Genomic DNA, 51,283 nt, shown 5'->3' on the forward strand with positions numbered 1-51,283 from the left:
CTCTGAAGTTTCTGCTTTTTTGGCGATGAATGCATCGTCCATTTTCAATTCCGGAAGTCTTTCCGGCAATGCCAGAATTCCTCTTGCTTTTCTTCTTTCTTTTTCTGCTACAACTTCTTTCTCAGCGTGAGGCTTGTAGAGATCTACAAGTTCTTTGTCTAATTTGTAACCTGCCGCATTTAATCCTTCTAATAATGAAACCGTGTGTTTGTTGTTCACACTTCCGCTTCCTGTTCCGCCAGTAATCCAGGCGTAAGATGTCACTCCGAATAATGAAACTTCTTTCTGCTTATCTGCAAAAGGTAAAGCGTTTTTATCATTTTTAAGCAAAACCATTCCTTCTGTTGCAGCGTTTCTCGTTACTTCTGCATTTTGAGTCAGGTTCGGTTTATTACTGTATTTATATTGCGCAAAAGTTGGTGTTTTGAAAACATATTCCAAAATTCTTTTCACATTAAGATTCGCCACTTCCTGAGATAATTTCCCTGAATCCAAAGCAGCCAGCAATACTTTTTTCTGAGCAGGAATTCCGGGCATCAAAAGGTCGTTTCCGGCATTCATTTGTTTTACGACATCAGAAATTCCGCCATCTCTAATGGATTCAAATCCAGGAAAACCTCCGAACCAGTCGGTCATCACGATTCCTTTGAAACCCCATTCGTTTCTCAAAACCTGAGTCAGCAAATCTTCAGAATCTGAAGTATAAACACCGTTTAGCTTATTGTAAGAGGACATTACCGTCCAGGGCTGAGATTCTTTAACCGCTATTTCAAAATTTCTCAAATACAATTCTCTCATTGCCCGTTCGGAAACGTGTGCATTGATGGTCAAACGGTTGCTTTCTTCATTATTTGCAGCGAAATGTTTGATTGAAGTTCCAACACCTTGAGACTGAATTCCGTTCACGATGGCAGCGGCAGTTTTTCCTGAAATTAAAGGATCTTCAGAATAATATTCGAAATTTCTTCCGTTCAATGGGTTTCGGTGAATATTCAAAGCCGGAGCTAATAAAACGTCAACGCCATATTCTTTTACTTCATTTCCCATTGCTTTTCCCACCTGCTCCAATAACGTCTTGTTCCAGGTTGAAGCTAAAGCGGTTCCCACCGGAAATGCCGTTGCATAATACGTTTTTGAATCATTTTCTCTGGTTGGTGCAATTCTCAACCCTGCAGGTCCGTCCGCAACAATCGTAGCAGGAATTCCGAATCTTTCAAAAGAATCGGTTCCGCCGGCAGCTCCGGGAACCAAACCTTGTTTTGAATCTCCGATAGGTCCTGTCAGAACTTCTATTCCGGGCATTCCGGTTCCAATCAGAAGATTTACTTTTTCTGCATTGGTCATTTGTTTGATGATGGCATCAATTCTTTTATCAACTGAAAGTCTGGTATCTTCCCAAATGTCTAATTTCCCGTTTTTGTTTAAATCTTTAAACGTTTTTCCGTCAACCGTAACATTTTGATCTTTAGTTTGAGCATTCGCAAAAGGCGATGCTGCCAGTAATGCCAGAAATAATCCTGAATATTTTGCTTTCTGAGAAAGTCTGATCAATGTAGATACATTCTTCTTCATATGTAATATTTTATTATTTAATTTGAATGAATTTTTAAAACCACAAAAGGCACAAATGCTTTTAACATTAATTTTAAGCATTGTTATCTGATAAAAACTAAAATATAATTAACAGGTCGCTCCTCTGGAGCTTTAATTACAAAAAACAATTACTTCCTATTATCAGTTAGCTCCTAATGGAGCTGTATTTAGTCCAATCGGGACTTACTGTTAATAGAAAAAATGTAGTGCCAAAACAAAGCTCCATCGGAGCGGCCTGTTGATTTATCCTATAAACATTGAGTTCGTCAATTTTTTACAATTTTTATCGCTCAACAATTAATTTTAAGCTTAAAAACTTTGAAAATAAAAGAACACAACAGTTTAAAATCCAAGATTTTCGTTTTGTGAGCTTTAGTGACTTTTGTGGTGAAAATTTGTAGTTTGTATTAAGGTTTATAAGAACTTATGAAACTTCAGCCAGTCAAGATAAACATCTGACCATTTGTCAACGGGTAAATTCTGAACGCCCATTCCAAAACCGTGACCGCCTTTTTCATAGATATGAAGTTCTGCAGGTTGTCCCGCTCCTAACCATTTGCTGTAAAGCAGCACAGATTTAGGAGCCAGCTTTAACTGGTCGTCACTCGCTGCGCAAATGAATAATGGTAATGGTGTTGAAGGAATCTGAGTGTCTAAAATCTCCTGACTTGGTCCGCCATAGATTGAGGCTGCAAAATTTGGTATTGTGGAAGCATCTTTGCTGTGAAGAACGCTTTCCAGAATCACACTTGCACCAGCTGAAAATCCTATTACACCCAACTTTTCAGGATTGATATTCATTTCTTTTGCGTGGGTTCTGATGTATGAAATTGATGTCTTGATGTCTTCTCCTGCCATTACTTTGATAGGCGCTGTTCTCTCATCAAACGATTTTCTGTCTTTGATGCTTTCCATCATTTCTTTCGCAGGGTCATTGGATTTTGTTTCCAGTAATCTGTATTTTAAAACAACTGCTGTAATTCCGTTTGCAGCTAATTTTTTAGCGACATCAACTCCTTCTCTATTGATTGATAAACTCTGGAAACCACCACCCGGAGCAACAATAACAACAGTTCCATTGGCTTTTGCTTTATCGGCTTCAAAGACTAAAATGGAAGGTTGCGTTACATTGAAAACAACTTCTGTTTTGAACAGTTCATTGAATTGATGCGCTTCTTTCTGCGTCCAGTTTTCTGTTCCCGGCGCTTTTCCTTTGTATAACGGAACTGATTTTTGAGCGTTGATCGTGCTTAATCCTAAAAGGAATGCACTTGCTATGATTAATTTTTTCATTTTGATATTGTTTTGATTTTGATATTATTTTAATTTTTTAACGCAAAGAACGCAAGGTTTTTTTATGCAATTCGACGTTTTTAAGTTCGCAAAGGCGTTTCACTCAGCTAAGAAATACTATTTTTAAGCCCACTTTTAAAACAGAGAATTTCACGCAGCCCGACTTGAGTGGAGCTCTTTTTGTGATTGCGATTGCTGAAAAGTTCAACTTATGGAGTAACTTCTTCGCAATGACAAAAAAGCGGGAACGGAAGGCGGATAAAGCTGCCCTAATAATTAATATTTTACTTGAATAACTGTGGTACAAATTCATTTAGATACGTTCTCCAGTTGCTCCAGGTGTGGCCGCCTTCAGATTCTACATATTGATATTTGAAGTTCATTTTATTGAGTTTCTGACGGTATTCTTCAACATTTTTGTACAGGAAATCCGTTTTTCCTATTCCTATCCAATAAAGTTTGTAGGAATTGGTCTGCTGTGTTTTCAGTTTTGAATCAAGATTTTGATAAACCGCACTTTTCTTTTCGTCTGGCGGAAGAATGGCAGGAGAAAATAATCCAACATAATCAAAGGTTTTCGGCTGATTGGCAGAAATATACAGCGAATGAAAACCTCCCATCGAAAGTCCGGCAACTGCTCTGTTTTTCGCATCGTTTTTTGTACGGTAATTCGATTCTGTGAAGTCCATAATTTCCTTGAAATAACTTTCCATATCTCCGGAGAAAATATCGGGCGTTCTCATATCGATTTTATAAAGACCTTTCGAAGATTCGCCCGGTGCAGCGGAATTGCTGGTGTGACCGTTTGGCATTACAACAATCATTGGTTTTGCTTTTCCCTGAGCAATCAAATTGTCCAAAATCTGCGATGCGCGTCCCAAAGTCATCCACGCATCTTCGTCCCCACCCATTCCGTGTAAAAGGTATAAAACCGGGAATTTTTCTTTTGAATTTTCGTAACCTGGCGGTGTGTAAACAGTTAATCTACGGTCTTCTTTCAACCCTTTGGAAGCGTACCATCTTTTGGAAACTGTTCCGTGAGGCACATTCTGAACTTTATAATTTTCAGATTGTTTTCCATCGACCAAAAGCATACTCATCACCGACGAAACATCGCGAACCTGATAAGCATTGTTCGGGTCGTTGGCTTTCACACCATCAACAACGAATGAATATGTGTAAAGGTCAGGCGTGAAATCTGTTTGTGTAAAACTCCAGACGCCGTTTGCATCTTTCTGTAAGTCAACAGAACCCGGCTCCATTCCTTTTGACGGAAACCAGTTTCCCTGAAGCTTTACGGTTTTTGCATCGGGTGCTAAAAGTTGGAATTTCACATTCTTACCATTGACTTCTGGAGAAACCAAATTTTTCTTTCCGCTGAAATCAAGGCTTTCCTGGCCAAACATCAATGAACCAAGCATTAATGAGTAAAAAGTGTATCTGATTTTCATAAATATAATGTTTTTATTAATGATTTAAAAAGAAATGAGACCGAACAAGATGCCCAGTCTCAAGACATCAATTAATCAATTTTATGATGAACTATTACTTATGATATTTTTGAGTTCTGGCATCTTTTATCACTCCGGACCAGTTCATTCCGTATCCGAAATCATAAGAATGACCTTCTGAATCCTTGTGCGGAACCATATCATACGGAACATCTTCTTTCTGGGTTTCCACCGTTTTCATATCTGCCGGCATCTGAAGCGGAAGCAATCCTGAAGGTTCATATTTCCCTGCAATAATATCTACAACTGCCTGATTTGATACATTGAAATTCATTAAGATTGCATCTGCGTGATTTTCAAATTCGTTAAAAACCATCGGCTTGGAAGTCGTTACAGAAACGATAACAGGTTTTCCGTTCATTACCCTGTATGTATTCTGAATCGTTAAAAGATCTGTAGAATTGGTAACGGTTGTTGTTTTGTTTTTAAATGTTCTGTCGTGAACAGTTGGCGCAACAACAGGATCTCCCGCTGCGATGCTTTTTTCTCTCGCTTCGGTTGCTGTGTACGTTTTGTACTGTAAAGAAATCGGAACATAACCGTTTCCACCTTCTTTGGCGTCGATGTCGCTGTAACCACCTTCTTCACTGTGCGGACTTTGTACGAAAACAATTGCAAAATCAGCCTTCGTTGGGTCTTCGGTAATGTTGTAATGTTTTTTTACTATTTCCAAATCTACCGGAGATTTCAAAGAGGGTTCGGTGTAAATTCCCCACCAGTTGAACGTCGCCGGAGAATATCTCTTCGGAATGTAAACCGTTTTTCTTTCTTTAATGGGAAGAATATTGGCCTTGTTTTTCAATAGTACTATAGACTTAACCTGAGCATCGTAACCTGCTTTCATAAATTCAGGGTTACCAACGATTTTCTTGGTTTCATCTGTATTGACGTAAGGATTTTCAAACAATCCTGTTCTGAAGAAATTTCTCAACAGACGAACGGCTGACTGTTCAAATTTTGCACGATACGCTTTTTCCCCGTGTTCTTTTACACCCATTTGATAAGCTTCCAGAACAGGGCCTTTGTCATTATTTCCTCCAAATTGGTCAACGCCTGCTTCCAAAACTTTATAATGACGCTCTGCAATGGACATTTTTTCTACGCCCCAGGGTTTTCCCGCAAATCCTCCCGGAGTTTTCGGTTCATCGGATGTAATCAGCCAATCGGTGCAAACAACGCCGTCATAACCGTATTTTCCACGCAGTAAATCTGTAATTAAGTATTTACTGAAACCGTTTCCTACATTTTCTCCATTTTTGGTATCCTGATTGAAACTAATGGTATAATAAGGCATTACGGCTGCGGCTTCTTTAGTTCCTCCATTTAATTTGAAAGCGCCTTCAGTAAAAGGTTTTACGTGATTCTGGAAATTATTTCCCGGATACACTGCGTATTTTCCCATCGCCCAGTGACCATCACGTCCACCCTCTTCCGGTCCGCCTCCCGGCCAGTGTTTTACCATTGCATTTACGCTTTTGGTTCCCCATCCGTTTTTATTTCCGATGGTTGTCTGGAAACCGTCAATGTAACCTCTCGCCATATCTGCCGTCAATTCCGGGCTTTCACTGAAAACGTAAGCAATTCTGTACCAACGAGGCTCTGTTCCTAAGTCAATTTGCGGAGATAAAGCCGTTGAAATTCCTAATGCTCTGTATTCTTGAGCGGCGATGTTTCCGAATTTTTTAACCAATTCAGGATCGAAAGTTGCGCCCATTGCCAAACCGTCCGGCCAAAGAGAAATCTGTCCACCTGCTCCTTCATTAAATTCTGCTGTTACGGTTGCAGAATGTCTCGGATCTGTACTGTTGTTGGCAGGAATTCCTAATCCCAAACCTTCAATGTAAGCCTGGATGTTGTTGCTCCATTTTGCGGCAATTTCCGGAGATTTTACCGTTGTTACCAAAACGTGGCGAAGATTATCTTCTTTAAGGAATTTTTTCTGCTGGTCTGTTAAATCAAAAGCTTTTGCACCGCTTTCTTTGTAGAACATTCCGTTGTATTTTCCTGCTCTGAAACCGTCTGCCGGAGCAGGAACCGATTGATGTCCGCTGTACAACATCAGTCCTGCAATCTGCTCTACCGACATTTTTGAAGCTAAATCTTTTGCTCTTTCCTCAACAGAAAGTCTCCAATCTTCATATTTATCGAGCTTTCCGTTTTTATTTAAATCTTTAAATTTATTTCCGCCAACGGTCAGGATTTTCACGCCGGAATCTGCAGAATACCCCAAAACCGGACCTTTGGAATTGGTCACGGTCTGGATATTTTGTGAAAATACAGTTACCCCAAGAAATAAAGCGGCGATATTGAATACTGATTTTTTCATTTTTAAATTTTAGAAATTAAAGCTTACGGATAGTTGTCCTGTCAATGGCATAATGTAAGTTCCTGTCAACAGTTTTCCGTAGTACGGACTTGCATCGGTAATCAATTCGGCACCGTTGATGGTTCCGCTTGCTCCTCTTTGGTTCAGGAAGTTGATAACTGTTGCACCAAGGTTGATGTTTTTGTTCACAGTATAACTTACACCACCGAAAGTTTCCCATCTTGGTGCGAAGTACAGAGCATTGGTAAGATTCGCATATTGTTTTGAGAAATATCTGAAACTTGCCCAGAATCTCCATTTATCAACAGAATAACTTGGGTCAATTTCCATTAAAACTTTAGCAACACCCAATACATTATTATCACTATAGTTGTAGTCTTTTCCGAAAGCACTGAAATTAAATTTCTTGTAAACCGGATTCTGGAAAGTCACCAAATAATGAAGATTAAAGCCTTTAAATGGTTTTAAGACAAAATCTGTTGTCCATCCCAAAGTCTGAATATCATAATAAACAGTGGTATTCTGTGCCTGTGAAGTGTTCAAAGGATTTACCAGGTTGTATCTGTTCAGGTTGTTGTTCTTTTTAAGATATGTTGCCTGAGAGATCAACTGGATATAATCTGTATTCCAGAATATTCCCAATGCGCCCAACGGGCTTTTGATCTTGTTGGTATTGGGTTCGAATGCCTGAGAATAACTTTCCAGTCTTCTGTTTTCCTCCGTATATAAGAAGTTAGCAATTACTCCAAAGTTTTTGCTGATATTATAAGTAGCGTTCAAACTTCCTGCGACTTGGAAAAAGCTTTTATTGATCTGAGTAAACTGGTTTGGATCTGTAAAATTAAATCCAACTGTTCTGGGTGTTAAAGAAAATTCGCCATCAATGCTGTGATTTCTTAAATGCAAACCATAGCTCAGATTAAAGTTATCTGTTACTTTCCATTCGTCTGTTCCGTACACTGAAACTTTATTCTCTGTTCCGCTGTGGAATTCTCCGCCTGCATTATAGTTGTAGAATCCGTCAGAATCTGTATTTGGACCAATCAATCTCTGAGGTTGCGCACCCACAGTCTGGAAGAAGAAAGAACGGTTTGAAGTGAATTTATCGACATTATAATATTGCTCCAAAACACCAAAAGTAACGTTGTGATTACCCAGTTGTTTGTTTAGTGTAAAACGTCCTGCAATACTGGTAATCGGTGTTTCCGGAGTATGCATTGCCAACTGTGTTCCCACTGCTCCTGAATAAGCCTGACCGTTTGAAGCCAAAGTATACCCTGCAGATGAATCAGCATTGAAGATACTCAAAGGAATAATTGTCGACATTTTTACTTTGGAGAAATGCGCTCTTGTTGAGAATTTGAAATTCCAGCCGTTATTCAGAAGATAATTCCCGAAAATATCGATATTATGCGCACTGGATCTGTTATCATTTCCTGCCATAGAAGCCCAATAGCTCTGTCCTGTCAGAATATCTTTCATTTTAATCTGTCCGTCATTCACGACATAAGAATCTCTACCGATCTTGAAGTTATCAAGTTCCGTCACTTTTCCGTTTTCGCCATACTGGAAAACAGCGTAGTTTCCTACGTTATAAGAATCTGAATATTTATATAAAATGGAGATCTTACCTTTGTTATCATCAAAATATTTGGTAACTCCAGCTCGGAAAATCTTGGTCTCATCTACATTTCTGGCAAAACCAAGCTTAAAAGTACTTGGATCATAGTTTGCAAAAGCACCAAGCGTGTAAGTCCAGCCATTTTTTGAAATTGGTCCGGAAACATTAACATCGCCTTGCAGCCATCCAAAAGTACTGGTTGTGAATTTTCCTTTTAATTTCAGATCTTTGGTTCCCGTTTGAGAATAAGAATTAACCGCAAAACCAAGGTCTCCCATTGTATTTGCAAGCTGGTCCATTTTTAAAAGTCCTGTTTTTTCCAGACCTACACTTTGTCGCCAGGTTTTATTAGGAAGTTCCGGCCAGAAGAAATAAACTGCGGGTAAGTCGTTTTCCAGAATGGTAATTCCGCCGACTGTTGATGGCAAGCCGATATTCACGTCTCTTGGGCTTGTGTTATTAGCTGCGTTCAACATTACGTTTCTGTTGTTGTCTTCTTTGGAAGAAGTGGTCACGGTTTTTACGCCTTCTTCTGTTTTTGTAGCTGCATTCACAGCATTCTTTACTGCAAGCGTGTCTGTTTTTTCCTGCCCGTAAACCAATGCAAAGGAAAGCATCAATCCTAAAGCTGAAATTTTAAGTGTGGATTTTCTCATTTCAAGTTATATATTTTTAATTTTTCTTTAAAGGTTTCAGAAATTTTGACACAAGTTGATACCTCCCTCTAAAAAATCAGACGGCAAAAACAGATGAAAAAACGTGTTAAATTTTGCTTACAGAAACTGAAGATTAATAATTTATCCCTACGCTAATTAAAGCTCCAGTCTATTGCTTCAATACGAAGCATTACAATAGTACATTCTTTATTTTAATTGAACAAATAAATATTAACAAAATTTAATAATCTATACAAATACTTGAATATCAATAAAATAATTTCAACAATAAACAAACAATATCATTGATTCCATAAGAAACAATGAAAAATAAACTGTTAAATGTTCTCCAAAAAGCCACCCGATTTCTTAAAATTTGCTTTTCGTCATTTTTTTTATTAATATTTTTGTAACATTGATCCCCAGAAATTGAATAATGGACTCTAAAGAATTAATTTTACAAAGATCGAATGAAGCAAAAGAGATCTACATACCCCATCTATCCGCAGATCCTGTGATTTTTGGTTTTGACCAGAATGAGTTGAAAGTTCTTCTGCTACGGATGAATTACAGACACCAATGGTTTTTGCCGGGAGGTTATGTAAGAAAGGATGAAGATCTGGATGATGCTGTTGTGAGAATTTTGAAAGAAAGAGCCGGAGTCAATGCTGTTTATCTGGAGGAATTTGGTGTGTTTGGCAAAAAAAACAGAAGTGAAGCTTATTTTGAAGACTTTGACGAGACATTATTCCATAAGCAGAGATTTGTTACAGTTGGTTATTATGCTTTATACAATCCTTCGAAGATTAATCTAACTGTAGATGAGTATAGTGATAGCTGTGAATGGATCAATGTGAGCCAGCTTTCAGAAATAGAAATGGCAATGGATCACAAGGAAATTGCAGAAAAGGCATTACAGACTTTAAGAGAAAAAATCTCCATCAAGCCAATTGGTTTCAATCTTTTACCCGAAAAATTCACGCTTCCGGAACTTCAGAAATTATACGAAGCAATCCTGGGAAAAGAGCTTAACAGAGGCAATTTTTATCGAAAAATAAAGAATCTGGGAATCCTGAAAAAACTTGATGAACAAAGAAAAGGCGGCGCTCACAAAGCACCGGATCTTTATTCTTTTGATGAAGAAATTTATAACCAAGCACTGGAAAACGGTCTGATAAGCTGGTAATATTTCTTGATTTTCAGATCTGATTAAAAAGCCAATAGTTTTAAAAATTAAAGAAATTTAGGAAACTCTTTGATCGAAAAATTATTATTCAACTTTTAATAATAGTAAAAACTGAAGCGCGTGACCTCAGCTTCTGTGATAAAAATCTGCTCATATTTTTCTGTAACCACATTGCGTGTACAGCTCCGATCTGAGTCAGTAAACCAAGCAAATCAGGTTGTTCTACTTCTTCTATCCCATTTTTGCTTTGTAGAACTTTCCTTGGGAATGCCGTCTACTATTACCAACCATGCAAATTCTTCGATTAGGAATCTCCGGTTAACTACAATAAATTAAGTATATTTGGATCGTATTTTTAATTTTTGCCTTAGATGACAAACCAGGAAAAAATAGCTTCTTATGTAGAGAAATTTGTTCGTTTGACCGATAATGAAAAAATTGAATTTACAGGCAGATTCAAAGAAATCAGAATAAAAAAAAGACAGTTTATTGTTCAGCCTGGCTTTGTCCCAAAGTGCAGATATTTCGTAATTAAAGGTGCTCTGAGAGCTTATGTTATCGGTGACGAAGGCAAAGACCACACGATTCAGTTTGCTGTAGAAGATTGGTGGATTTCGGATTACGACAGCTACATACATCAACAACCTGCAAGTATGTTTGTTGTTGCCCTGGAGGATTGCATTCTTATGCAAATCAGTTTTGAGGATGAACAAACATTAAAGGCACTCAATCATAAATTCGAAACATTCTTTAGATATAAGGCCGAACTTGCAACAGCGTTTACGCAGAGAAGACTCATTACCAATCTCACCAAGTCAGCAAAAGAGCGCTATGATATTTTTATTGAAAGCTTTCCGGAATTGATACAACGTGTTCCACAGTACGCTTTAGCTTCCTATTTGGGCATTACGACCCAGTTCCTGTCAAAAATACGGAATCAAAAAACGCAAAAGTTAATCTAGTTTCACTTCTTTTCTTCTTCTAGTTGATTTTTAAATTCCAGGAATCAACCCACTTTTGTATTGTCAATTCTGACAAATAACAATTGATCTAAAAATTAGAATGGAAAGATTAAAAAACAAAGTAGCTGTTATTACGGGTGGTAATAGCGGTATGGGTTTAGCCACTGCAAAATTATTTACTGCGGAAGGTGCCAAAGTGGCAATAACCGGCCGCAATGAAGTAACCTTAGAAGAAGCCGTTTCAGAAATAGGACATCATGCAATGGGCGTTAAAGCAAATGTATTAAACTTAAAAAGTATTGATGATGCTTATGCTGAAATTGCAGCCAGGCATGGTAAATTTGATGTATTAATTATCAACGCCGGAGTTTATAAAGGTCTTCCGTTAGCTGATTTTACAGAAGAACTATTTGATGAACTCGTTGATATTAATTTTAAGGGGGCTTTCTTCTCCGTTCAAAAGGCTCTGCCATTTTTAAATGATGGTGCATCTGTTGTAATGACCTCTTCGGTTTCAAGTGAAAGCGGAACGGCAACAGCTTCTGTTTATGGCGCAACAAAAGCAGCTATACGCTCTTTAGCCCGCGGTTTTGCTGCTGACCTGTTAGAAAGGAATATACGGGTTAATGTTCTTTCTCCGGGGCCTGTTGAAACCCCTATTTTTGACCGGTTAGGAATGCCTGAGGACAATGTAAACGGAATCAAACAATATCTTGCGAGCGGAGTGCCTTTAAAACGCCTGGGTACTATTGATGAAATGGCAAAAGGCTTTTTATACCTGGCAAGTGACGATTCATCTTTTATGTTAGCCGGAGAACTTGTACTTGATGGGGGAATCGGACAGCTATAAGTTTTAAAGATAATACAAACATAATGCTTGCCTATATGTTGATATCGGTACACGTTTTATTTTATTCCTGCAGTTCTACATTCACGGAGAAGCCGGTATTTCCCTGCTGATAACAACAAGATTTTCAAAACAGCGGTAATTCAGCCAGTTTCATCAGAGCATTAAGGTTAAGTTATCCACAAATAATCATTAAAAAATGGTACGAAAAATTTTATATATCACCATTGCAGTCCTGGTTGCTGTCACTACCCTGATAGCCGGCTTAGAGATTTTCAGTTCTTACCCCAATGAGGCTATAGTTTATAACACTGAAGCCCCGGTGCAATCGGTAAAATCGGTGATTGTTCATGCAAGCGCTAAAAAAACCTGGACCATAATGAGCGATGTTAATCAATGGGAAACCTGGGAAAGTGATAATAAAAACCCCGTTTTAAAAGGAGCTTTTAAGTCCGGCAACTCATTTACCTGGAAGTCTAACGGCCTATCCATTCATTCCACTATCAAAATAGCTGAACCTTATTCAAAAATCGCCTGGTCCGGACCTGCATTCGGGTGCTTTGCAATTCATATCTGGACTTTTACACAGCTTCCAAATGGAAACACAAGGGTTGATGTCAGAGAAAGTATGGAAGGCTGGCTGGTTAGCGTAATGACGCATACATTCCAAACAGGTCTCGATGCATCGCTTGATAAATGGTTGTCGGCACTCAAGAGCAGAGCGGAAAAATAGTTATCCATTCCGGTAATTGACTGGCCAACCTTAATTCCTGATTTATTATAAATAATACCTGACAATCAATCTTTCAGAAGCCATTTAGACAAAGCAGACACCCGTTTATTTGCTGTCAATAACTTATACATGATTTATAATGAAACCAGCAATTATGCGTTAAGTTACAACCTAAAATTAATACACTAATTGCCGGCACTTTATATATTAAAAACCTAGTACCAAGTCCCATATAAAATGCAGAAGAATTGCAAAGATGAGACCTGAACGCATTCTAACAAAACTAAAAATTAATGCACTCAACAATTGAGAAATAATTAATGGTAAGTTAACTAAGTCAAGATTGTTGTGATTAAAGAAATGGATAAAGGCAAACAAAACAGCACTTGCAATAATGATCATATGCTGATGATTGTCCCAGAAAACACTCATCTTCACAGTATTTTTTTTAGCAAAAAATAATGATATTGTAAAAATACAAATCACTAATATTCCCATTTCCATTAATCCCTGCGGTTCAAAAACCATATTATGATAATATAATTTTTTAAAATAAATACCTGATATCCCTGCTACTGAAATTGAAAAGAATAATGGGTTAAACTTTTTTAAGAAACCCCTGAAAGAAAATTCTTCTAAGACAGCAACCATAGCAAATAAAATCACAGGATTGTATAATAACTGCAAATTTTCATTTGGAAGATCAGCTTTCAGTCCAAAATAATGTATCAGAATCAGACTTATAACTAAAGTGACCAGCCCTACAAATATGATCTGAAGGATCAATAAACTGAATGTTATTTTGAATTTAGAAATTATATTATTTTCTTCTTGTAAAAAAAGAGGTTTTTTCATAAATTGAAAAAACTCTATCCATTGTGCTATTATTTTCATTTTGGTGTAATTTATTTTTTAATATTCTAAGATTACCTTATTTATATTTCTTAGATTTTTGTTTTCAACAAAAAAGTACACCCGAAGAAAAAAATGAACCTGGGAATAATTTCAATTGATCTACTAAGCCTCAGTTTTTTAATGATAGCTGAATTTAGAAATAACGATAAAATTCCATCAGCTATGGTATCTGAATTCACATTAGCTACCTCCTCCTGCTCTGCTGGATTCCTCAAATTTTACCTGCTTGGTGGCACCTTTCACATTATTGTTTCCGAATTTGTAAGTGACGGAAAGATAAACATTCCGGGTAATGCCTTTGGAATAATATTCTACATTATAATTCGGATAATATTCTGTCCCTTTTGAGCGGTTGGTATTGAGTAAATCATTTACATAAAGATTGATCATCAGATTTTTCTGCATCAGATTCAGTTTCACACCGGAATAGGCGGAGAAATTACCGTTGAAATAAGTATTTCCGCTTCTGTTAGGAATGTTGCTCCACAATCCGAGCATTAAAGTGACGGTTTTTTCTTTGTTTAAGAAGAAATTATTGTCGAGATTAAAATTAGCTCCATATCCTGCGGGTGCTGCAACCGCAGATGCGTCATAAGATTTTGATTTCGCATAAAAGCCATTGACGAAAATATTAGATTCCAGCCATTTCAGTTTATTGTAATTGTATGAAATGTTGATTCCCGCCTGATCTTCATTATAAAAATTCTTCACGATGCTGTATTTCTGCGAGCCTTCAACCACCTGAATTCTGTCTGAATTATTTTTGTTGTAATTGTAGTAAGCCGTGATGTTGAAGTTGCTTTTTAACACATAGCCAAACTCAAGATTATCCGAGAACGACGGTAATAAATAAGGATTTCCTGTTTTGTATTCAAACTCTGAAATAATGTATTTAAAAGGATTTAAATTTCCAAAATACGGCCTGCTGATTCTTCTTGAGTAATTGACTGAAAAAGTATTGTTATCATTAGCTTTATAACTCAGATATGCCGTCGGGAAAAATTTTCCGTATTTGATATTATTTGTAACATTATCGTTGACAGATACACCTTCCAAATTTGTGTATTCATATCTTAATCCCGCTTTTGCATTCCATTTTTCATTGATTTTAAAATTGGTTGAAACATAAGCAGCATAGTTTTGCTCGTTATAAAAAAAGTCGTTGCTTCTTGCTGTATTTCTAACGTTCTGACCGTTTTCAATATCAAAAAAGTTGAAGTAAGAATTATTTTTTATACTGGTATATTTCAGCCCAGCTTCAGTTTTTATTTTTGCGAAATTCTTTTCCAGATCCGCCTGCCCGGAGTAGATTTTATACTGACTGATCGGATTGACGAAAGACGAAGTTGTAACACCGGTAACCGTATTGTAAAGGTTTTTTGCATTGGCATCATTCAGCATTACATTGGCAGAAAGGCTTAGTTTACTTCCTAAGGTATCCAGTTTTACATCATAAAACGCTGTGGCATTGTGCACCTTTCTAATATTCCTGTTTTCTGAATCAGAATAAAATTCCTGTGGAATATTATCAGATTGTCTTCGGGTATAACTCTGAGCTTTTTCTATTGGATTACTGTAAGAATAATTATAATTGATCCCAACCAGGTTTTTCTCATTGATTTTGTACTCTCCTTTTACATTTCCGCCTTTATAACGGTAATTATTTGAGCCTTTGCTCTCGGTATTCCAATAATCTGTATTTCCTTTTCCTGTAAGATAATTGTAGGCTCTTTCATCCCAATAATTGTCACCTAAAGACAGGTTGGTAGTAACAGATAATTTCTCACCCTGATAATTGAAGCTTGCTCCGCTTCTTGTAGAAACCACAGGTAGGTTCCAGTAATATCTCCCGGAAGTCTGCAAAGATCCGTTCCATCCGAGGCTTGTATTCTTTTTTAATACAATGTTGATCAATCCGCTTTTCCCTTCCGCTTCATATTTTGCAGGCGGCGTGGTGATCACCTCAATTTTTGCAATATCATCTGAACGCAAAGTTTTGAGATAATTAATCATTTCCTGACCAGATAAATTAAGCAGCCTGTCGTTCACCATAATGGCAACATTACTTCTTCCTGCAATAGAAATTGCATCATCAGTTGCGCGAACCATCGGTGTTTTTGCTAAAGCTTCCACAGCATCAATCCCTTGTGAAGCAACAGAATTCTCTACATTGAAAACCAGGCGGTCTACTTTTCTTTCAAAAAGCTTTTTCTTTACAGTCATGGTTACACCCTCGATTTTTTGCTCTGCAGGTGCTTTTTCTTCTTTGATTTCTATATTTTTAAGAAGATTTCCTTTTACCGTAATATTCTCTGTATTGGTAGTAATACCATCCTTGATGATTTGAAGGATATAATTTCCATCTTCTTTCAGGGGAATTTTAAACTTTCCTTGCTCGTCGGTAATTGCTGAGAATTTTGAGTTTGCTTTGGTTACAAGAATCTCAGTATCAGCAGAGGGTTTTTGAGATGTGTTGGTGATGGTACCTTCAATACTTTGTGCAGAGAGAAATCCTGATGAGGCAAGTGCAAAAAGAATAACGATCTTTTTATTCATGTATATTATTTACTTATTAGACAACTGTATGAAGTGAAACATTACAGCATAGAGGGAGACATTTTTAATACCGTTGATTTTGTATGAGGTTAATTTTAATTTTCATCATTCAAAATCAGAAGCAGCTGCTTACGAATCGCTATGGTTTTAAAATAAATTGAATTATTATTTTGATGCGCCAAAGGTATAGGGTAAAAATCAATCCTAAAATGGTTAATAGTAACCATTTTAGGTTTAATCTGATTTCTATTAAGTATAGGACCTATTTGATTATATACAAAATTTTCTTTGTATAACTACATTGCTTACCTATCCAGACAAATCATTTTTTGGCTAAAAGAAAGACTATCCTCAATACGGCTTCAACTAATCTCGATTTGGCTACAAGCCTCACAGCTTTAATGTCCACCTTTGCTGTATTAAAATTAAATCAATTCAAATTATGCAGACAAATGAAAATAAAGCAGCATTGGTATCCGGTGCTAATACAGGAGTAGGCTTTCAAATCGCTAAAGCCCTTGCCGATAACGGTTATACAGTCTATGTAGGTTCCCGTGACCTTCAAAAAGGGGAAACTGCCGCTGCGGAAATTGGTAGTAATGCAAAAGCTATTCAGCTGGATATTACAGATTCAGAATCAATTAATTCAGCAGTTAAAGCAATAGAAAGTGAATCGGGATATCTGACTTTGCTGGTCAATAATGCCGCCATTTCACACGCCGGCACTTCCGGACGAACAATGGAGGAAGTATTGGGAGCGCAACGTGCAAGCATTGTCCCTATTGATGAGTTAAAAACTGTTTGGGAGACGAATGTATTCGGTACTTTAGCAGTCACACAGGCCTTTTTGCCATTATTGCACAAAGCCCCTGCTGCGCGTATCGTAACCGTTTCGAGTGCATTAGGTTCCCTTGGAATCAATTCAAATCCTGATAACCCTTACCGTTCAGCGTTCGATGCAGCTTACGGGGCTTCTAAAACAGCACTCAACGGGATATTTCTTTCTCTTGCGATAGACCTGGAAAACACCAACATTAAAGTCCATCTTGTAAGTCCCGGTTTTACAGCGACGGCACTTAATAATTTTCAGGGAACAGATACCGTGGAAGAAGGATCAAAGGAACCGATAAGAGTGGCTCTTTCCGAAGATCTCCCAACCGGAAGTTTTACAGGGCCTGCCAATTTTAGCGGAACGGATAACATTCTTCCCTGGTAAGATTTAATCAGCTTGACAAACCTATGACCGCAGTTTGTCATAGGTTTTTTTAATACATTTATAAGATGAAAAATAAAGACGATAAATTGATCCGTTTTGTATCCATATCGGAAAGTCACCAGGCTTTTGGCTTGCCCGCACCGCAACATCCGCTGATCAGCCTGATTCATTTTAACGAAATCAATCCGTTCAATACCGAGATGGCGCCGATCTACAATGTAGTGAGTTTTTATAAAATAACTTTCATCACCAAAAACAGCGGAAGGCTGAAATACGGACAGGATTACTACGATTTCAATGAAGGCAGTATGCTGTTTTTAGCCCCTAATCAATTGGTGGGAAGTACTGATTATAACAGCAAAACCTATTGTTATATACTGCTCATCCATCCCGATTTTTTATTGGGTCATCCTTTAGCGAAAAAGATAAAACAATATGGATATTTTTCCTACTCGTCCAATGAAGCGTTGCATCTATCCGACACAGAAAAGGAAATCATCCTTTCCGTTTATCAAATTATGGAAAAGGAGCTGAACAGCCGTGTAGATGAGTTCAGCCAGGAAGTAGTGATTGCACAGATAGAACTCATGCTCAGCTATGTCAACCGGTTTTACAAACGTCAGTTTATTACCCGTAAAGCAGTCAATAATGATATTCTGCAAAAGACAGAAACCCTTCTGGATGATTATCTCAACAGTCAGGAATCCCTGCATCAAGGTGTTCCTACAGTGCAATATCTTTCCAAGCAGCTCCATATTTCGCCAGGTTACTTAAGCGATATGCTGCGCTCCCTTATCGGTAAAAATGCACAGCAATATATCCACGAAAAGCTCATTGAAAAAGCAAAAGAGAAATTGACAACCACCGGATTGACCATAAGCGAAATTGCGTACGAACTGGGTTTTGAACATCCGCAATCTTTCAGCAAACTGTTTAAAACAAAAACCAATGTTTCTCCTTTGGAGTTTCGGCAATCCTTTAATTAGTAAGGTTAGCATCAAGAGAATACATCTGCAACGTCAAATCCTATACTCAATGAGACGATCAAGTGATTTTGATAAATTAAAAGACTTTAAATTTTAAAGATCAATTTGTCCGTGGTTTAAAATATTCTGGCCTTTGTATTTTAATTTGCTAATTATTGGTTTCTGAGATATGCTTTATACATTGGTAGCATCTTTAAGGTTGGATCAGGCAATTGACGCAAAATATATTTTTAAACACTTCTATCTTAAGGAAGATTATAGATACATGTAATATACATAGCATAAAATGTCTAAGCTCAATAAAGGAGTTTATACCTCTGATAAAATAATAATCATTTAGTAAGTCTATTTAAATTATACGTGTTTGTAGATTTCGTTCATAACGCATAAATTTTACTTCTCGTAGGCTGATTCCAGCAGTTCGAGAAAATTATCATTATCAAAATAAAACTTATTATGAGTATGACCCAATTATTGATTGATCCATTTAAGTGCCTCTTTCAATTGTGTGTCTTCACCTTTGGCCACATCTTCTATGATGGGATAAACTATCTTATTAATCTTAACACCCTTGCGCTGAGCCTGGGTACCATTGGGGTAAAAAATAGCATTGCCGGAAAACGGAAATTTGTAGCCGCCAGGTAAAATAATCTCTTTATCATCGCCATCTGCACCAGCGCTTTGACTACCGATGGTAATGGCATCAGGGAACATGTGCTGTAAGAACATGGTATAATACTCGGCAGCGCTTAGAGTTTCGCCATCTACCAGGATTGCAATTTTTGCATTAATAGCACGCTTGCCTGGCTTTGCTGTTGGCGGATAATACTCTACAATGTCTGTTATTTGTTTATACATGCCAATGTGCTGCTTATCCAACATATAATATTTTGAATAGAAGTTATTGTCTTTTCCAAAAGTATTGTACATTAGGTAATAGAACCCACCCCAATCAGGGTAACTGCGCATATCTAAAATGATGCCTTTTTGCTTCCCGGCTAAAGTAAAAATAGAATCCATTGCAGTTTTCAGTTTGTCTTCGGCCAGGTTGTCAAGAAAGCTTCTTGTTTGATTAGCCCTGAAGATTACTACGCCCGGTGCCGCATATTCAAGTTTAGCTTCCAATTTACTTCTGTCTAGTTTTTCATTAAGATAATCCGACAATTTTTTGAAGTCGTCCTGTTTGCTCACCCATTCAACATCAACTTGTCTGGTATTCCCGGTACGGGTCAACGACAGTCTGGTATGCAAGCTCTCCGTTGGAAAGAGCAGATTATCATAGTATCGGCTTAAACGCGAATGCAGTGCATTAGGATTTGAAGCAGAGAGGTATTCGCCAATAAAGTCCACCCGTTTGCTTACTGGTTTATCGTTAATATGGGTGATTAAATCGCCTACTTCAATATCTGCTTGTTTGCACAATTCCGGGATGATAACCCTGGTAACCACTACTTTGGTACCATTGTCTACTAATTGATAATCAAAAGGTGGGTAAAACTTTACATTCAGAATGGTCTTCCAATTTTTCATCTCCTTATAAAAGCGAAGGGCATGCGTATCATTTAAGGTGGCTACAAGTTTGAGTAATTGTGTTTCATAGGCCAGGCGCGTATCAGCCTTAACAAACAGAGGTATGGCGCCCATAGAAATCTTATCCCAATTAGCATCCATCAAGTATTTGTGCGGGAATAAATAATCAACCCCAGCAGAAATTTTAGCCAAAGCAAGCATGCGATGGGAATAGGGTACAGAGGCGGAATCCGGTAATGCGTAAGGCTTTTCGTGAGGAATCTCCGTAGAGAAATGCCTAGGAGTATAATAGTAATGGTTATTATCCACAAAACGATGATTATAAATATACTGTAGTTTGGCGCGCGTACCAGCTTGTAAAAAGGTGTCTTTAGTAAACCAATTATGGTTTACATTTTGGGTCATCTCGGACTCCGTGTATTTTGCAGGGGCAAGTTTGAAGTTTTGCCCAATGTTTAAGTTGTCGATTATTTTGGAGAGTATGGTGTCCAGTTGTTTTGCGTTCTGTGCTTTATCTACAACTGCAAAATTATTTAAGAAAATACTATCAGCATCAATGCTGCCAGATGCCAACGCCGGATGATAATATTTTAAAAAGCCCCAGGTTTTAAAATAATAATATTTGACTTTTGTTTGCTCAGTGCCCTGCGCAAAGGTAAGGACAGTAAATAATGAGCAAATAATTGTTAGCTGGAAATATTTTAAGCACATAAGATTTATGGATTTATCTAATTGTTTTACTGCAAAAATATGATTATATCATCAATAAAAAGGTATACATTCCGCTATTATTATACATAATAGGCAAGCTTTAATGTCTGCGGATGTTAAAAATTGATTTCCTCATTTAACAAGATCAACAAAAGACGACCGAGTTGTGAGACGTGGAATGAATAATGTAAAACTTTACTTCTCTGAAAATAGAGGTAGATTATTTCCTGTACATTTGACAAGGAAAGAGGCGAGAAAAAAATCCCATAAACTCTTAAGAATATCTATCATCAATTATAATTTTTGGATTACAAGTCACCGCCTCATTTTTTAAATAGGTCTTTTGGGTCAGATTTCCATGGACATGGTAAATGATGTTTAATCCCATTAACCATTTGAATGGTTATACTGCAATCCTGTCTGCTTTTTGTAAAATTGAATCTTTTAAAATGCATACTTTTATATCAGCAAATGCATACTCAGGTTGTTTAAGGAATTAAAAAACTTCACTTTATCCTGGTAAATGATAAAAGAAGGTAACCATTGTTCGGCAAAAGGGCGAGAGGTTCCCTGTTCAACAAATATTGATGATTCCTTTTCGCTCAATTCATTAACAGTAGTTATATACGCTTTAAAGAATTTAAATAGCTATTTTCATCACTGAAAGTAAAATACAATAAAATGAACAGTCCTGCCCAAATCAATATAATACACGTCATGAATATGGCTAAATTCCAAAGCTTACGCATAGTAATTTTTTCAAGATCAGTTCCTTCATCTTTTAACACAATTTAATCAGAAGATCTAAAGTTTGTGATATTTCTTTAGCGAAGTAACTTGATAGTGGTGCAAAGCCTCTCTGCGTTTTTTAGTTTTATTTTACATAATTTTTCAGATAAAATGAATCTGCGCCATCGTCTTTTTCCCTTTCATCCACAAAATCTCTATACGTGTATTTTTTTCCTTTATGCTCAGGCTTATTTTTCTCCTGAAGATAATCTCCGTAATATTGAAAGCCTCCTGAAATAAAATAGTCGTTCAGCAGTTGATCTCCGTGAGCTACAACATACAAATTACAGGATTTGAATTTTTCATTATTGTATATTCCTGTATTGTTGGTCTCCAACAGGTAAAGCTTATTCCCGGCATTCCATACCCTGTACGAAAATTCCTGATCACGGTAGTAAAAATCGGTTTTTCCGAACTTCTTTTCCAACAGTTTCTCAAATTCCTCCGCTTTTTTAGTTGTTCTTATTTCAAGCCTGTAAGCATTCACCTGATTGGTTGTCCTGTTCGCGTAAAAAGACACATAATTGGTGGATAATATAGAGGTATCCTGCTTGTTCAGGGTGCCCGAAAAGGAAAGTCCGGAGAATTGCAGCAAAGCAGAATCAGTACTGTTGTAAACAATAACACCTGAAAGATCACTGTTTTTATCGAGTTCATATTTTTTCTCAATAACCGATATATCTACCGGAAAGGATAATTTGTCAAGATCAAAACTATTGGTCTGACAGGATATCAGTAACGGAAAAATGATTAAAATGATGATACTTTTCATTATATATATTTGTTTTGACATGACGACTCGGTCTTTAATATAATTCTTTATCTGAAAATTTAAAATCCTGTATTTTGGGCAAAGGCCTTATTAAAACTCTTTTTTTTCTAACTTTCAATGCTTTGTCTGAACCGGATATTTCATCCGTTTCTGTTCTGATCCCTGTCACCAAGTTAAATTCAGTTTCTGTAAAAATCGTATTTTCGTCAGTATATCCTTTTGTAGCATTATTGGTTAACTTTTTCACATTAATCAGTTCAAAATTGCCATCGTTATATTTGAAATCGTACGTGATATTTCCACTTTTAATTTCGCTCCACATTTGTAAAATCCCTTTTTCAATAAAGAAATCGGGAATCTGATATCCGTTAAATTCCCCTTGTTTTTCAGCAGGATACTGAGGTTCGATGATTTTAGTTGAAGATACATCCAAATTTAATTTTCCATTGGGCTGAGACAGGAAAATTTGTAGCCTTAAAGGTCTTGTTTTGTCTACCGTATCCATTTTTACCGTTATCTTATCCATTTTACGATCATTATTCAAATCTCCCTTTTCTTCTCTGACCTGATAGGTATAATTGTCTTTATCTTTACTACTTTGGGCAAATAAGTCCGTTGGGAATGAAATTAAAATGAACATAGAGTATAGATAAATGTTTTTCATTTCGTTTGGTTTTGGTCATTTTTTTTAATTTCACTTAAGAGTTTGTCAAGAAAACTTTGCTGTTGTGTATCTTCCTTAAAAAAACGCTGATAGGTCACACCGCAATCTGAAACATCGACAATGTTTTTTGTATCAAAAGTCCAGTCATCAGTATTTTTGACCAAAACCCCTAATTCCCCACAACTTTCCCACATTTCTGAAAATTTAGTTTTTTTGCCATCAGGTAGCTGATTAAAATCTGCATTGACCGAAAATCCGCTCATTTCAGGATTGAAAAATTTTGTGATCATATACACAGGCACACCACCCCAATCGATCGTTTTTCCTTTTGGCAGCTCTATACCGGTAAGCTTTTTTTCATTCATTATTCTGTCTTGCTGCCCTTCCCTGAAAAACTGTTCTTCATAAGTCAGTTTTGTTCCTTTAGGCAGTACTATTTTTTTGACTGTCACAGGTTCGGTTGTAATAAAATAAGGGTAATCCGGTGCCCTGCTTCCATTTGGGTTTCCCATACTGCTCAATGCATCAAGCAGAAGGATGTATCCTCCCGCTAATGAAATGATGAACAATAAAATCCCTATGATAATGTAATTTTTTTTTCTCATTAGACTTTTCCTGATGTGACTGACATTGGTTATCCTTTTTAGATTACCAATCACTACAATTTCAGTAATTGCAGTCAGGCTAATTTACTTTATTTTTATAACATTGTGGCAGTAATGAAGACTGGACAGTTGCTGCCAATCATATTACAAATATCCTTTCACGAATCTCTACCCAATTTATCAGCATATTTTGCAATGAATCTCTTATCATTTTATTTCTTTTTTGGGTATAACAGAATTTATCCAATCCACGGCAAATTGATGAACTTCATCGATCCTGTCAGCTTTCGAGCTGCTCCCATCAACAGCCTGATCTTGAAAATAATGATTGCTATCAGGGTATAGTCTTCGTATGGAATCAACGTACTAAATAACACGTATAACATTTTTCACCAATAAAGATTTATTACTACAAATGATGGTGCTTCCTACAAAAAGCATAATCCAATAAATGAAGTTCAACCTTCAAATGTATATATTAAACCTCAATTTTTGCAAATATTAATCAGCATCAGTCTTTTACTTTGAAATATATTTTGTTGGCTAAGTTCATCAAATCTGCGGTGTCTGTATTACAAATAATGATCAAAATTTTATCAAAGTTTTTATCTGCAATTATTTCGGAATTAAAACCATCAATATTGCCACTTCTTCTGTAAACATTTTGTTTTTCATCGAAATAAAAACCAAATGTCGGCATTCCTGAAAGCCAATCTATATAATCATTAGTTTGTGGCTTTAGAAGAAATTGAAGTTTTGATTTTTCAGATATTAGTTTGTTATCTTTTAAAGCAAGCAAAAGTTTATACAGGTCATCGGTATTTGAATAAATTGCACCTGCTCCATAATAATTCGAAATGTACCTCATGTCATTAAACAGAGGTGCGCCTTTTACGCCTTCTCCGAATGAATAATTATGATATCCGTATGCTAAATTCTTAATAACTTCATTTTCATTGACAAATCCTGTATTTTCCATTTTTAGCGGAGTGATAATCAAATCCATCACAGATTTCGAAAATTCTTTTTTAGTAATGTTTTCAATTGCTTTGGATAAAAGTATAAAGTCTACATTGTTGTAATTAAATTTCAAAGTATCATTTGAAGATTTATGTACAAAATTGTTGATGTAATCGTCAATCGAATATTTATTTATAACGGCTTTAATAGGCTCATTTTCTAACCTGGAGTAATGCGTTAATAAATCACGGATTGTTATATCCTTACAATTTTCAGGAAGATCTGGAATAAACTTCCCAATTTTGTCATTAAAGCCAATTAATCCTTTTTCCTGAAGTTGCAAAATTGCGATTGAGGTAAAGAGTTTTGTTATGGAAGCGATTGGAAAACGGGACTTATTATTTATTTCCACATCAAATTGCATATTGGAAAACCCCTTATTTATTTTTACAAATTGTTTTCCGTCCTTGTACAGAACTGTTCCGTTAAAATGCCCATTATCATATTCATTGTTTATTATTTTGTGAATGTCGCTCTGTCCCAATAGGATTAAGGGAAGAAATAAAAAGATTGACAGAAAATGTTTCATATACTGTTCTTGCCGATTGTAGGTTTGCCTTTGTACCATCATTTTAGCACTCAGAATCAGACTCCTGAATCGCTGCGATTTTAAGAAGTCTATTACTTTAACGATCAAATATATACTTTATAAGCCAATCAAAAAATGGTTATTAGTAACCAATGTTCATTTCTATTTCTACCTTGGCAGTATGCTGTATTAAATGTTATCCGGGGCTTTCCTAAGATGGTCTATCCCAAAATAAATTCAACTAATACCATTTATATGAGTTATGTTTAAAAATTACCTGATAAAGTATAAGCCGGATGAAATTTTCTATCATTATTGCAGAGCAAAATTTTCTCACTCCGTCCGATATGAAAATATGGATAAACATTGGCGTGAAACTTGGATAAAGTAAAATGGAGGCAACTCCAAATTTGAAAAACATAATAGATCTTGTCAAATCGGAATTTCCTGAATTAGCCAATCAAATCGTATGGGGAATTATCTGGTATTTGATAATCACACCAATATAGATTTATTGAAAAAAGAAATTTGGAGACGGCACTTCAAAATCATTTAACAGTGCTTATAGGCAAGAAAAACAAAATATATAGGAATATTTCCGAAATCAAAAAATTAAAAATATGGGATATAATATCGCAGGATTACTCATCAAAGGTAAAACTGATCAAAAGATCATCGAAGATCTTATAGGCAGCAGGATTATTTTTTCTGAGGAAACAGTTTTTGAAGATATAAGCAGTTTCCGGGAAGATCATACGATTGATATCTTACAAACCCAGACGGGAACGCTGATATTTACAGAATTCGGCACTTTGTATGATATTTCCAACTTTGACGGAGAAATTATACAGTTCATTATTTCTGACATTTCAGATACTTATTACTTTGAAAAATTTATCCGTGGAAAGCTTGAAAGGAAATACATCAGTTCACAGGGAGAGATCTCAGAAGATGAAGGAACCGGCATTATAAAAGAGGACGAGGACCTGATAGATCTGATCTGGCAGCAGACGGATGATTTTCTTCAAAACAATTTTACGGAAACTATGTTCGATCTTAAGTTTAAAAGATATCAACTCTAACTTTTATCTGTAAAAGATTAATAACTCAAAATTATGGCCAACAGAAGCTTTATTTATACCACAGATGATCATCAGCAAAATCCAGTTGATGCTTCCGGACTTTCTGAATATGAAAATGAGGTTCACCCTTTATATTTGTTGATGGTGGCCGGCGAAAGCCAGATGATCTTATCAAATGTTATTGAAGAAGCTGATAAGACTGCAATTTGCGGCAGCTTTGAAGAAGGAAAAGAATTAGTTCTCAAATTTTTAGAATTGGTATCAATATATGACGAGTCATACCGGATTGATTCATTTATGGATTTTGTTGAAGAGACGAAAGAAGTATTGAATCAACGAAAGGCTAAATATGTTATCCTGGAAAATTTTGAAATAGTACAATTAAGCGGCACCAATTTCGTTCCCGACACTTTTCGAGAATTAAAGGAAATCAAACAAGAAGTTGAAGAATTATACGCGAAACACCTGGCTGGAAACCTTAGCGCAGAAGACATCCAGGGGTCAGGATTTTATAATGATTTTGATGACACCTGCATAGAATGGGGAGAAATCGACCGTCAGGATATTGATTGGACAGACTTTTGGAACGAAACTCTATATCATAATCTTCAAAAATGATAATAAAGTAATATTTTTCCCAGGTAAACAAAGGTGAATGGAAACCTATTTAGCTTTTGCTATATGGTCATAAATTCACCTCTTTCGATCACCGTTTGATTGCCCCAGGCTGTAATTGATTCCAAAACAGGAACAAAACTCTTCCCAAAATCGGTTAAGCTGTACACTACTTTTACAGGCGGCTTTTTGCCGTAAACTTTCCTTGATACCAGTCCGTCCTTTTCTAATTGCTTCAACTGCAAACTTAAGGTCATTTCCGTGACGGACGGGATTTCCTTACACAGTTCGCTATATCTTTTCGGCTCATCTTTTAAATGGTAAAGAATAACCGCTTTCCATTTTCCGCCAACCAAATCCATTGTAAGGCTTACCGTACAAGGGTAAGACTTCCCTTTCAGTTTCACATAATCACCAAGACATTCTGTTTTCATTCCACTCCTTGTTTTAGGCCTATCCATTTGGATAGTTATTGCAAATATAAATTACTAAAATTAGTTTTGCAACTATAATTATGATAGTTCATATTAAACACATTCAAAACAAATAAAGACAATGAAAATTTTAATTGTAATCGCACATCCTGAACCGAAAAGTTTTAATGCTGCCATGTATCAGCAAGCAATAGAAACACTTGAAGAAAATGGCCACGAAGTAAAAACATCGGACCTATACCGAATGAATTTCAATCCTGTTTCTGACAGAGAAAATTTCACGACTGTAAAAAACACAGCTTATTTCAGCCAACAAGCGGAAGAACATTTTGCTTCTGAAAACAATGGCTTTACAAATGACATACTTGCAGAACAGGATAAAGTACTTTGGTGTGATCTGATGATCTGGCAATTTCCACTTTGGTGGTTTTCTGTTCCTGCCCTATTGAAAGGCTGGGTAGATAAGGTTTTTGCGATGGGAAAGTTTTATGATAACGGCCAAATGTATGAAACCGGCCTGCTCAAAGGTAAGAAGGCCCTCTTATCCATAACAACAGGTGGTCCGGAGAAGAATTACGTCACAGAAAAATATGGCAGCATTAATCAAATTTTACATCCTATTCAAACAGGCATTCTTGAATTTGTCGGTTTCTCTGTGCTGCCGGCTGAAATAAATTTTTCTATTGAACGCATTACAGAGGAAGAAAGGAAAGAGATTTTAGAAAGATGGAGCAACCGTCTGAAAAATATTTTCACTGAACCTGCCATAACAGCCTATAAATAGTAAAGGTAATCAGGGAATATAAAAAATCATAGTGTACAGCATCAAATTTCATTGTACTATTTGATGCTGTACACTATGGTCTTGTATAAGCGTTTTTCGGAGAAAGATGTCCTAATTCAAATGATTAAAACTTTTGGAAATATCCTTGATGTCTGTTATTTTTACTGCCGTTTTGAAAGACTCATCATACTGCTTTTTAATATGTCCGATTATTTCACCATCCACATTATCATCAAACTTGCGGGCAAAAAGATGATCCCCTTTCTGAAGAAATGCCAGATCTGATATTGTAAAGGTTTTGGGACGCAGTTTGATATCACCGTCAGGAATCCAGATGATGGCTCTTTTGTCATCATTAACAAGCGTGCCATTAAAAGATGTATTCATTAAAACGGTCTGAAAAAAGGATTCATCAGCAATCAGGGTATTTAAATAGTAGTCCTCAAATTTTTTCACTTCAGCACTGTTGATCATGAATTCACAACAATTCCTGGTCAGGATCAACCATTGCCCGCCGATATAAGGAATCACGTCTTTCATAAACGCTCTTTTATGGGTCCTGTCTGAGATCTTGTTTCCAATTTCTTCAAAATAGTTTTCAATCCTATTCATAGTCTCAGGCCTGCTTTCTTCCTGATTGGCGATCTTAATATAGTTTCTGCCATAATTTTCAGACAAAAATGACTTGATCACATTCTGTGATTTTAATGGAAAATCCTGTCCGCTCAGATTGATAAAATAATCCCATTTTGCATCCATCTCCAGCAGGTATTTCATTCCATCCAATTCAGCCTGCACCATACTATAGCCTCCCCATACCACGTTTTCGCTGTCAAGAATATGCACATTAGGATATAATTTCAGGAAGCCTCTCACCTCTTCACCAATTTCCCGGCTTGCTTTTTTGTCAATATGGATGAGATAAAAGTTGGCAGATTCATAGATCGCATTGAAAAGCCTTTTAAACTGATCCGGTAAACGATGTACCAGGATCAGATAGGCAATACTAATCGATTCCGGAGATCGTACACCCATGCTATGTCCATTACTTTCGCTCAGATAAACATTTTTCATTTTATATTATTTAAAAATTATAAATGTTTACAACTTATTTCATAAAGTATTAATCCACATTTTTATAAATATACGAAAAATAAAACACTTTTATTGTAAATTATAAAACTTAGATTACTGCTTAACTACTGCATCTGTTTTTAAGACCGCCAGTTTATTACCCGCAACAATGCAAACAAAGGGATACCGAAACGGTTTGAATATTTATTGAAAGGCTATTTTTTTATCTGACATCCCTCACTTGCCTTCTGTAGCTTTTTTCACCGACAAATAAAGGACAGGAACAACTCCAAATGAATCCAGAAGCTTGAATTGACAATCAAGTAGGCATTTATCGAATCCGTTTAAGCATACGGCATAAGCTTTGAATGACAACACCAACACACCATTTACTAAAGTTATGAATAATAAAATAATATTGGAAAATGCCAATAAGGCTATTACCAAGGGAGACCACGAAACATTTTTAAGCTATCTAACTGATGATATTATATGGACTTTTGTCGGAGAACAGGTCATATCCGGCAAGGATCAGGTACGCCGTTATATAAATGACACCTACAGGCAACCTCCAAAATTCGATGTAGAGACCCTCATTGAAGAAGGAAACTATGTGACGGCAGTTGGCAGGATAGCACTGATGAATAAGAATGATGAATGGATAGAATACAACTACTGCGACATCTGGCGGTTTGAAGATGCAAAAATGGCAGAATTAAAAGCTTTTGTCATCAAAATATAATTTTCTCAATCTAATCTGTACCATTTACTATCTGATACAACTCAGATGGGATATCAGAACTATCTTAAACAATATGAATAAAAAGTGGGCATTTTTTATCACAGGGACTTCAGCCATTATTTCATTGATTTATCTTTCAGGATATGGCTATATTTTTAAAGCGATTGGTATTAATTTAAAAAAGGGATCGCTGACTCCTTCTACCGATGACGGAGAAAAATTCCCGTTCCATCCCGTTCCAAATCAGTACCCAAGACCTTTTGAAAAAGACAACAGTTACAATTCAAATAAACTCTCAGAAAGCCTTCTTGAAGACCTGAAGAAAACGAGGGCATCCTCCCTTATCGTTATCCGGGATAGCAAACTAGTGTATGAACAATATTGGAAAGATCACAATTCCAGATCCCTTCTCAATTCTTTTTCGATCGCAAAAGGCATACTTTCTATGTTAGTAGGCTGCGCCATTGATGATGGTTACCTGCATTCCGAAGACCAATTGGTTCATACCCTACTCCCAAAGTATAAAAACAGCAGGTATGGAAAGTTCCTCACCATTCGCCATCTGATGACTATGCAGGCTGGTTTGGACTGGAAAGAAGAATACCGCCATCCTTTTGCATCCAACTCCAAGCAATACTTTGTGGAAGATCTTGCCGAGCAGGCTCTCGAAGTAGATATAAAAGAAATGCCCGGAGAAAGATATGAATACCAAAGTGTTTCTGCCCAGTTGTTAGGAATGGTTTTGAAAAAAGCAACAGGAAAAGATTTGGCGACCTATCTTTCAGAAAAAATATGGAAGCCTTTGGGAATGGAATCCCCGGCAAACTGGAGTACCGATGAGAAAGGGCTTGAAAAAGCATTCTGCTGCATTCACGCAACAGCGAGGGATTTTGCAAAGATCGGCCAGCTAATCATGCAGGATGGCAATTGGAACGGCCAACAGATCATCAGTGAAGCCTATTGCAAAAGAATGCTTACACCTACAAAAGAAAATGACGCCTTCTGTTATACGATCTGGGCAGACGATGACTACGATATAAAGCACCGGTTCTTCTATGGCTTCCTTGGTCAGTTCATTATTATGATTCCTGAGAAAAAGATGGTCATTGTAAAGACTGGTTTTTATAACCGATTAGAAGTAGATAAAAAGTTAAGACCCTGTCAGGTGAGGTTATTAATAGAAGAGCTAACTCAACTGGTATAGTATTCCCAAAAGATAAAACAGGTATGCAAATTGAATTTTAGACAAGTGTAATATTCTTACGGAAAAAGCTTACCAGAAAAAACATTCTGACATCTTAAAAAATGACACTTAGACTGAAAATAAAATCAGTATGAACGAATAACGAACATACTGATTATTGTAAACATTGATAGCGAAGCCACATGATGTGGAGAATTATATATTTCTAAGCTTTCTAAAAGGAATCTGAAATACTTTTTTAACAGTTTTGCTCCCTTTTACAAATTTTATAAATTAGTTGTCTGCCACTTCAATGCCTGTTATTTTTCCACCCTCCCAATATGTGGTTACTTTAGATTTCAGCTTCAAAATATCTGTAATAGTGAAAACGTATTTTTTACCATCTTCTGTAAAGTAAGAAAGTTCTGCTTTCATACTCATACGGTTAATAGGATATTCACCTTCCTGTTTTGCAATATCCAAAACATTTTTCCCGTTTTGAACGTAGGGGGCAAAACCTTGTAATAATCCGATTTCTTTTTCTTCAGAATAGGCATCAATTATATGCTGTACCTCTTCAGGAATAGAAAATTTACTTTTTGTTAAAGCCGGCTTCAGAACGGTATACTGTGTTTCAGAAGGGGTAGTAATCACAATTTTGTCGATGCTCGTATTTTCATCTACAAGATAATAAGCATCGTTGAATCCTGAATCTACATCATGGCCATAATAGGGAAGATCTTCTGATTTTAGCTCCTGCTCTTTGCTGAAGGCTTTTAGAAAAATCATTTCATTCTTTGGGTTTTTCACTTCCAGATAGATGTATTTTTTTCCTTTGGGTGCTATCTGTATCATTTCATCTTTAGCAGCACGCAGAACTTTTCCTTCCTCCAGTTTTACAATGGTGACAGGGTTCTGTTCTATTTTGAATTCTTTACCAATTTCTACATTTGCATCATCTTTTCCACAAGATGTGAAAAGGAGCACAAGCGAAAGAAACGGGATTAAAATAATTGACTGTTTTCTCATAGTTTAAAGATTTTGAATTAAGATTATTCTTTTTTTGGTTATTAAAAATTAAGCTGCAATACTATATAATAAGAATTTTGTGCTTCTTTTAACCCAGATGATTTCAAGACTTTTCATAGTTTTATAGTAATTTAAAAATGTCCTGTTGCTATATAAAACATAAGCCATCCCAGGCAGCCGATGGCCAATCTCCAGATCAATTTTTTTAATAAACCGTTTGAGAGTGCTTTTCCTGTTTCGAGATGTTCGTCTGTTCTCTCATTTGCTGTTCCTACCTTCTTTGAAATCTTAGTTCCTGCCACAGCACTTAGTGATAATATATAAAGAACTGCCACCCAGGCTGCATTAGCAAAGCCTAAAAACATGAGGATCATGCCTATTATTGATAAAGTATCCATCTTTTTCTGGTTTAATTTTGTTTTTCTTCGAAAATTCCAAGCTCATTGCATTGGAATTCCGAAATTATTATTTGATTCTAAAAATAAGTAATGACGATTGAGTTTAATTAAATGCAATCTGAGCTTCTTTCGGGTATAAATTTGTAACTCATAAAAGCACAGACTGAGGATATAGTCAGAGCGACCAATGCGATTAAAGCTATAGTTTTAGGATTTTCGCCGGAGTATTTGCCTGCTTCAATGTAAGGAGCACACAGCCATACTCCAAGTGCTAAAAAAATTACTGCAATGCTCAGCTTTGTTACCACTTGTTTTTTCATCAATGCTGCCACCACCATCACAAAAGCCAGAACCGCTAATAGGATTCCTAATTTCCCTGCATATTCTACCTTCCATCTCGGAGGTGTTTTTTCAATAAGCTGTAAGCTTTCCTGAACCTGGGGATCATCTATCTTTGTAACGTCTATACCCTGCTTCTTTAATTCATCAATTTGTTTTTGTGCATTATCCACAAGAATATAAGCCTGATCTGTTTTTTGGGAATCTCCGTCAGTCCCCATTCTATTCTCTATTATTTTAAATTGAAATACAGATAATACCCCGCCGACTACAAAGGCTAAAATCATAAAAATTAAAGTTAATACTCTCATAAATTGTTGTTTTAATTTGAAATATGGTTAATAATTAATGAAATGCCTTAAGCATTTTTCAAAAATAGAATAAAAGTTCTGCTTTGATTCAGTAAATGAATATCCGTAGGGAATTACAGGAAATCCGTTTCACTTTTTGATACAAAAGAAAAATCCCAAATTCCATTAGATGAAATTCAGGATTGAAATTTGAAGATTTATTTATTTTACTTTTTAATCACTTTTAATGTTTTTATCTCGCTGCCAGAATTTACTTTTACCAGATAAACTCCGGAAGACAGGCTGGAAAGATCAATAGTTGTTTTGTTGGCATTGATAGCTTTAGTTAATACCTGCTGCCCAACCATATTATAAATCGTTACCGAACTAATATTTTTATCAAACGAAATAGTCAGGTTGTCATGTACCGGATTTGGATAGACTTTTAGATGATCCGCTATTGTTGAAATTTCATCAGTTGATAAATTGCTTACCGGGCAGGCAAGAGCAGTAAATATGTTTTTCTGAACAGTAGTACCGTCCCCTATCTGCCCTGAATCGTTATTTCCGGCTGCTTTCAAAATGTCATTATTATTGATGATCAAAGTATGAAGCGCTCCGGCAGAAACCATCTTATAGTCGTTGTCATTTCCTACAGAAATCCAGTTGGAAGTATTCGTCGTATTATTACCAAACTGGCCAAAATTATTGTCACCGCAAGTAAAAATATTTCCATACGTTGTTATTCCTACCGTATGATACCACCCTGCATCAATGCTTTGAACCTGATCAAATACCGCAGCAGGTGTAGATCTGTTGGTATTCGTTCCGTCGCCTAACTGTCCTTCCCCGTTAGCTCCCCAGGTGTAAAGTGATCCATTGGCATTTTTTGCTACTGAATGGTTATATCCTGCAGAAACGTTTGTCCAGCCTGTAGCTGTTCCGATTTGTACAGGTATAGCCTTACTTACAGTTGTACCGTCACCCAGCTGTCCGTAATTATTTAAGCCCCACGCCCAAAGTGTACCGTTGGTTCTTATTCCCAGAGAGAAACTATTGCCACCCGTTACACTTTGCCAATTTGTTGATGTTCCTATCTGTGTAGGGACAGTTTTATTGACGGTTGTACCGTCTCCCAATTGTCCGTTTCCGTTATTTCCCCAACCCCAAAGTGTTCCGTTGGCTTTTATGGCGAATGTATGCTCTACTCCGCTGGCAATATCCGTCCAATCGGCAGCTGTTCCTATTTGTGTAGGTACATTTCTGTCAACAGTGGTTCCGTTTCCTAACTGGCCGACCGAATTATAGCCCCAGGCCCACAGTGTTCCATTGGCTTTTAATCCAATTGTGTACTGAGCACCTGTAACAATTTTTTTCCAGTTTGTTGCTGTTCCTATTTGTGTAGGTACAATTCTGGCGGTATTTGTTCCATCACCTAATTGTCCTTCATCATTAGCACCCCAGGCCCAAAGCGTTCCATCTGTTTTAATTCCTAAAGAATGGGTATTACCTGCACTAATGCTTTTCCAGCAAACTGAAGGTGTGGTAGTCTGCACATCAATAACATTTCTAAAAACAGGGCCCCAAACACCCGTGTTATCTTTGATGCGGATATTAAATACGTGAAGCCCCGCAGACGGTAAAGCAATCCCTGTTCTGGTAAGCTGCTCGTAGGTACCGTTAAAATTTCCGTCGGCAGCCAATACGGGAGTACCGTTTCCTGTCCCCGGATCGGTATCCCAAAAATACTCAGCCAGTGCAATAGCCATTATGGTAGATGGCAGAGTTTGCTGAACGTTAATAATGTTCGTGAAAACCGGTCCCCAAACGCCGGTGTTATCTTTGATACGGATACATAATTTATGCAACCCATTTCCCGGGGTGGCCACTCCTGTTTTCGTCAATTGTTCAAAAGTGCTGCTGAAACTACCATCTGTAGCCGATACCGGAGTTCCGTTTCCTGCTCCCGGATCGGTATCCCAAAAATATTCAGCCTGGCTTACGAACATTTGTGCCGAACACCATGTTACCATAAGCAAAGCGATGATACTGTAGATATATTTTTTCATTTTGTTGTACGATTAAGGATTATTTAGAAAAACCTGATCCGCTGATATCCAAAGTACCGCTGCTAATCGTTCTTGGAGTTAATAAATAGTTCACCTGTGGCTTTCCTCCACTGTCTGCAGGCCAATAGTTTGCCCAGCTGTTCGAACCACCATAGTGACCGGCATCGTTTCTGGTTAAATCCAGATCGGTATAGCTTACAGCAGGATTTCCTGCATTTGCATTCATACCGCTTATGGTATATTCTGTATTGTTGAAGTTCATATTCACTGATCCTGAATTGTTGCTTTGAATCATAGCACCTTCTGTTACAAAAGCATTGGTAAATAAGTTGTAAGTAGCTGTAACAGTAGCATTATTATTATTTTTAATGCAAACATCGGTTGCACCTGCCACAAAAGAAGCCGCATTGTTCATGATGGCGATATTTCCGGTGTTTCCATTATTTAAATTGATGTGAAATGGTCCCAAATCACCTGGATTAGGGTTGTAAACGGTATTGTTAATAATTTCGTTGGCGCTGCCTGTTTTAATCGCATAAACAAAAAAACCTGCGCAGAAATTATTATAAAATTTAAAATTATAGTTTGACTGATTGTTTGATATCCCAAAATCAGATTTATTTCCATAAAGCTCTATATCAGATGTAGCAGGGCTGGTGTCTGTCGTAGGAGAATAGACGTTAATATACTGTGCTTTATTAGACGTAGCTCTTCCGTGAGAAAGAGTAATTGTTCCCAAAACCGTACATCCGGAAATATTGGTGGTTGTATTGGCTTGGTTGGTATTGACATTATTCAAATAACAATTATAAAGATTAATTGTTGTTCTTCCTCCTGTTGTCGCTCCACTTGTCACTACATTGTAGGTTGTAAAATTTCCTGAACTCAGACTGCTGATGGTTACCACTCTTCCTGCTGCCGGATTGATGGTAATGGTCCCCTGAATAAAATATCTGTTATAATTGGTTTCAGAGACGAAAGTCAGTGATTTGTTGATGGTCAGGTTTTCTACGTAAGCCGTCCCGTTTGTTTTGGGTTGAATAATTATCCGGTCTCCGTTTGAGGCTGCTGCGATAGCTGCACTTACGGTAGAGTAAGCCCCGCCTGCGCCGGCATTTCTAACATACAGATCGGCTGCAAAAGCCGTCGTGCTGAATAAACCTGTCAAGACAACGATAAGTAGTTTTTTTGTCATAATAGTGTAAAAATTTGAATGGTTTAGTATTAAATGTAATAGTTTGATTTAAATAATGTGCCTGATCATAAATAGCAGTAACCCTTGTATTTTCCGGATACAAACGTTTTGTAATTGCTAAAATCAGTCTATAATCCGATAAGTAATGCCTGGATTTTCACCTGATATTTTAATGAATTACAATACAATAATAAATGAAAAAAAAATGACGAGCTCAGCCAATAAATTAGCGTAGCTTTTTTGAGTATTAACGTCCAGAATTGGAATACTTCCGTATTGGTATACATCAAAGATTAAAGGGAATCCAGCAATACCATAAACTCTTCTTTTTTACGGACGGAAAGCGGAATGGCAGTCTTGTTTTTCATAACGATTGTATTTCCGCCCTCTGATTTGATGTAATAATCAAAATAAGAAAGGTTGATCAAATGCGATTTATGGGTTCGGAAAAAGTTATAGGGCGATAATAAGGTTTCATATTCCTTCAGGTTGGTAGAAACTACCAGCTTAGGTTCATTGATGAAATAAAACGTAGTGTAGTTTTTATCTGATTCACAATTTACAATATCCTGAATATTAACAGAATATATCTTATCGGCAGTTTTAAGCACCAGTTTTTGAAGATTCTTCGGGCGTTCGAGATTGGCGAATAAATTACTGAGCTTCATATCAAAAATTTCTTTACTCAGTGATTCTTCTGCTTTTTTTACAGCTTCACGCAACTCATTTGAGTCTAATGGTTTTAGAAGATAATCAATGGCTGAAAAACGGAAGGCTTTTATTGCAAAATCTTCATAACCCGTGATAAAGATTACTTTAAATGTAATTGGGTTTAACTGCTGAAGTAAGTCAAAACCAGTACCATCCGGCATTTCAATATCCAGAAAAACAATGTCGGGTGATAACTGTTTGATTATTTTTATCCCGGATTCCACCGAATCGGCCTGTCCGGTTATCATTATATTGGGGCAATTGGCTTTAATCAAAGTACAGTTTTTTTTCCTGATTTCCTGATTATCATCAATGACTACAGCTCTTAACATGGTTGATTAATTTTCGCAAATATAAGGTATTTCAAAAATAATTTTCGCCCCTTTCACCTTCTTTTCTGAATCTAATTTGTTTTCAGATATGATTTCAAAGTCTTTATTCCGGGTATAATTCAGCAATCTTTCTCGGGTGATTTTCATCGCCATAGATTTATGATCAGGTTGCTTATTTTCATCATTGAAGCCTACCCCGTTATCAATTACTTCAAAGAATAGTTTTTCCTGGTGTAATGAAAAAACAATCTTAATCATTCCTTTTTCAATCTTATTTCTAATTCCGTGTTTAATGGCATTTTCTATAAAGGGCTGCGCCAGCATCGGAGGTATAAAAATAGATTCTGTATCGGAGATATTTTCAATATTGATGCTGAAATCGAACTTATCATCGTAAAGAAGCTGTTGTATTGACAAATAATTTTTAATCATGTCAATTTCTTCTTCCAGCGAAATATAATTCTCACTGGAGTTTTCCAGGATTTGTCTTGTTAATTTGGAAAAACTGTCTAAATAAGATATTGCAACGGTGTCTTTTTGATTGATAATAAGGCTTTGAATATTGTCTATCGAATTAAAGATAAAATGCGGATTCATCTGAGAGAGCAAAAGCTTTTGTTTTATCCTGTCTTTTTCAAGAAGCGTAATTTCCTGCTTCTGTTTATTGTTCCGGTAATAAAAATATCCTCCAAGCAATGCTGACAGTAATGCTCCGGAAAGCGCAATCAGCCAGTTGTTTTTAACGGCTGTTTTCCTTTCGGCATGTAACTCCAGATTGAGCTGCTTCTTTTCAAAATCGTATCTGAGCTGCTGCTGTGCCAGTGCATTTTTAGAAGCTTCAATATCACTGGAATCATTTAATTTCGCCTGAAATTCATATACTTCTAAAGCTTTTTTAAAGTTCCCGTTTTCTTTACTTACTTTTAATAACAAACCTGCGGCTTTTTCCTGAAGCTGCAGATTATTGATTTTTTTACTCAGTGAAAACCCGTCAGACAAATAGGATTCTGATTGGGCATATTCTTTTTTCCGATACAATAAATCACCTAAATTGATGTAAGTATTTGCGGTCGACAATTCATCTTCATCTATTGTAAGAGCTTCTTTTAACAGAGATCCGGCTTCCTGAAATTTACCTTCTTCCATCTTCACCTGCGCAATTTTACCCAGGCTTACACTGGTATAGATATTATTTTGGGTTTTCTTAAAATAAGCAAGTGCCTTATTAAAATAATTGATGGCTTCGTCATACTTTTTTATAGCCAGATAGGAAGTTCCGCAATTGATCAATGCTTCGCTTAATCGATATTCATCTTCCCCGACCAGCTTTTTTTTAGAATTAAAATAATCAATTGTTTTTCTGAAATATGAAATCGCTTTTTCATGCATATTCTGATCCGCATACAATGTTGCAATTGTAGAATTGATATAAATAATTTCCTGCCGATTTTCATCGGGACTTTTCTCAAAATATTTTAATGCGGAGAACAGACATTGTATGGCTTTCTCTTTATCATTGATCTGAGAGTAAAAAATCCCTTTGTTAATTACCACAAAATTCATTTCATCATACGCCTTGACGGATCTAAACAATGAAATACTTTTATCTATAGAAGACATCGCCTTAACTACATCTCTTTTCAATTTATAATGTTCAGCCAAATTGGAATAATAAGCAGCCAGATATTTTGTGTATTTTGTATGTAAATCTTCCTGCTTTGCTGTTTTTAGATTTTTAACAGCTATCTTACCCATCATATCGTTCAGTATCTGAAACCTGCTGTCTTCTGAGGATGTCTGATCTATTAAATTTCCTATATTCAACAACTTTGTTGTATCATGTATTTTTGAGTTTTGCAATGCTTTTTTCAAAGAATCAATCGTTTTATCCTGAGCAGGAAACGTTGAAAAAACAAAAAAAAGAAGTGCGAGTACGGTTATTAGTTTAATTTTAGACATACAGTAAAAGAAGAATTGTATTTTGGAGGCAAAAATAAGTATTTCAGATTTCTCATTTACACATTGTACTTTTTTTCTTAAAATTTATTATATTTTAAAAGAGAAAGGCTTTTTTCATTTATTTAATTTTTAGTGATATTTATTCTAATCATATTTCCACGAGGGTGATTTTTTCAAAATAATATTTATGAACTAATAAAGACAGAACTCAAATCCCGGATACTATAATAGAAGGGGTATGAACCCCGATTAAATCACGATATTTCAAATTCCGGCTGAAAAATATTCTTCTTCACAATTAATTAAAATTAGCGTAAAACAATTCACAGGAGAATCCCCTACTTTCGTGTTATTTTAAAATGAACAAAGGAATATTCTCACTTATACTTTTTGCCTTTTCTTTTTTATCGGCTCAGGAAAAGACCGTGCAGATAGCATTTCTTTCAGATGTGCATCTTCAGGATTTGTACGGAAGCTTTTCGGATAACGATTTTAAAGGAATTATCAATCCCAAAACAGGAAAAGCAACCATTCTGCGAACAATGGATTCTCAACTGCACTCAACAAGGGTTTTTAATGAGAATTATTTTGCCTTTATAAAAGCCCTGGACGATATTGTGGCAAAAGGAATTAAAATTGTGGCCATGCCCGGAGATTTTTCGGATGACGGACAAGCCTACAACCTGCGTGGGTTGCGTACAATTCTTGATCAATACCATCAGCAATATGGAATTGATTTTTACTTAACCACAGGGAACCACGATCCGGTCGGTCCGTTTAGGCAGGAGGCAGGCAAAGATGATTTCTTAGGACAGGATGGGAATCCACTAGGAATTTACAGCAATGGAAATCAGGGAAAAACAACACAAAAGATCATCACAAAAGATATTGCAGAATCAGGATATTTGGATATTTTGGATGAATTAAAAGATTTCGGCTTTTATCCAAAAGAAAAAGATCTGTTTTGGAGCTCACCTTTTGATCAGGATTCTTATAAAAACTATTCTTACCAGAAAGCTTTTCAAAACTCAACGTATTCCAGGAGGATGTATGAAGTTGCAAAAGGTTTTTCTGTACCTGACTTAAGTTATGTAGTCGAACCTGTAAAAGGTATCTGGGTGATGGCCATAGATGGGAATACCTACATTCCTAAAAACATCAATGGAAATCCTGATGATCCCTCTAACTACAATGGTGCTAGTATTGGATATAATAACGTGCTGGCAAATAAACAGCATTTGATCAAGTGGGTAAAAAGAATAGCAGATGAAGCGAAACTTAACGGTAAAACATTGATTGCATTTACCCATTATCCAATGATCGATTTTAATGACGGAGCAACACAGGAAATCAAAAATCTTTTAGGCGAAAAGAAATGGCAACTAGAACGTGTTCCTGATGAAGAAGTGGCAAAGACCTTTTCAGATGCAGGCTTGCAGATTCATTTTGCGGGACACATGCATATCAATGATACAGGAATCAGAAAGATTGATGGTAAAATGCTCGTTAATATTCAGGTTCCCTCATTGGCGGCCTATCTGCCGGGTTATAAAATTCTCACCATTCATTCTTCAGAAAAAATGGAGGTAGAAACAGAAGTTTTAAATAATGTTCCTCATTTTGATGATCTTTTCCCTTTATATGAAAAGGAATACAAAACACTGAGCCAGAATAAACGCCATCAACTTTGGAATAAAGATATACTAAAAACAAAATCATATCATGATTTTATGCTCTTTCATTTAAAAGAATTGGTCCGCTTAAGAATGATTCCTAATGACTGGCCCAAAGAATTTGTTGAAAAAGCTAAATTCTTAAATGGAGAAGATTTGCTTTTACAGGCACAAAATCCAGGTTCTGAAATAACACCAAAAGGAATTAACACAAAATCATTCAAAAAATGGAAGTTTGACGACCTGTTATTTGATCTTTATAAATTTCAATCTGCGGATAAACTGGCCAAAAAAGACATCCAAAAAGAAAGATTATATCAATATCAGGTACTGGAAAAACTGTATGAAGCGAATACCTCCCAGGATCCTTTTGTCAAACAGTTAAAATCCGTGTTCAGAATTCTTTCTTTACTTTCAAACGGAGACCCGGCAGATCATTTCGAAATAGATTTGAAAAGGCAGCTGATAAAAAAATTGTAATTTCTGTCGTTATTTTCCTCCAGATCTCACAGATTTCCACAGAGGATTGTGTTTGCTTATGAAAATACATATGATATTGGTGTTGAATAAAGCAGCAAGCAAAAATAGAAGAACAGAAAAGACCATCAAAAATCTGACAGCCTTTTCCTTATTAATCTAATCGTAAAAAATGTTCTATTTTCCTGTTACAGGATTTTTCCTTTCATAAGTGTTATTATCGAAGCTGATTTTATAGTTTGATTTAAAGAGTTTACTGGGAAGATAATAATCTGTGGTAATAATCTGCACACCACTTTCTTTCGCCTTATCAAACCTTGAATAATCTTCATTCCTGGCTTCTGTTGTGTCGGCATCGGCTCTGGTGCGGATGATATAACCCTGTTTTACAAGATCATTAATCTCAGGACCTGGATCATTCATCAATAATACAGCAGACTCCGGCGTTCCCGGTGAAGAATTGGTAAAAATCATTCTTCCTTTTAATGAAGGATGATCTTTCATATAAAGATCCCTGTTCGCACCATTGTTATCCAATACAAAGAGAAATTTCCCTTTCACATCCTTTACTTTTGGCCAGTTCTTTTTAAGGACAGCTTCATTCAGCGTTTTACAAGAACCTCTGATTTCATCCGGGGTAATAATTTTATTTTTACCCAAATATTTTTTCAATTCATTATCCAGATCATCAAAAAGTTTAGCCGTATAATGTTCCGGTTCTGTCCCGAATCTATTCGCTTCTCCATCTTTAGGTTCCAGTGTGATGAATACAGGATCGTGATCAGGATGAGCATCAGACCATTTTTTCAGATCTTTCAGGCAATCTTCCAATGTATAGTACCAGGTCTGATAATCAATATCTGTAATATGAATCATTTTGTAACCGGGCTTCTTCATTTTTCCTTCAGGATCGAAGGGCTGCGTTGTTTTAACAAGGTCTAAAATCTTCGGATGAGCATATTTCCCTCCTTTACTGTCCGCATACACGTCAATTTCAAGATTGCGGAGGCCAAGATCCAGCTGTTCAGGGATTGGAATATGTTCATACTGAATTCTGGGTAGAAAATTCATAGAATCTTTCTCGGATAAATAGCTGTAAACCTCCGGAAGGATCGCTTTCTTATAACTATTATGAGAACCGATTACCTGAATTTCATTAATCTTTAAATCATTCAGGTTCTGAGACTGTGACCAGAACAGGTTAAATGAAGATACATACAGAACTATAAAAGCGGTCTTTTTCATTTCGACAATTTTTGTAATGGCGAAATTAATGACTCTTCGTTTCTGACGATTTATATATTATGTTAAGTGTTTTTTAAGATTGTGTAAATGAGAAAAAACACGTTTTTGTAAACAATTGATAATGAATACGTTTTTATTTTCTCTTTTTGAGATATTTATGTTTTATTGATTTTAAGATAATATTATGTTAAAGTAATTTCGTGGTATATCATTTTACTTTGTATGCCGAAAATGAAACGGAGATCAAGTTAAAAAAAACCACTGTTGCGGGAACAACAGCGGCTTTTACCAAGCAAAGCACGTTTACTACAATTACTTTACTTAATGATATGTACCACAAAATTAATTTTTTTAAATTTAAAAAGCTAATTCCGATAGCATTGATCTTTTTGGTGTCCAATCACGCCAATGCAGAAGGATTTACCACGAATCACCCTGCTTTTTCGCAGGTGAATGAAACCATTTCCGGTGTAGTGCTGGATCAGGAAGGATCGGCCATTGAAGGCGCTCAAATCTCTGTTATAGAAACAGGGGCTACGGCGATTTCGGATGCTTCAGGAAATTTCTCTATTTCCGCTTCCATAGGACAAACGTTATCTGTTTCCTATAATGGATACGAAGTACAAAAACTGAAGATTACCTCTTCTTCAGTTTCCGTTAAACTACAATCTGCAAAAGCAGCAACTTCTATCGAGGAAGTTACTTTAGTAGGTTATGGATCTCAGAAAAAATCAGATTTAACGGGAGCTGTAAGTCAACTGAAAGCGGAAAACTTCAAAGAAGGAATGAATATTTCTGTGGATAATCTGATGCAGGGGAAAATTGCCGGTGTCCGTATCGTTCAGTCGAGCGGTGAACCGGGAGCGGGAGTGAATGTTTCCATCAGGGGAATCGGTTCCATCAGAAGCGGAAGTACACCTTTGTTCGTTGTAGACGGCGTTCCTCTGAGTAACGATGCGGTAAGTGCAACAAGCCCGAATGTAGGGTTGGGAAATGCTCAGGCGAAAAATCCGTTAAACTTTTTGAATACATCGGATATTGAATCCATCACTGTACTGAAAGATGCTTCTGCAGCAGCCATTTATGGAGCAAGAGGTTCAAACGGTGTTGTTTTGGTAACCACAAAAAGAGGGAGAAAAGGAGAGCCGATGTTCACGTATGACACCTATCTGGGTTTCTCTTCCGTGATCAAAAAATTAGATTTATTGACTGCTGACGAATACAGGGTTGCAGGAATCAATAAGTTGTATGACCACGGTGGAAATACAGATTGGCAGGATGAAATCTACAGAAATGCAGTTTCATCAAACCATTCGGTTTCATTTTCAAAAGCGACAGATACAGGAAATTATTTTGCATCACTTTCCCATATGGATCAGGATGGTATCGTGCTGAACAGTGGTTTCAAAAGGACAACTGCCCGTTTGAATGCAGAAGAGTCTTTCTTCGATAACAAAAGATTAAAAGTTAGAGTAAATCTTACGGCAAGTGATATTAAAGAAACCGGAATTCCGAACGGAGCCAATGCAGGTTCTGATGGTCAGGTGATTATCCATGCGTTGATGGCAAATCCTACCCGTTCTGTATATGATGAAAACGGAAATTATACGAATTTCAACATGAATGCCCATTACAATCCATTGTATTTATTGAGTGTTTATAATGATAAAACCAATACATTCAGAGTATTGGGGAGCACAGAAGCCACATTGAGAATCTTACCGGGATTAAATTATAAATTCAATTTAGGTATCGACAAAGCAATGTCTGAAAGAAATACAACCATGTTTCCTAACCTTACAGACAGAAGTAAGACAGGACTGTATGTTCAGGCAAATCTTGATTCTTATAATGTGCTTCTGGAACATTATTTAACCTATGATTTTAGTTTAAATAAACATAATTTCAGCTTATTGGGAGGTTTCTCTTATCAGAAATTCAAATCTTCGGGAACCTATTTTGGACTGGAAAATATTGCCGCACAAGGAGCCGGAATTTCACCGGATATTAATCCCGGCTATTCCGGTAAGCCTATCGTTCCCGGAGCGGGATATGCTCAGGAAAATGAGCTGCAGTCTTATTTCGGAAGGGTAAATTATAATTTTGATAAGAAATATTTGTTAACCGCTTCATTAAGAGCCGATGGTTCTACACGTTTTGGAAACAACAACAAATACGGATATTTCCCGTCAGTAGCAGTGGGCTGGACAATTTCAAACGAAAATTTCCTGAAAGATTCCCAAATTGTTAACGAATTAAAACTGAGAGGAAGCTGGGGACAAACCGGTAACCAGGAAGTTCCGAACAAGATTACCCAGGATAGCTATTCATTGTCTCAGGATGCAGGATATTATTTATATGAAAATTTAAACCTGGTCAACGGAGTTAAGATATTAAGAACACTGAACCCTGATCTAAAGTGGGAAGTGGTGGAGCAGACCAATATAGGGGCAGATTTCAGCTTATGGAAAAACAAACTCTACGGATCATTGGAATATTACAACAAAACGACAAAAGATCCAATCCTGAATATTCCTTCAAGAGTATTGAGCCCTACAAGTACAGTTTGGAAAAACGTTGATGCCCAGATTGTGAATAAAGGTTTTGAATTCTCCTTAGGTTCAGAAATTATTAAAAATGAGAATTTCACATGGAATTTTGACGTTAATGGGGCAACGGTAAATAATGTGATCAAAAATCTTCCTGTTTCAGCCATTTATTCAGGTGAAGTTTCAGGCCCGGGACTTTCCGGAGTTACGGCTAATATCTATAAAAACGGCTATGAAGCGGGATCTTTCTATATGCTGAATTATTTGGGAGTGGATGCCAATGGAAAATACATGTATGAAGATGTAGACGGTGACGGAATAATCGGTCCGAAAGACAGAAAGATTTTTGAAGGAGCGATTCCGAATTTCACTTTCGGGATCAATTCTTACATGAAGTATAAAAAGTTTGATTTTGCATTCTCACTGATTGGCCAGACAGGAGGGTATTTATTGAATAATACGGCATTGGATTTAAATATCAACAACTTAGCTTCAGACAGGAATGTTTTGAAAAACTTCAGCGATTCGGGAGCCAATTTCACAAACCAGCCGCAGCTATCTTCTTTATATCTTGAAAAATCAGACTTCATCCGTCTGAACAACGTAAGATTAGGATATACTTTCGACATCAATCAACTGAAATTTTTGAAAAGCATCAATCTTTATGTGAGTGCACAGAATGTATTGACAATTACCAGCTATACAGGTTACGATCCGCTTGTTGACACCAACAAACAGGTGGGAGGAAACCAGTCTTTGGGAATTGACTATACAACGTATCCATCTGCGAAGACTTTCATCCTGGGAGCAACCGTTAAATTTTAAATTAAGTTAAAAGAAATCATGAAATCTAATTTTTTTCCTATTAATAAAATCATTTTATCCGTTTTTGCACTGGCTTTAATTGGGTGTACAGATCTGGATGAAAAAGTAGTCGATGAGGTTTTGGGTTCCGAAAACCTGGCAGATCCCGAAAGTGCAATTGCCGCAGCTTACGGACAGCTCGGTGACGGAACTTTTGTAGACCATGGAAGTGTTTTCGCATTACAGGAATATTCTACGGATGAAGCCCTGCTGGCAACAAGAGGAAGTGACTGGGGAGATGGTGGAAAATGGAGAGCCATGCACGAATTTACCTGGGACGCCAACAATGATGTCGTAAAAACGACCTGGGACCAGCTGAATTTCGGAATTACAAAATCTTTAACAGCAATCAGAAGTATTGACAAAAGCAGTGTAAGCAATAAAGCTTTATTCTTAGCGGAAGCGAAAGGGTTACTGGCTTACTATACCTACACCACTTTGGATTTATTCGGACAGGCTCCCTACAGGGATCCAAGCAATATCAATGCTCCGATTGAAATCAGAAAAGCAGATACTTCTATTGATGGGCTGATTACTGAAGTAGAAGCTCTTATTCCTAATCTGGCTGATATCAAGACTCAGAATACTCATGCCGGGAGATTCACAAAACAGGCTGCTTATGCTTTATTGGCAGACATGTATCTGAACAGAGCGGTTCTTAAAAATAAGACAGCAAGTACGTTTAACTTTACAGAACAGGCTGTGAATGGCGGAGGAACAGATATGGATAAAGTGATTCAGTATTCTAATTTACTGATCAACGGAGGGCTTTTCAGTTTAGAATCAAATTATTTCCACAATTTTGACATCAATAATGACACGAGTAAGGAAATGATCTTCACAGTGGTTCAGAAGAAAAACTCGACCAGAAATGCGGATAACGACCTGGCCTATATGTCAATGGAAAGAATACAGAAACCTTCGCCTGACAACAGAGGAACAAACGCATCCTGCATCACTCCCGAATTCTATTTTTCATGGAACGGGAATCATGACGATCCCCGTTTTCAAAGAAACTATCAGTACAGTGACGGAACATGGTTCAGAAACGACGGAACAGATGTAAGTGTACCTTCAACAAGTAAGGTAGAAGGAACTGGAAAACCGTGGTTCCATTTCAACAGAGGTCTGCAGGTTGGTCAGCAGTATGGTCCTAAAATTCTTGCGGACGGAAACTTCGATATGACAGCAGACGGAAGAATTAAAGTATACAAGTTATTTACGGAGAAAAATACAACACTTCCGGCAGATTTCACACCGGAATTAAACTTCGATAATCCTTCAGAAGCCGTATTTACGCAGGCTCAGATCAACAGAGGGGTAAGAAACTTTAAGTTTGAATTCGATCCGGGTTACGGAAACAACGGAACAAGCGGAATGGACGTGCCCTTATACAGATTAGGAACAATCTATATGATGAGAGCGGAAGCCTATTTCAGAAGTGGGAATATCGGGGCTGCGCTGGCTGATGTTAATATTCTGAGAACAAGCAGAACCCGTGAGGCTTTATACAATAATGCTTCCGGAGTTGCTATTGCTTCTTTGGATGCTAATACACTATTTAAAGAATCCGGATATGAATTGTATTGGGAAATGTATAGAAGAAAAGCGATGATTAGATTCGGAAAGTTTGATCTTCCGGGAACAGCTAAACCGGCTTCTCAACCTTACAGAAGAATTTTTCCGATTCCTCAGGCAACGCTTGATGCATCGAAAGAACTTTCACAAAACCCAGGATATTAAATCATTTTATATCCAATTGATTGGTACAAAAAACGGCTGTCTCAAAAGAGGCAGCCGTTTTTTACGTCCATAAAAAATCTGTATACCAAACTTTTACAATCCGGTCATTCATCATTTGACTTTTTAACCCGGACCTGTTTATATTTATCACTTTCTTATTAACAATTTTTCTTAGTTCAGAAATTATTTCCGGGAGATATTATCCATTTTCGAAGCCTATAAATGATTACATTAGCACTGAATTAAAATGCGCTAAGATTTCTATGAAAAATATATGCTGTGTATTGCTTATTTCAATGGTACAACCTGTACTGGCACAAACTAAATTAGATAAAGCACTTACCACTCTTGAGAATAATTACGAGCAGGAGAAAGTATACTTACTGACCGATAAATCACAATATGCAGCCGGTGACAAAATGTGGTTTAAAAGTTTTGTATTTGATGGATATAACCGTTCTGCATTATCTACTACCCTATTTGTTGAACTGTACAATTCCGATAAAAAATTAATAGACTGGAAAACGATACTTCTGACCAACGGTGAAGGAAGCGGGGATTTTCAGCTGAAAGAAAACCTTCCTGAACAAATTTATTTTGTAAGAGCTTATACTCCTTACATGACCAATTTTAACGAAGATTTCCAGATCGTTAAAACGATTCCGGTGTACAATCCTGCCTCCGCCGAATCATTGGTAGTTTCCAAAAGTTCTGACTGGTCTGCAAAAGCCTTTCCGGAAGGCGGAACTTTCATCAGCGGGATGCCCTCGAAATTGGCTGTAAGATTATCCAGCAATACTGCCCTGCCGGAAAACTGGACCGGAAAAGTGATAGATACACAAAAACCCAATGTACCTATCACTACATTTAAATCTTTTGATAAAAATGTGGCATCTTTTAAAATAACTCCTGCATCAGGAAAAAAATACCAGGTTATCATTCAGGATAATACAGGGAAAAGCAAGACAATAGATCTTCCACAGGTTGCAGACAGCGGTCTCAGTTTAGAAGTTTACAGCTCCAAAGAAGGGATTAAATACACCTTAAAAGGCGCCAACCTAAAAGAGCAGCTTAAAAATTATAAAATTATAGGAACCATCAATAACCACCTTGCTTACAAAGCCAATATCAACACTTTAACCAATGAGGCTACCAGTCTTATTCCTACAAAAATCAGCAATGGAGCTAATGCTATTCTGCAATTAGCCATTTTTGACGAGCAGGACAACCTTGTTGCAAAAAGACTCTGCTTTATAAAACCCGGACAATTAAAGATTGAGAAAGCAGAAATTGTAGGCCAGAGCATAAAGCCAACCCCAAGATCTTTCAACAGCATTGATCTTTCCCCGGAGTCCTATTTCAAAAATTATACTGTTTTGGTAAGTGAGGATAACGGCACCCCCAATCCGGAAGAAGAAAATATCCTGAGCGGGCTTTGGTTAACGGGAGATTTTACGGCAAAAATAGACAGCCCGGCGCAATACTTTTCTCCAAATGCCAATACTGAAGCTTTGGACGCGCTCCTTATTTCTGAAAACTGGCAGAGATTTGACTGGAATTCCGTACTTAGCGGATCTGTACCCACCATTAAAACCAATTCCCAACAATACCTGTCCTACAAGGTAAAACCTATTAAAAACGGCTCCATGCTGATCAACACCAATGTGAATTTAGTCTTGAAATTAGGTAAAAGCCAGCCTGTCATTAATCAGTTTAAAACGGATCAAAACGGATATGCTTATTTAAACAATCTTAACTATGATGAACCTATCGAGGTTTCATTATTTGTGAATTCAGAAGATAATAAAGAATCTAATGCCGATAATTTATTCGTTACCGTAGAACCATTAGTCACTCCCATATCATTTAAAGGCAATTTCCCCGGTACAAAATATACATTAGTAAAAGCCGGTGAAAATAAAACCCTTTCTCCAAGCATTTCCAGAGCCATCAATACTCAGAAAAACATTAAAAAAACGGAGAGTGCGGATATACAAATTGAAGAAGTAAAAATAGTAGCAAAAAAGCAAGATCCAAAAGAAGAATTGGACAAACAATTGTCCACCGGAATGTTTAGTTCTATCAATTCCACTGTATTTGATTTCGTAAATGAAGACCAACATATTGCCGGGTCAAACAATATACTGGACTGGCTACAGGGAAGAGCTGCCGGCCTGACATTTCAAAGAAACAATTCAGGGATCAGCATACCTTATATTCGCGGCCAGCAGGCTAAGCTGTATTTAGATGAAATCTCTACTGATGCTTCAATGATTGCCACCCTTCCCGTAAGCAATATTGCTATGGTGAAAATCATTAAAGGAGCAGGATTAATAGGTGATGCGGTAGCCATCTATACGATGAAGGGCAATATGAAATCCAAAAGCAATGAAAAAGAAACCCAGAAGACCAACTCATCCGTCATAAAAGGATATGATCAGCCTTCCGAATTTCCTATCGAAATGCTGGATAATGATGATCCTGCAAAGAAAATTGAAAATGATACCCGGGAAACTCTTTACTGGAACCCTAATTTATTTGACAGCGATTATGTTCCTCCCAGAATTAAATTTTTTAATAATGACAGCGCAAAACAATATAAAGTATTGATCATAAGCTTTGATGAAGACGACAATCTTCTGTATGATCAACAAATCTTTAAATAATATATTACCCGTTGTGCATTTTGCAAAATTTTGGTATTAGATTCGTCGGTTCGAGTGTTTTTTCGTAACAAAGTGGAGAAAAAATGTATCGAGAAAAGATTTATCTTCAAAATTACCAACTTCTCCATCCTATTTTTTTTTCAAAAGTCTACTCGAAGTGACGAAAATAAATCAAAATGCACAACGGGTAATATATTTTTCTGTATTAAAAAGCCTTTCAGGAAAACTGAAAGGCTTTTTCGGTTTAAAAGACAGAGAACGCACTGACTTTATTTTTTTAACGCAAAGTTTTTATAAGAAGCCTTTTAATTTTAAGGAAAGCAAAAGGTTGCGGTTTCACAGCTGATTAAGCTGAATGATAAAACGCACGCTTCATCAAACCAATCAAGGATTGATTCCTTCTTTGCATCCTAAAAAATTATGCATTATTACATTAAACCTTTGCGTTAAAGAACTCTTCTATTCGGATGAACTTAATTTTTTTTGAGAGCGGAGAAAGTTTTTTTAAACGCAAAGTTTTTATAAGAAGCCTTTTAATTTTTAAGGAAAGCAAAGGGTGTGGATTCTCCGCTGATTAAGCTGCCGGTAAAATGCTCGCTTCATCAAATCAATCAAGGATTGATTATTTCTTTGCCTCCTAAAATTATGCATTATTACATTAAACCTTTGCGTTAAAGAACTCTTCTATTCGGATGAACTTAATTTTTTTTGAGAGCGGAGAAAGTTTTTTTAAACGCAAAGTTTTTATAAGAAGCCTTTTAATTTTAAGGAAAGCAAAGGATGGCGGATTCTCCGCTGATTAAGCCGCC

At 36.7% G+C, this 51,283-nt stretch carries 38 protein-coding genes; 15 read left to right on the forward strand and 23 right to left on the reverse strand.

What is annotated here, in order from left to right:
• The 5 genes from IX38_RS17130 to IX38_RS17150 form a co-directional block, all read right to left on the reverse strand.
• On the reverse strand, positions 1-1,572 hold a 1,572-nt coding region (locus IX38_RS17130; protein WP_034707051.1), incomplete at its 3' end, for a glycoside hydrolase family 3 protein.
• Positions 1,573-2,007: 435 nt separating this feature from the next.
• Positions 2,008-2,886: an alpha/beta hydrolase gene (locus IX38_RS17135; protein ID WP_034707053.1), complete on the reverse strand. Its 879-nt coding sequence runs from the start codon at positions 2,884-2,886 to the stop codon at positions 2,008-2,010.
• A gap of 284 nt (positions 2,887-3,170) precedes the next feature.
• Positions 3,171-4,337 (reverse strand): esterase, encoded by a 1,167-nt coding sequence (locus IX38_RS17140; RefSeq protein ID WP_034707056.1) that lies wholly within the window; start codon positions 4,335-4,337, stop codon positions 3,171-3,173.
• A gap of 94 nt (positions 4,338-4,431) precedes the next feature.
• On the reverse strand, positions 4,432-6,723 hold the full coding sequence (locus IX38_RS17145) for a glycoside hydrolase family 3 protein (protein WP_034707059.1): 2,292 nt from the start codon (positions 6,721-6,723) through the stop codon (positions 4,432-4,434).
• 9 nt (positions 6,724-6,732) lie between these two features.
• Complete coding sequence (locus tag IX38_RS17150) at positions 6,733-9,000, reverse strand: porin family protein (RefSeq protein WP_034707061.1); 2,268 nt, start codon at positions 8,998-9,000, stop codon at positions 6,733-6,735.
• A gap of 436 nt (positions 9,001-9,436) precedes the next feature.
• Between IX38_RS17150 and IX38_RS17155 the strand changes: the two genes are divergently transcribed.
• The 4 genes from IX38_RS17155 to IX38_RS17170 all read left to right on the forward strand — a co-directional run bounded on the left by IX38_RS17155 (position 9,437) and on the right by IX38_RS17170 (position 12,728).
• The gene (locus tag IX38_RS17155; protein WP_034707062.1) at positions 9,437-10,186 is read left to right on the forward strand and encodes an NUDIX hydrolase; all 750 of its coding nucleotides are present in this window, start codon (positions 9,437-9,439) and stop codon (positions 10,184-10,186) included.
• A gap of 371 nt (positions 10,187-10,557) precedes the next feature.
• Positions 10,558-11,148 carry a Crp/Fnr family transcriptional regulator gene (locus tag IX38_RS17160; RefSeq protein ID WP_034707064.1) on the forward strand — a complete coding sequence of 197 codons (591 nt, stop codon included), beginning with the start codon at positions 10,558-10,560 and terminating at the stop codon, positions 11,146-11,148.
• Between the two features lie 100 nt (positions 11,149-11,248).
• Positions 11,249-11,998: an SDR family oxidoreductase gene (locus IX38_RS17165; protein ID WP_034707067.1), complete on the forward strand. Its 750-nt coding sequence runs from the start codon at positions 11,249-11,251 to the stop codon at positions 11,996-11,998.
• A 196-nt stretch (positions 11,999-12,194) separates the two neighbouring features.
• Positions 12,195-12,728, forward strand: coding sequence for an SRPBCC family protein (locus IX38_RS17170; protein ID WP_034707069.1), 534 nt, complete (start codon positions 12,195-12,197; stop codon positions 12,726-12,728).
• Between the two features lie 207 nt (positions 12,729-12,935).
• On the opposite strand, the gene IX38_RS17175 is transcribed toward IX38_RS17170, so the two are convergent.
• Positions 12,936-13,622: a CPBP family glutamic-type intramembrane protease gene (locus IX38_RS17175; RefSeq protein ID WP_034707071.1), complete on the reverse strand. Its 687-nt coding sequence runs from the start codon at positions 13,620-13,622 to the stop codon at positions 12,936-12,938.
• Between the two features lie 201 nt (positions 13,623-13,823).
• On the reverse strand, positions 13,824-16,199 hold the full coding sequence (locus IX38_RS17180) for an outer membrane beta-barrel family protein (RefSeq protein ID WP_034707072.1): 2,376 nt from the start codon (positions 16,197-16,199) through the stop codon (positions 13,824-13,826).
• 442 nt (positions 16,200-16,641) lie between these two features.
• Here IX38_RS17180 and IX38_RS17185 point away from each other — a divergent pair, with 442 nt between their 5' ends.
• A complete protein-coding gene (locus IX38_RS17185) occupies positions 16,642-17,415 on the forward strand; it encodes an SDR family NAD(P)-dependent oxidoreductase (protein ID WP_034707074.1) in 774 nt (257 codons plus the stop codon).
• A gap of 65 nt (positions 17,416-17,480) precedes the next feature.
• Positions 17,481-18,401, forward strand: a complete 921-nt coding sequence (locus IX38_RS17190; RefSeq protein WP_034707075.1) for a helix-turn-helix domain-containing protein — start codon at positions 17,481-17,483, stop codon at positions 18,399-18,401.
• Between the two features lie 471 nt (positions 18,402-18,872).
• Here the strand turns inward: IX38_RS17190 and IX38_RS17195 are convergent, their stop codons facing one another.
• From IX38_RS17195 to IX38_RS17215, 6 genes are all read right to left on the reverse strand, one after another.
• Positions 18,873-20,642, reverse strand: a complete 1,770-nt coding sequence (locus IX38_RS17195) for a S41 family peptidase (protein WP_034707078.1) — start codon at positions 20,640-20,642, stop codon at positions 18,873-18,875.
• Positions 20,643-21,516: 874 nt separating this feature from the next.
• A complete protein-coding gene (locus IX38_RS17200) occupies positions 21,517-22,203 on the reverse strand; it encodes a hypothetical protein (RefSeq protein ID WP_131368699.1) in 687 nt (228 codons plus the stop codon).
• A gap of 34 nt (positions 22,204-22,237) precedes the next feature.
• Entirely contained in the window at positions 22,238-22,867 is a 630-nt protein-coding gene (locus IX38_RS17205) for a hypothetical protein (protein WP_131368700.1), read from the reverse strand.
• The gene (locus IX38_RS17210) at positions 22,864-23,472 is read right to left on the reverse strand and encodes a YfcZ/YiiS family protein (protein WP_228377988.1); all 609 of its coding nucleotides are present in this window, start codon (positions 23,470-23,472) and stop codon (positions 22,864-22,866) included. Before IX38_RS17210 ends, IX38_RS17205 begins: the two co-directional genes overlap by 4 nt.
• A gap of 239 nt (positions 23,473-23,711) precedes the next feature.
• Complete coding sequence (locus tag IX38_RS23050; RefSeq protein WP_165570746.1) at positions 23,712-23,858, reverse strand: hypothetical protein; 147 nt, start codon at positions 23,856-23,858, stop codon at positions 23,712-23,714.
• Between the two features lie 125 nt (positions 23,859-23,983).
• A complete protein-coding gene (locus IX38_RS17215; protein ID WP_084680312.1) occupies positions 23,984-25,063 on the reverse strand; it encodes a serine hydrolase domain-containing protein in 1,080 nt (359 codons plus the stop codon).
• 578 nt (positions 25,064-25,641) lie between these two features.
• On the opposite strand from IX38_RS17215, the gene IX38_RS17220 reads away from it, so the two are divergent.
• Both IX38_RS17220 and IX38_RS17225 read left to right on the forward strand, forming a co-directional pair.
• On the forward strand, positions 25,642-26,103 hold the full coding sequence (locus IX38_RS17220) for a hypothetical protein (RefSeq protein ID WP_034707088.1): 462 nt from the start codon (positions 25,642-25,644) through the stop codon (positions 26,101-26,103).
• 33 nt (positions 26,104-26,136) lie between these two features.
• A complete protein-coding gene (locus IX38_RS17225) occupies positions 26,137-26,721 on the forward strand; it encodes a DUF7822 domain-containing protein (RefSeq protein ID WP_034707089.1) in 585 nt (194 codons plus the stop codon).
• 59 nt (positions 26,722-26,780) lie between these two features.
• Here IX38_RS17225 and IX38_RS17230 read toward each other — a convergent pair whose 3' ends face one another.
• On the reverse strand, positions 26,781-27,152 hold the full coding sequence (locus IX38_RS17230; protein ID WP_034707111.1) for a winged helix-turn-helix transcriptional regulator: 372 nt from the start codon (positions 27,150-27,152) through the stop codon (positions 26,781-26,783).
• Between the two features lie 121 nt (positions 27,153-27,273).
• Between IX38_RS17230 and IX38_RS17235 the strand changes: the two genes are divergently transcribed.
• Positions 27,274-27,936 (forward strand): NAD(P)H-dependent oxidoreductase, encoded by a 663-nt coding sequence (locus IX38_RS17235; protein WP_034707091.1) that lies wholly within the window; start codon positions 27,274-27,276, stop codon positions 27,934-27,936.
• 111 nt (positions 27,937-28,047) lie between these two features.
• On the opposite strand, the gene IX38_RS17240 is transcribed toward IX38_RS17235, so the two are convergent.
• Positions 28,048-29,010: a beta-1,6-N-acetylglucosaminyltransferase gene (locus IX38_RS17240; protein WP_228377989.1), complete on the reverse strand. Its 963-nt coding sequence runs from the start codon at positions 29,008-29,010 to the stop codon at positions 28,048-28,050.
• A 400-nt stretch (positions 29,011-29,410) separates the two neighbouring features.
• Between IX38_RS17240 and IX38_RS17245 the strand changes: the two genes are divergently transcribed.
• Together IX38_RS17245 and IX38_RS17250 are read left to right on the forward strand one after the other, a co-directional pair.
• Complete coding sequence (locus tag IX38_RS17245) at positions 29,411-29,752, forward strand: nuclear transport factor 2 family protein (RefSeq protein WP_034707092.1); 342 nt, start codon at positions 29,411-29,413, stop codon at positions 29,750-29,752.
• 73 nt (positions 29,753-29,825) lie between these two features.
• A complete protein-coding gene (locus IX38_RS17250; protein WP_131368701.1) occupies positions 29,826-30,956 on the forward strand; it encodes a serine hydrolase domain-containing protein in 1,131 nt (376 codons plus the stop codon).
• A 273-nt stretch (positions 30,957-31,229) separates the two neighbouring features.
• Here the strand turns inward: IX38_RS17250 and IX38_RS17255 are convergent, their stop codons facing one another.
• The 7 genes from IX38_RS17255 to IX38_RS17285 all read right to left on the reverse strand — a co-directional run bounded on the left by IX38_RS17255 (position 31,230) and on the right by IX38_RS17285 (position 39,257).
• Positions 31,230-31,964 (reverse strand): hypothetical protein, encoded by a 735-nt coding sequence (locus tag IX38_RS17255; RefSeq protein ID WP_034707094.1) that lies wholly within the window; start codon positions 31,962-31,964, stop codon positions 31,230-31,232.
• Between the two features lie 131 nt (positions 31,965-32,095).
• Positions 32,096-32,362, reverse strand: coding sequence for a hypothetical protein (locus IX38_RS17260; RefSeq protein WP_131368702.1), 267 nt, complete (start codon positions 32,360-32,362; stop codon positions 32,096-32,098).
• Between the two features lie 107 nt (positions 32,363-32,469).
• Positions 32,470-32,988, reverse strand: coding sequence for a hypothetical protein (locus IX38_RS17265; RefSeq protein ID WP_165570748.1), 519 nt, complete (start codon positions 32,986-32,988; stop codon positions 32,470-32,472).
• Between the two features lie 230 nt (positions 32,989-33,218).
• Positions 33,219-35,060: a T9SS type A sorting domain-containing protein gene (locus IX38_RS22080; RefSeq protein WP_051884845.1), complete on the reverse strand. Its 1,842-nt coding sequence runs from the start codon at positions 35,058-35,060 to the stop codon at positions 33,219-33,221.
• A 19-nt stretch (positions 35,061-35,079) separates the two neighbouring features.
• On the reverse strand, positions 35,080-36,255 hold the full coding sequence (locus IX38_RS17275) for a hypothetical protein (RefSeq protein WP_034707097.1): 1,176 nt from the start codon (positions 36,253-36,255) through the stop codon (positions 35,080-35,082).
• A 293-nt stretch (positions 36,256-36,548) separates the two neighbouring features.
• The gene (locus tag IX38_RS17280) at positions 36,549-37,298 is read right to left on the reverse strand and encodes a LytR/AlgR family response regulator transcription factor (protein WP_034707098.1); all 750 of its coding nucleotides are present in this window, start codon (positions 37,296-37,298) and stop codon (positions 36,549-36,551) included.
• A gap of 6 nt (positions 37,299-37,304) precedes the next feature.
• A complete protein-coding gene (locus tag IX38_RS17285) occupies positions 37,305-39,257 on the reverse strand; it encodes a tetratricopeptide repeat-containing sensor histidine kinase (protein WP_034707099.1) in 1,953 nt (650 codons plus the stop codon).
• Positions 39,258-39,616: 359 nt separating this feature from the next.
• Here IX38_RS17285 and IX38_RS17290 point away from each other — a divergent pair, with 359 nt between their 5' ends.
• Positions 39,617-41,410, forward strand: a complete 1,794-nt coding sequence (locus tag IX38_RS17290) for a metallophosphoesterase family protein (protein ID WP_034707100.1) — start codon at positions 39,617-39,619, stop codon at positions 41,408-41,410.
• Positions 41,411-41,584: 174 nt separating this feature from the next.
• Here the strand turns inward: IX38_RS17290 and IX38_RS17295 are convergent, their stop codons facing one another.
• Positions 41,585-42,652: a phosphatidylinositol-specific phospholipase C1-like protein gene (locus IX38_RS17295; protein ID WP_034707102.1), complete on the reverse strand. Its 1,068-nt coding sequence runs from the start codon at positions 42,650-42,652 to the stop codon at positions 41,585-41,587.
• 329 nt (positions 42,653-42,981) lie between these two features.
• Between IX38_RS17295 and IX38_RS17300 the strand changes: the two genes are divergently transcribed.
• The 3 genes from IX38_RS17300 to IX38_RS17310 all read left to right on the forward strand — a co-directional run bounded on the left by IX38_RS17300 (position 42,982) and on the right by IX38_RS17310 (position 50,474).
• Positions 42,982-46,026: a SusC/RagA family TonB-linked outer membrane protein gene (locus IX38_RS17300; protein ID WP_034707117.1), complete on the forward strand. Its 3,045-nt coding sequence runs from the start codon at positions 42,982-42,984 to the stop codon at positions 46,024-46,026.
• A gap of 18 nt (positions 46,027-46,044) precedes the next feature.
• Positions 46,045-47,808 carry a RagB/SusD family nutrient uptake outer membrane protein gene (locus IX38_RS17305; protein ID WP_034707106.1) on the forward strand — a complete coding sequence of 588 codons (1,764 nt, stop codon included), beginning with the start codon at positions 46,045-46,047 and terminating at the stop codon, positions 47,806-47,808.
• A gap of 263 nt (positions 47,809-48,071) precedes the next feature.
• Positions 48,072-50,474, forward strand: a complete 2,403-nt coding sequence (locus IX38_RS17310; protein WP_034707107.1) for a hypothetical protein — start codon at positions 48,072-48,074, stop codon at positions 50,472-50,474.
• Positions 50,475-51,283: the final 809 nt, after the last annotated feature.

The organism is Chryseobacterium luteum, assembly GCF_000737785.1.
Taxonomy (GTDB): Bacteria; Bacteroidota; Bacteroidia; order Flavobacteriales; family Weeksellaceae; genus Chryseobacterium; species Chryseobacterium luteum.

Excerpts from the sequence above, each read along its gene's own strand:
- IX38_RS17135 (WP_034707053.1), bottom strand. The coding sequence starts at position 2,886 with ATGAAAAAATTAATCATAGCAAGTGCATTCCTTTTAGGATTAAGCACG.
- IX38_RS17140 (WP_034707056.1), bottom strand. The coding sequence starts at position 4,337 with ATGAAAATCAGATACACTTTTTACTCATTAATGCTTGGTTCATTGATG.
- IX38_RS17145 (WP_034707059.1), bottom strand. The coding sequence starts at position 6,723 with ATGAAAAAATCAGTATTCAATATCGCCGCTTTATTTCTTGGGGTAACT.
- IX38_RS17150 (WP_034707061.1), bottom strand. The coding sequence starts at position 9,000 with ATGAGAAAATCCACACTTAAAATTTCAGCTTTAGGATTGATGCTTTCC.
- IX38_RS17155 (WP_034707062.1), top strand. The coding sequence starts at position 9,437 with ATGGACTCTAAAGAATTAATTTTACAAAGATCGAATGAAGCAAAAGAG.
- IX38_RS17160 (WP_034707064.1), top strand. The coding sequence starts at position 10,558 with ATGACAAACCAGGAAAAAATAGCTTCTTATGTAGAGAAATTTGTTCGT.
- IX38_RS17165 (WP_034707067.1), top strand. The coding sequence starts at position 11,249 with ATGGAAAGATTAAAAAACAAAGTAGCTGTTATTACGGGTGGTAATAGC.
- IX38_RS17170 (WP_034707069.1), top strand. The coding sequence starts at position 12,195 with ATGGTACGAAAAATTTTATATATCACCATTGCAGTCCTGGTTGCTGTC.
- IX38_RS17175 (WP_034707071.1), bottom strand. The coding sequence starts at position 13,622 with ATGAAAATAATAGCACAATGGATAGAGTTTTTTCAATTTATGAAAAAA.
- IX38_RS17180 (WP_034707072.1), bottom strand. The coding sequence starts at position 16,199 with ATGAATAAAAAGATCGTTATTCTTTTTGCACTTGCCTCATCAGGATTT.
- IX38_RS17185 (WP_034707074.1), top strand. The coding sequence starts at position 16,642 with ATGCAGACAAATGAAAATAAAGCAGCATTGGTATCCGGTGCTAATACA.
- IX38_RS17190 (WP_034707075.1), top strand. The coding sequence starts at position 17,481 with ATGAAAAATAAAGACGATAAATTGATCCGTTTTGTATCCATATCGGAA.
- IX38_RS17195 (WP_034707078.1), bottom strand. The coding sequence starts at position 20,642 with ATGTGCTTAAAATATTTCCAGCTAACAATTATTTGCTCATTATTTACT.
- IX38_RS17200 (WP_131368699.1), bottom strand. The coding sequence starts at position 22,203 with ATGAAAAGTATCATCATTTTAATCATTTTTCCGTTACTGATATCCTGT.
- IX38_RS17205 (WP_131368700.1), bottom strand. The coding sequence starts at position 22,867 with ATGAAAAACATTTATCTATACTCTATGTTCATTTTAATTTCATTCCCA.
- IX38_RS17210 (WP_228377988.1), bottom strand. The coding sequence starts at position 23,472 with ATGAGAAAAAAAAATTACATTATCATAGGGATTTTATTGTTCATCATT.
- IX38_RS23050 (WP_165570746.1), bottom strand. The coding sequence starts at position 23,858 with ATGTTATACGTGTTATTTAGTACGTTGATTCCATACGAAGACTATACC.
- IX38_RS17215 (WP_084680312.1), bottom strand. The coding sequence starts at position 25,063 with ATGATGGTACAAAGGCAAACCTACAATCGGCAAGAACAGTATATGAAA.
- IX38_RS17220 (WP_034707088.1), top strand. The coding sequence starts at position 25,642 with ATGGGATATAATATCGCAGGATTACTCATCAAAGGTAAAACTGATCAA.
- IX38_RS17225 (WP_034707089.1), top strand. The coding sequence starts at position 26,137 with ATGGCCAACAGAAGCTTTATTTATACCACAGATGATCATCAGCAAAAT.
- IX38_RS17230 (WP_034707111.1), bottom strand. The coding sequence starts at position 27,152 with ATGAAAACAGAATGTCTTGGTGATTATGTGAAACTGAAAGGGAAGTCT.
- IX38_RS17235 (WP_034707091.1), top strand. The coding sequence starts at position 27,274 with ATGAAAATTTTAATTGTAATCGCACATCCTGAACCGAAAAGTTTTAAT.
- IX38_RS17240 (WP_228377989.1), bottom strand. The coding sequence starts at position 29,010 with ATGAAAAATGTTTATCTGAGCGAAAGTAATGGACATAGCATGGGTGTA.
- IX38_RS17245 (WP_034707092.1), top strand. The coding sequence starts at position 29,411 with ATGAATAATAAAATAATATTGGAAAATGCCAATAAGGCTATTACCAAG.
- IX38_RS17250 (WP_131368701.1), top strand. The coding sequence starts at position 29,826 with ATGAATAAAAAGTGGGCATTTTTTATCACAGGGACTTCAGCCATTATT.
- IX38_RS17255 (WP_034707094.1), bottom strand. The coding sequence starts at position 31,964 with ATGAGAAAACAGTCAATTATTTTAATCCCGTTTCTTTCGCTTGTGCTC.
- IX38_RS17260 (WP_131368702.1), bottom strand. The coding sequence starts at position 32,362 with ATGGATACTTTATCAATAATAGGCATGATCCTCATGTTTTTAGGCTTT.
- IX38_RS17265 (WP_165570748.1), bottom strand. The coding sequence starts at position 32,988 with ATGATTTTAGCCTTTGTAGTCGGCGGGGTATTATCTGTATTTCAATTT.
- IX38_RS22080 (WP_051884845.1), bottom strand. The coding sequence starts at position 35,060 with ATGAAAAAATATATCTACAGTATCATCGCTTTGCTTATGGTAACATGG.
- IX38_RS17275 (WP_034707097.1), bottom strand. The coding sequence starts at position 36,255 with ATGACAAAAAAACTACTTATCGTTGTCTTGACAGGTTTATTCAGCACG.
- IX38_RS17280 (WP_034707098.1), bottom strand. The coding sequence starts at position 37,298 with ATGTTAAGAGCTGTAGTCATTGATGATAATCAGGAAATCAGGAAAAAA.
- IX38_RS17285 (WP_034707099.1), bottom strand. The coding sequence starts at position 39,257 with ATGTCTAAAATTAAACTAATAACCGTACTCGCACTTCTTTTTTTTGTT.
- IX38_RS17290 (WP_034707100.1), top strand. The coding sequence starts at position 39,617 with ATGAACAAAGGAATATTCTCACTTATACTTTTTGCCTTTTCTTTTTTA.
- IX38_RS17295 (WP_034707102.1), bottom strand. The coding sequence starts at position 42,652 with ATGAAAAAGACCGCTTTTATAGTTCTGTATGTATCTTCATTTAACCTG.
- IX38_RS17300 (WP_034707117.1), top strand. The coding sequence starts at position 42,982 with ATGTACCACAAAATTAATTTTTTTAAATTTAAAAAGCTAATTCCGATA.
- IX38_RS17305 (WP_034707106.1), top strand. The coding sequence starts at position 46,045 with ATGAAATCTAATTTTTTTCCTATTAATAAAATCATTTTATCCGTTTTT.
- IX38_RS17310 (WP_034707107.1), top strand. The coding sequence starts at position 48,072 with ATGAAAAATATATGCTGTGTATTGCTTATTTCAATGGTACAACCTGTA.